The sequence below is a fragment of the Rhodococcus sp. USK10 genome (genome assembly GCF_019378875.1).
GTDB classification, from domain to species: domain Bacteria; phylum Actinomycetota; class Actinomycetes; order Mycobacteriales; family Mycobacteriaceae; genus Rhodococcus_F; species Rhodococcus_F pseudokoreensis.
Genome location: NZ_CP076048.1, coordinates 2,775,588 through 2,832,612, shown reverse-complemented (window position 1 = coordinate 2,832,612; position 57,025 = coordinate 2,775,588). Strand labels below are relative to the sequence as shown.

General features: G+C 68.2%; 52 protein-coding genes (2 of these 52 only partly in view). 27 read left to right on the top strand and 25 right to left on the bottom strand.

Going from position 1 to position 57,025, the window contains the following annotated elements:
- On the top strand, positions 1-109 hold the 3' portion of the coding sequence (locus tag I1A62_RS20085; RefSeq protein WP_219459544.1) for a hypothetical protein. 362 nt of this gene lie to the left of the window's left edge; the window shows 109 of its 471 coding nt (coding positions 363-471); the start codon falls outside the window, past its left edge; it ends in the stop codon at positions 107-109.
- A gap of 56 nt (positions 110-165) precedes the next feature.
- Here I1A62_RS20085 and I1A62_RS20080 read toward each other — a convergent pair whose 3' ends face one another.
- Entirely contained in the window at positions 166-840 is a 675-nt protein-coding gene (locus I1A62_RS20080) for a GntR family transcriptional regulator (protein WP_219461286.1), read from the bottom strand.
- Positions 841-1,001: 161 nt separating this feature from the next.
- On the opposite strand from I1A62_RS20080, the gene I1A62_RS20075 reads away from it, so the two are divergent.
- The gene (locus I1A62_RS20075; protein WP_219461283.1) at positions 1,002-2,780 is read left to right on the top strand and encodes a CocE/NonD family hydrolase; all 1,779 of its coding nucleotides are present in this window, start codon (positions 1,002-1,004) and stop codon (positions 2,778-2,780) included.
- 117 nt (positions 2,781-2,897) lie between these two features.
- Positions 2,898-4,037, top strand: coding sequence for a serine hydrolase domain-containing protein (locus I1A62_RS20070; RefSeq protein ID WP_219459543.1), 1,140 nt, complete (start codon positions 2,898-2,900; stop codon positions 4,035-4,037).
- Positions 4,038-4,049: 12 nt separating this feature from the next.
- Here the strand turns inward: I1A62_RS20070 and I1A62_RS20065 are convergent, their stop codons facing one another.
- The 5 genes from I1A62_RS20065 to I1A62_RS20045 all read right to left on the bottom strand — a co-directional run bounded on the left by I1A62_RS20065 (position 4,050) and on the right by I1A62_RS20045 (position 9,035).
- A complete protein-coding gene (locus I1A62_RS20065; protein WP_219459542.1) occupies positions 4,050-4,958 on the bottom strand; it encodes an ABC transporter substrate-binding protein in 909 nt (302 codons plus the stop codon).
- Between the two features lie 11 nt (positions 4,959-4,969).
- Positions 4,970-5,719 carry an ABC transporter permease gene (locus I1A62_RS20060; protein ID WP_124391595.1) on the bottom strand — a complete coding sequence of 250 codons (750 nt, stop codon included), beginning with the start codon at positions 5,717-5,719 and terminating at the stop codon, positions 4,970-4,972.
- Complete coding sequence (locus I1A62_RS20055) at positions 5,716-6,366, bottom strand: ABC transporter permease (RefSeq protein WP_124391594.1); 651 nt, start codon at positions 6,364-6,366, stop codon at positions 5,716-5,718. Before I1A62_RS20055 ends, I1A62_RS20060 begins: the two co-directional genes overlap by 4 nt.
- Positions 6,363-7,472, bottom strand: coding sequence for an ABC transporter ATP-binding protein (locus I1A62_RS20050; protein WP_219459541.1), 1,110 nt, complete (start codon positions 7,470-7,472; stop codon positions 6,363-6,365). The genes I1A62_RS20055 and I1A62_RS20050 overlap by 4 nt, the downstream gene beginning before the upstream one ends.
- A gap of 66 nt (positions 7,473-7,538) precedes the next feature.
- On the bottom strand, positions 7,539-9,035 hold the full coding sequence (locus I1A62_RS20045; RefSeq protein WP_124391592.1) for an aromatic amino acid ammonia-lyase: 1,497 nt from the start codon (positions 9,033-9,035) through the stop codon (positions 7,539-7,541).
- A 317-nt stretch (positions 9,036-9,352) separates the two neighbouring features.
- Between I1A62_RS20045 and I1A62_RS20040 the strand changes: the two genes are divergently transcribed.
- Genes I1A62_RS20040 through fdhD form a run of 4 tightly spaced genes read left to right on the top strand, consistent with a single transcriptional unit; the run spans position 9,353 to position 14,203 of the window.
- Positions 9,353-10,438: an S-(hydroxymethyl)mycothiol dehydrogenase gene (locus I1A62_RS20040; RefSeq protein WP_124391591.1), complete on the top strand. Its 1,086-nt coding sequence runs from the start codon at positions 9,353-9,355 to the stop codon at positions 10,436-10,438.
- Positions 10,435-11,067, top strand: a complete 633-nt coding sequence (locus I1A62_RS20035; protein ID WP_124391590.1) for an MBL fold metallo-hydrolase — start codon at positions 10,435-10,437, stop codon at positions 11,065-11,067. The genes I1A62_RS20040 and I1A62_RS20035 overlap by 4 nt, the downstream gene beginning before the upstream one ends.
- Positions 11,068-11,071: 4 nt before the next feature.
- The gene (locus I1A62_RS20030) at positions 11,072-13,378 is read left to right on the top strand and encodes an FdhF/YdeP family oxidoreductase (RefSeq protein WP_219459540.1); all 2,307 of its coding nucleotides are present in this window, start codon (positions 11,072-11,074) and stop codon (positions 13,376-13,378) included.
- A gap of 3 nt (positions 13,379-13,381) precedes the next feature.
- Positions 13,382-14,203, top strand: a complete 822-nt coding sequence (gene fdhD, locus I1A62_RS20025; RefSeq protein ID WP_219459539.1) for a formate dehydrogenase accessory sulfurtransferase FdhD — start codon at positions 13,382-13,384, stop codon at positions 14,201-14,203.
- Between the two features lie 47 nt (positions 14,204-14,250).
- Here fdhD and I1A62_RS20020 read toward each other — a convergent pair whose 3' ends face one another.
- The 4 genes from I1A62_RS20020 to I1A62_RS20005 form a co-directional block, all read right to left on the bottom strand.
- Positions 14,251-15,486, bottom strand: coding sequence for a LuxR C-terminal-related transcriptional regulator (locus tag I1A62_RS20020; protein WP_124395896.1), 1,236 nt, complete (start codon positions 15,484-15,486; stop codon positions 14,251-14,253).
- Between the two features lie 101 nt (positions 15,487-15,587).
- Positions 15,588-16,079 (bottom strand): Clp protease N-terminal domain-containing protein, encoded by a 492-nt coding sequence (locus I1A62_RS20015; RefSeq protein WP_219459538.1) that lies wholly within the window; start codon positions 16,077-16,079, stop codon positions 15,588-15,590.
- Positions 16,076-16,291 carry a hypothetical protein gene (locus I1A62_RS20010; protein ID WP_087558768.1) on the bottom strand — a complete coding sequence of 72 codons (216 nt, stop codon included), beginning with the start codon at positions 16,289-16,291 and terminating at the stop codon, positions 16,076-16,078. Before I1A62_RS20010 ends, I1A62_RS20015 begins: the two co-directional genes overlap by 4 nt.
- Positions 16,292-16,351: 60 nt before the next feature.
- Entirely contained in the window at positions 16,352-17,122 is a 771-nt protein-coding gene (locus I1A62_RS20005) for an IclR family transcriptional regulator (RefSeq protein WP_072950995.1), read from the bottom strand.
- A gap of 227 nt (positions 17,123-17,349) precedes the next feature.
- On the opposite strand from I1A62_RS20005, the gene dctA reads away from it, so the two are divergent.
- From dctA to I1A62_RS19930, 15 genes are all read left to right on the top strand, one after another.
- Positions 17,350-18,783, top strand: a complete 1,434-nt coding sequence (gene dctA, locus I1A62_RS20000) for a C4-dicarboxylate transporter DctA (protein WP_219459537.1) — start codon at positions 17,350-17,352, stop codon at positions 18,781-18,783.
- Positions 18,776-19,558, top strand: coding sequence for an MTAP family purine nucleoside phosphorylase (locus I1A62_RS19995; RefSeq protein ID WP_072950998.1), 783 nt, complete (start codon positions 18,776-18,778; stop codon positions 19,556-19,558). Before dctA ends, I1A62_RS19995 begins: the two co-directional genes overlap by 8 nt.
- Before the next feature lie 4 nt (positions 19,559-19,562).
- Positions 19,563-19,970, top strand: a complete 408-nt coding sequence (locus tag I1A62_RS19990; RefSeq protein WP_072951000.1) for a gamma-glutamylcyclotransferase — start codon at positions 19,563-19,565, stop codon at positions 19,968-19,970.
- Between the two features lie 26 nt (positions 19,971-19,996).
- Positions 19,997-20,818 (top strand): hydroxypyruvate isomerase family protein, encoded by an 822-nt coding sequence (locus I1A62_RS19985; RefSeq protein WP_219459536.1) that lies wholly within the window; start codon positions 19,997-19,999, stop codon positions 20,816-20,818.
- Between the two features lie 37 nt (positions 20,819-20,855).
- Positions 20,856-21,740, top strand: coding sequence for a 2-hydroxy-3-oxopropionate reductase (locus I1A62_RS19980; protein ID WP_219459535.1), 885 nt, complete (start codon positions 20,856-20,858; stop codon positions 21,738-21,740).
- Between the two features lie 36 nt (positions 21,741-21,776).
- On the top strand, positions 21,777-23,582 hold the full coding sequence (gene gcl / locus I1A62_RS19975) for a glyoxylate carboligase (RefSeq protein WP_124395889.1): 1,806 nt from the start codon (positions 21,777-21,779) through the stop codon (positions 23,580-23,582).
- Positions 23,583-23,590: 8 nt separating this feature from the next.
- On the top strand, positions 23,591-24,742 hold the full coding sequence (locus tag I1A62_RS19970; RefSeq protein ID WP_219459534.1) for a glycerate kinase: 1,152 nt from the start codon (positions 23,591-23,593) through the stop codon (positions 24,740-24,742).
- Positions 24,739-25,794 carry an allantoicase gene (alc, locus tag I1A62_RS19965; protein WP_124395891.1) on the top strand — a complete coding sequence of 352 codons (1,056 nt, stop codon included), beginning with the start codon at positions 24,739-24,741 and terminating at the stop codon, positions 25,792-25,794. Before I1A62_RS19970 ends, alc begins: the two co-directional genes overlap by 4 nt.
- A gap of 44 nt (positions 25,795-25,838) precedes the next feature.
- Positions 25,839-27,236, top strand: coding sequence for an NAD-dependent malic enzyme (locus I1A62_RS19960; protein WP_124395892.1), 1,398 nt, complete (start codon positions 25,839-25,841; stop codon positions 27,234-27,236).
- A complete protein-coding gene (gene allB, locus I1A62_RS19955; RefSeq protein WP_219459533.1) occupies positions 27,229-28,572 on the top strand; it encodes an allantoinase AllB in 1,344 nt (447 codons plus the stop codon). Before I1A62_RS19960 ends, allB begins: the two co-directional genes overlap by 8 nt.
- Positions 28,573-28,778: 206 nt before the next feature.
- Entirely contained in the window at positions 28,779-30,299 is a 1,521-nt protein-coding gene (locus tag I1A62_RS19950; RefSeq protein ID WP_219459532.1) for an NCS1 family nucleobase:cation symporter-1, read from the top strand.
- Between the two features lie 12 nt (positions 30,300-30,311).
- Entirely contained in the window at positions 30,312-31,037 is a 726-nt protein-coding gene (locus I1A62_RS19945; RefSeq protein WP_219459531.1) for an aspartate/glutamate racemase family protein, read from the top strand.
- A 75-nt stretch (positions 31,038-31,112) separates the two neighbouring features.
- A complete protein-coding gene (gene aceE, locus I1A62_RS19940) occupies positions 31,113-33,917 on the top strand; it encodes a pyruvate dehydrogenase (acetyl-transferring), homodimeric type (RefSeq protein WP_219459530.1) in 2,805 nt (934 codons plus the stop codon).
- A gap of 18 nt (positions 33,918-33,935) precedes the next feature.
- Positions 33,936-35,408 carry a pyruvate kinase gene (gene pyk / locus I1A62_RS19935; RefSeq protein WP_219459529.1) on the top strand — a complete coding sequence of 491 codons (1,473 nt, stop codon included), beginning with the start codon at positions 33,936-33,938 and terminating at the stop codon, positions 35,406-35,408.
- Between the two features lie 135 nt (positions 35,409-35,543).
- Entirely contained in the window at positions 35,544-37,724 is a 2,181-nt protein-coding gene (locus I1A62_RS19930; protein WP_219459528.1) for a malate synthase G, read from the top strand.
- Between the two features lie 50 nt (positions 37,725-37,774).
- Here the strand turns inward: I1A62_RS19930 and I1A62_RS19925 are convergent, their stop codons facing one another.
- From I1A62_RS19925 to I1A62_RS19885, 9 genes are all read right to left on the bottom strand, one after another.
- Positions 37,775-38,512, bottom strand: coding sequence for an anti-sigma factor domain-containing protein (locus tag I1A62_RS19925; protein ID WP_124393859.1), 738 nt, complete (start codon positions 38,510-38,512; stop codon positions 37,775-37,777).
- Complete coding sequence (locus tag I1A62_RS19920) at positions 38,505-39,083, bottom strand: sigma-70 family RNA polymerase sigma factor (RefSeq protein WP_087558783.1); 579 nt, start codon at positions 39,081-39,083, stop codon at positions 38,505-38,507. Before I1A62_RS19920 ends, I1A62_RS19925 begins: the two co-directional genes overlap by 8 nt.
- 98 nt (positions 39,084-39,181) lie before the next feature.
- Positions 39,182-39,982 (bottom strand): DUF1295 domain-containing protein, encoded by an 801-nt coding sequence (locus tag I1A62_RS19915; RefSeq protein ID WP_219459527.1) that lies wholly within the window; start codon positions 39,980-39,982, stop codon positions 39,182-39,184.
- The gene (locus tag I1A62_RS19910; protein WP_219459526.1) at positions 39,979-41,283 is read right to left on the bottom strand and encodes a cyclopropane-fatty-acyl-phospholipid synthase family protein; all 1,305 of its coding nucleotides are present in this window, start codon (positions 41,281-41,283) and stop codon (positions 39,979-39,981) included. Before I1A62_RS19910 ends, I1A62_RS19915 begins: the two co-directional genes overlap by 4 nt.
- Complete coding sequence (locus I1A62_RS19905; RefSeq protein ID WP_219459525.1) at positions 41,280-42,683, bottom strand: class I SAM-dependent methyltransferase; 1,404 nt, start codon at positions 42,681-42,683, stop codon at positions 41,280-41,282. Before I1A62_RS19905 ends, I1A62_RS19910 begins: the two co-directional genes overlap by 4 nt.
- The gene (locus tag I1A62_RS19900) at positions 42,680-43,420 is read right to left on the bottom strand and encodes a DUF1365 domain-containing protein (protein ID WP_218273319.1); all 741 of its coding nucleotides are present in this window, start codon (positions 43,418-43,420) and stop codon (positions 42,680-42,682) included. Before I1A62_RS19900 ends, I1A62_RS19905 begins: the two co-directional genes overlap by 4 nt.
- Positions 43,417-44,757: an NAD(P)/FAD-dependent oxidoreductase gene (locus I1A62_RS19895; RefSeq protein WP_219459524.1), complete on the bottom strand. Its 1,341-nt coding sequence runs from the start codon at positions 44,755-44,757 to the stop codon at positions 43,417-43,419. The genes I1A62_RS19900 and I1A62_RS19895 overlap by 4 nt, the downstream gene beginning before the upstream one ends.
- Positions 44,750-45,397, bottom strand: a complete 648-nt coding sequence (locus tag I1A62_RS19890; protein ID WP_219459523.1) for an alpha/beta hydrolase — start codon at positions 45,395-45,397, stop codon at positions 44,750-44,752. The genes I1A62_RS19895 and I1A62_RS19890 overlap by 8 nt, the downstream gene beginning before the upstream one ends.
- A 102-nt stretch (positions 45,398-45,499) precedes the next feature.
- A complete protein-coding gene (locus I1A62_RS19885) occupies positions 45,500-46,165 on the bottom strand; it encodes a fasciclin domain-containing protein (RefSeq protein ID WP_219459522.1) in 666 nt (221 codons plus the stop codon).
- Positions 46,166-46,326: 161 nt separating this feature from the next.
- Here I1A62_RS19885 and I1A62_RS19880 point away from each other — a divergent pair, with 161 nt between their 5' ends.
- Positions 46,327-46,929, top strand: coding sequence for a lipocalin family protein (locus I1A62_RS19880; protein ID WP_219459521.1), 603 nt, complete (start codon positions 46,327-46,329; stop codon positions 46,927-46,929).
- On the opposite strand, the gene I1A62_RS19875 is transcribed toward I1A62_RS19880, so the two are convergent.
- The gene (locus tag I1A62_RS19875; RefSeq protein WP_219459520.1) at positions 46,908-48,389 is read right to left on the bottom strand and encodes an SDR family oxidoreductase; all 1,482 of its coding nucleotides are present in this window, start codon (positions 48,387-48,389) and stop codon (positions 46,908-46,910) included. The genes I1A62_RS19880 and I1A62_RS19875 overlap by 22 nt on opposite strands.
- A 59-nt stretch (positions 48,390-48,448) precedes the next feature.
- On the opposite strand from I1A62_RS19875, the gene I1A62_RS19870 reads away from it, so the two are divergent.
- Entirely contained in the window at positions 48,449-49,801 is a 1,353-nt protein-coding gene (locus tag I1A62_RS19870) for a TIGR01777 family oxidoreductase (RefSeq protein WP_219459519.1), read from the top strand.
- Here I1A62_RS19870 and I1A62_RS19865 read toward each other — a convergent pair.
- Positions 49,782-50,150, bottom strand: coding sequence for an MmcQ/YjbR family DNA-binding protein (locus I1A62_RS19865; RefSeq protein WP_219459518.1), 369 nt, complete (start codon positions 50,148-50,150; stop codon positions 49,782-49,784). The genes I1A62_RS19870 and I1A62_RS19865 overlap by 20 nt on opposite strands.
- A gap of 78 nt (positions 50,151-50,228) precedes the next feature.
- The gene (locus I1A62_RS19860; protein WP_219459517.1) at positions 50,229-51,344 is read right to left on the bottom strand and encodes an acyl-CoA dehydrogenase family protein; all 1,116 of its coding nucleotides are present in this window, start codon (positions 51,342-51,344) and stop codon (positions 50,229-50,231) included.
- A gap of 185 nt (positions 51,345-51,529) precedes the next feature.
- On the opposite strand from I1A62_RS19860, the gene I1A62_RS19855 reads away from it, so the two are divergent.
- The 3 genes from I1A62_RS19855 to I1A62_RS19845 are packed head-to-tail and all read left to right on the top strand — an operon-like array spanning position 51,530 to position 54,769.
- Positions 51,530-52,762 (top strand): aminotransferase class I/II-fold pyridoxal phosphate-dependent enzyme, encoded by a 1,233-nt coding sequence (locus I1A62_RS19855; protein ID WP_219459516.1) that lies wholly within the window; start codon positions 51,530-51,532, stop codon positions 52,760-52,762.
- Complete coding sequence (locus I1A62_RS19850) at positions 52,762-54,306, top strand: NAD-dependent epimerase/dehydratase family protein (RefSeq protein WP_219459515.1); 1,545 nt, start codon at positions 52,762-52,764, stop codon at positions 54,304-54,306. The genes I1A62_RS19855 and I1A62_RS19850 overlap by 1 nt, the downstream gene beginning before the upstream one ends.
- Before the next feature lie 43 nt (positions 54,307-54,349).
- Positions 54,350-54,769 (top strand): carboxymuconolactone decarboxylase family protein, encoded by a 420-nt coding sequence (locus I1A62_RS19845; RefSeq protein ID WP_124393874.1) that lies wholly within the window; start codon positions 54,350-54,352, stop codon positions 54,767-54,769.
- Positions 54,770-54,778: 9 nt separating this feature from the next.
- On the opposite strand, the gene aztD is transcribed toward I1A62_RS19845, so the two are convergent.
- From aztD to I1A62_RS19830, 3 genes are all read right to left on the bottom strand, one after another.
- Complete coding sequence (gene aztD, locus I1A62_RS19840; RefSeq protein ID WP_219459514.1) at positions 54,779-55,966, bottom strand: zinc metallochaperone AztD; 1,188 nt, start codon at positions 55,964-55,966, stop codon at positions 54,779-54,781.
- Positions 55,967-56,042: 76 nt separating this feature from the next.
- The gene (aztC, locus tag I1A62_RS19835) at positions 56,043-56,954 is read right to left on the bottom strand and encodes a zinc ABC transporter substrate-binding protein AztC (protein ID WP_219461280.1); all 912 of its coding nucleotides are present in this window, start codon (positions 56,952-56,954) and stop codon (positions 56,043-56,045) included.
- 5 nt (positions 56,955-56,959) lie between these two features.
- Positions 56,960-57,025, bottom strand: the final stretch of a protein-coding gene (locus I1A62_RS19830) for an ABC transporter (RefSeq protein ID WP_219459513.1). Its footprint extends 1,191 nt past the window's final position; 66 of the gene's 1,257 nt are visible here — the last part of the coding sequence; its start codon lies beyond the right edge, outside the window — the gene reads right to left on this strand; its stop codon occupies positions 56,960-56,962.

Here is a 57,025-nt window from a genome sequence, read left to right as displayed (position 1 = left end):
GTCGCTGTCGGCTCCGATGGCGGCGGCCCTCGCGACGGCCGCGCTCGAAGCGGTGGTCGCCGTGACGGTGCTCTTCTACCGCAGCCGGCTCGACCAACCCCCCACGTGAGTGGCAAAGCGTCCCCCGGCACGCTTTGCCACTCACCTGGGGGGGTGCGCCGGGCTCTAGCTCACGTCCTGCTGCGCGAGTTGGGCCTTGATCCGCGCGGTCGCGTCCAGGAGCGAATCGTTGTTGACCGCGGCGGCCGCGGCGTCGTCGTGTTCCCGGGCGGCCTCGACGAGACGCTGCTGGTACATCCACAGCGAGTCGTCCTCGGTCGTGTCGACGGTGCCCTCGGCACCGACGATCTTGTAGGCCCGGCAGCGCTGCCACAGCGTGCGGATCGTGTCGACCAGCACGGGATTCTCGGCGGCCTCGTACAGGATCGTCAGCAGCGCCTCGTCGTGGTCGAGATAGGCCACCACCCGCCGCTCGTCGAGGGCGGTGCGCATGAGCGCGAACTCGTCCTGCATCCGGGCGCTGTCCTCGGCGCTGATCCGCTGGGCGCCCAGCCGGGCGGCCTCCACCTCGAGCAGCCGGCGGACGTCGTAGACGTGCACCAACTCGGCGAGGGTCAGGCCCTTGACCACCGCCCCCTTGTGCGGTGATCGCTCGGCCAATCCGGCTTCCTCGAGCCGGCGGATCGCCTCGCGCACCGGCATCACGCTCGTTCCCACCTGCTCGGCGAGATCCCGCACCCGGAGGCGGGCACCGGCAGGCAGATCACCGTTCATGATCGACTCGTGGATCATGTCGTAGACCTGGTCGGTCAGCAGTGATGTTTCGGCGCGCTTGGATATTGGCACGACTCAAATATAAACGGCACGGCCGATCGGTACTGCCGTCCGGGAATTGCCGTCTCGCCCGGTCCAGAGCGTTTACGCTCTTCGGAGGTTCTCCGGACTGTGTGACGGATGGCGGGTGGGCTGTGAATAGCAGGGTGGGCAGATCGACGCTGACGATGGCGGTGGCCGCGGCCGCTGTCTTGACACCGATCGCGGCGGCCGCTCCGGCGACCGCCGACACGGGCGGGTTCACGAAGACGACGCTCCATTTCCAGGTCTTCGTCGGACCGAACCGCGACGTGCCGTGCGACGTGATCGGCGACGTGTACAAACCGGATGCGGCGTCGGCGTCGAATCGCGTCCCCGCCGTCCTCACCACCAACGGCTTCGGCGGTTCCAAGAACGACCAGGCCGGTATCGGCTCGTTCCTCGCCTCGCGGGGTTACGCGGTGCTCGCCTATTCCGGGCTGGGGTTCGGCGGTTCGGGCTGCAAGATCCACATGGACAACCCCGAGTACGACGGAGTTGCGGCGAGTGAACTGGTGAGCTTCCTCGGCGGCCGCGACGGGATGGCGTTCGTCGATCCCGCGCACACCGTTCCCGTTCCGGGCCTCGACTACGTGGTGCAGGACGCGACAGCTCACCACGGCACGGCCGAGGCGAACGATCCGCGGGTCGGAATGATCGGCGGCTCCTACGGCGGGGCAGTGCAGTTCGCCGCGGCGTCGGTGGACCCACGGATCGACACGATCATCCCGATGATCACCTGGAACGACCTCAGCTACTCGCTCGCGCCCAACACCATCGGCCAGACGTCCGGGGTCAGCACGTCGATTCCCGGTGCGTCGAAGGTGGTGTGGTCGCTGACGTTCGGGGCCGTCGGCGCCACCAACCCCCGGGCGGAGGGCTACGCGCAGGATCCGGTGCGGGCCTTGGGATGCCCCAACTTCGCGGACCCGGCGTGCCCCGCACTGGCGCAGTCCGCGGTGCAGGGTTTCCCGGACCCGGCGTCCGTCGACTTCCTGCGGCAGTCCTCCGTGGTGTCGTACGCCGACCGCGTGAAGATTCCGGTGCTGTTGATGCAGGGCCAGCAGGACACGCTGTTCGACCTCAACGAATCGAAGGCCACCTTCGAGACGCTGCAGGCGCAGGGCAACGACGTGAAGATGATCTGGCACAGCTGGGGGCATTCCAACCTCACTCCCGCCGAGGGCGAGATCAACCTGAAGGACCCCAACCCCGACACCCAGTACGAGACGGGCCGGATCATCGACTGGTTCGACCACTACCTGCGGGACAGCGGGGCCGACACCGGGCCGGTGTTCAGCTACTTCCGCGACTGGGTCGACTACACCGGCAACGCCGCACCCGCGTACGCCGAATCCTCGGACGTCTCCGTGGGCCAGGGCTTTTCGCTCTACCTCTCCGGTGACGGCGCACTGACCGCCCGCCGCGACCGCATCGTGCCCGGCGCCCAGACGCTCAACACGCTGCCCGGCGGACTTCCCACCGACCGCGAGGCGCCGGACACGAGGCCGAACGCCCCGGTCCCGCAGAGTGTCCAGCCCGGAACCGAGGCCGAGTGGTCGTCGGGGATCCTCGATGCCCCGCTGGACGTGGTCGGAGCGCCCCTGCTCGACGTCCGCGTCACCGCCGCACCCGCGGTCACCGGTGTCGAGGACTCGGTGGTGGTCTTCACCAAGCTGTACGACGTGGCCCCCGACGGCACCGAAACGCTGATCAACGGGCAGGTCGCGCCGGTGCGGATGGTGGCACCCGGCGAGCCCGTCCGGGTCGTGATGCCGGCGATCGTCCATCGATTCGGCGAGGGGCACCGCGTTCGGCTCGTACTGGCCGGCGGCGATCCGAGCTTCCGCGGCGGGCTGGTGCCGCATCAGGTCACCATCGCCGCGGGCGACCCGGGGCAGGCACTGGTGCTGCCGGTGACCGGCTGAGGACGAGCCCCGAGCGGCAAGTGATTGACATCACACCGTTCCGGGATCAGACTGGGGACCTCAATTGAATCCGATGTCAATATCAATATTGTGTCGGCCGGTGGAGAGGAACCGCAGGTGACCGAGCTCGGAGGAGTGTGCGACCAGCGCTTCGCGGCGTTGCAGGACGCACTGAAGGACAATCTCGAGTCCGGTGAGGAGCTCGGCGCGTCGATCGTCGTGACCCTCGACGGACAGCCGGTGGTCGACATGTGGGGCGGATGGTCCGATGCCGATCGCGCCACCGAATGGGGGCGCGACACCCTCACCAACGTGTGGTCGTGCACCAAGACGGTGACCGCTCTCGCCGCGCTGATGCTCGTCGACCGCGGTCTGCTGGACGTGTACGCGCCCGTCGCGAAGTACTGGCCCGAGTTCGCGGCCGCCGGCAAGGAGCGCGTCGAGGTCCGGCATCTCCTCTCGCACACCTCGGGGGTGTCGGGGTGGGATCAGCCGATCACGGTCGAGGACACATTCGACCTCGTCGAGTCGACGAAACGACTTGCCGCCCAGGCTCCGTGGTGGGAGCCGGGCACGGCGTCCGGATACCACGCGCTGAACTACGGTCACCTGATCGGCGAGGTGGTCCGACGGGTCGACGGACGCACCCTGGGGCGTTTCGTGGCCGAGGAGATCGCCGGACCGCTGGCGGCAGACTTCCACATCGGACTGGACCCGTCGGAGTTCGGCCGGGTGTCGAACGTGGTCCCGCCGCCGCCGTTGCCGATCGACCTGGCGTCCCTCGACCCCGCCAGCGTCATCGTCAGGACGTTCACCGGGCCCGGGCCGGACGCCTCCGCGTCCTGGTCCGACGCGTGGCGCAGGGCCGAGAACGGCGCGGCCGGCGGTCAGGGCAACGCCCGGTCACTCGCCCGGATCCAGTCCGTGGTGGCCTGCGGTGGCGAACTCGACGGCGTCCGCCTGCTGTCGCCGGACACCATCTCCCTGATCTTCGAGGAGCAGTCGAACGGCGTGGATCTGGCGCTGGGGCAGCCGATCCGGTTCGGCGTCGGCTACGGATTGCCGACACCCGTGTCGGTGCCGTTCGTCCCCGAAGGGCGGATCTGCTTCTGGGGTGGCTGGGGCGGTTCGCAGGTCGTCGTCGACACCGAACGCCGGATGACCATGACCTATGTGATGAACAAGATGGGTCCGGGACTGCTCGGGTCCGACCGCACCGCCCAGTACGCGACGGCGACGTTCGACGCACTGGGCTGACGCGGGGGAGGATCAGGACGCCAGCCCCTTGTCCTGCAGCCACTCCCGGGCGATGTCGCCCATGTCCTCGAGGTCGGCCACCCGCTCGTTCATCGCGATGAGATCCTCGGTCGTCAACGCCGCCGACACGTCCGCCAGCACGGCGCGGACGTCGTCGCCGGCCTTCTTCTCGTTGATGATCGGGGTGATGTTCTCCGCCAGGAACAGGTGTTTGGTGTCCTCGAGGGCCACGAGGTTCTCCGAGCGCATCGCCGGGTCGGTGCTGAACACGTCCGCGACCTCGATCTGACCGCTGAGCAGGGCGTTGAGCGTGAGGGGCCCGCCGGCGTCCAGCGCCAGGAACTCCTTGAACGTCAGCCCGTACCTGTCCTTCAGGCCGGCGACGCCGTTCTCGCGGGTCTTCCATTCGGGCGGGCCGCCGAGGGTCAGGTCGCCGGCGTGGGGCACGAGGTCCTCGATCGTCTCGAGCGAGTACTCGTCCGCGGTCTCCTGCCGCACCGCGAGAACGTCCTTGTCCTCGGCAGGCGACGGTTCCAGCGCGATGAGCCCGGCGGGGAGTTTCGCCTTGATCTGCTCGGTCACCTCGTCCGACGCCGTCGCGGTGGTCGCGCTGTCGAGATACTGGAGCAACGCACCCGAGTACTCGGGCAGCAGGTCGATGGACCCGTCCCGGATGGCCGGGACGTACACCTCCCGGCTCCCGATGTTCAGCTTCTCCGTCACATCGATGCCGTTCGCACGCAACGCCTCCGCGTAGATGGTGGCGATCAGCTGGCTTTCGGGGAAGTCCGCGGAACCGACGACGATGGCGCCGTCGCTGCTCCCGCCGCCGTCGGCCGCGAGGGGATCCTTGCCGATCCCGCAGGCCGTCAACGACATCAGGGTGGCGCCTGCCAGCGCGACGATCAGTGCCTTCTTCATGGTGATGTCCTTCAGGTCAGCGAGGGCTCGGGTACGGACGTGGGACGGGCCGCGACCGCGGTGTCTTCGGAGGCGGAGCGCTTGCCGCTGCGTACCCGCCGGGTGAGGCCGGGCGAGACGACCCGCACCGTGAGGAACCCGATCGCGAGATCGAAGGCGAGCGCGAGGAGCGACACGAGGACCGCCCCCGCCGCCATCTGCGCGTAGTCGCTCTGCGCCTTGCCGTCGATGAGGAGTCGCCCGAGGCCGCCGAGCGAGATGTACGCGGCGACGGTCGCCGTCGAGACGATCTGCAGCACGGCGCTCCGGACACCCGACAGCATCAACGGCAGCGCGCAGGGCATCTCCACCTCGGTGAGGATGCGCATCGACCGGAACCCCATTCCCCGGGCCGCGTCGACGGCGGCCGGGTCGACGGAGCGGATGCCCGCGTACGTGTTGGTGAGGATCGGCGGAATGGCCAGCAGCACCAGCACGATCAGGCTCGGAATCAGGTAGGCCAGCTTGCTCGAGAACGACGGCGCGATGACGAGCACCAGCAGGATCAGCAAACCGATGGTGGGGAGGGCGCGCAGCGAGTTGGCCAGACCGGCGACGACGACGGACCCGCGCCCGGTGTGCCCGATGTACAGGCCGAGTGGCACGGCGATCAGCGCGGCGGCGAACAGGGCGAGGAACGTGTACATCAGGTGCTGGAGGAGTAGGGCCGGAATGCCTTCGGGCCCAGTCCAATGGGCACCGTCGAGCAGGAAGCCGATCATGAGGTGACCACCTTCGGGGTCCACGGGGTGAGTAACCGGTTCGCGAGCACGATGAGGAGGTCGAGAACCAGGGCCAGCAGCAGGCTGAGCGCGATGCCGGCGATGATGGGTGTGTAGAAACGCAACTGGAAGCCCTGGGTGAACAGTGAACCGATCTGCGGGATCCCGAGCAGAGCGGCGAGCGAGACCAGGCTGACGTTCGACACCACGGCCACCCGCAGGCCCGCGCAGATGACGGGAACACCCACCGGGAGCTGAACTTTGAGCAGGGTCTGATACGGCCGGTAGCCCATCGCCGTCGCGGCGAGCACCGTTTCCCGGGGCACCGAGTCGAGGGCGTCGGCGACGACGCGAACCAGCATGGCGACGGTGTAGATCGTCAGCGCGACGATGATGTTCATCGGATCGAGGATCTTCGTCCCGAGGATCGGTGGCAGCAGGACGAACAGGGCGAGCGACGGGATCGTGTAGAGCAGACCGGCCGTCCCCACCACGTACGGGTTGATCCGGCGATTGCGGTGCGCGAGCCAGCCGATGGGCAACGCGACGATCACGCCGACGACGATCGGCACGAGGGAGAGCAGGATGTGCCAGCCGACGAGTTCGACGATGCGGTCGGACTGGCGGCCCAGCCATTCGAAGTTCATCGGGCCACCGCCCCCGCGAGATCCGCCGACTCGATCGCCGCCACGGCCGCGTGGGCCGTCACGGTGCCCACGAGCACCCCGTCGCCGTCGACGACTACACCCCGCTTGCTGGGTGCGGACAGGGCGGCGTCGAGCAGCGCCCGCATCGTCCCGTGCGCATCGGCGACCGTGCCGCTGAGATTCACGTCGTCCGGGCGAATGCTGCCGACGACCTTCGACGGCTGAACCCACCCGATCGGCTTGTTCGCCGGGTCGACGACGAGAAGCCAGTCGTCCGACGTCCGCGCGAGCGCCTCGCCCGCCGAATCACCCAGACGAGCAACAGGTTCCGCGACCGTGTCCACGCGTCCGTCGAGATTCGCGAAACCCAGTGACCGGTAGCCGCGATCGCGTCCGACGAAATCGGCGACGAACTCGTCGGCGGGCTCGGTCAGCAACTCCAGGGGAGTGGCCGCCTGCGCCAGGACTCCGCCGGTCCGCAACACGACCACCTGGTCGCCGAGTTTGAGCGCTTCGTCGATGTCGTGGGTGACGATGATGATCGTCTTGCCGATCTCCTTCTGCAGTCGGAGGAATTCGTCCTGCAGCTGGCTTCGGACCACCGGGTCGACGGCACTGAACGGCTCGTCCATCAGCATGAACGCCGGATCCGCGGCCAGAGCGCGCGCGACCCCGACGCGCTGCTGCTGCCCACCCGAGAGCTGCCACGGATACCGGTCCGCGAAATGCGCGGCCAGACCGACCGTCTCCAGCAGTTCCATGGCCCGGGTCCGGGCCTCCTTCTTCGTCTTCCCCAGCAGCTTCGGCATCGTCGCGACGTTGTCCACGATGGTGCGATGCGGGAACAGTCCGGCGTGCTGGATGACGTACCCGATCCGCCGGCGCAGCAGCGCCGGGTCCATATCCGCAGTGGATTCGCCGTCGAGCGAGATGGTTCCGGACGTCGGTTCGATCAACCTGTTGATCATGCGCAACGACGTCGTCTTGCCGCAGCCCGACGGACCGACGAGGGCCGTGATCTTGCCGCTGGGGCACTCGAGGTCCAGTTCGTTCACCGCTGTCGTGCCGTCCGGGTACGCCTTGGTGACTTTGTCGAATGTGATCATCCGCGTGCTACTTTCGTGTAGTCCGGGAGGTGAGGCGCCCGGAAGTTCGATGTCGGTGGGACTGCTCTACCGAGCTGTGTCTTTCTCCGGATTCGGCAACTGTTCCAGGAACTTCACCGCAGCTTTCAGGTCGTCGCTCAGGGGGCGGTCGGTGGTCCGGGGGTCCAGGCACGTGCGCGCACGGTGCAGGTAGGCGCCGAGTTCGGTGTTTGTGTCGAGATCGCGGTGCTGCTGGCCGAGCGCCCGCACCGCCGAGATCAGTTCGCACGCAAGGACGATGCGGGACTGCGCGAGGATGTCGGTGAGCTGGGTGGCGGCCTGCGACGCGAAACTCGCGTGGTCCTCGGTGCCGCGGGAGATGACCGTGTGCCCCAGGGAACCCGGTGCGGCGGCCATCCGGATCTCCGCGATGGCCGCGGACGTCGTGTACTCCAGCAGCATGGTGCCGCTGCTGCCTGCGGGACCGTCGGCCAGGAACGGCCGCAGGCCGGTGACCGCCGGATCCGACAGGTTGGCCAACCTGCACTGCGACAGCAACGCCGCGCTCGACAGTGCGAGTTTCGCCTCGTCCACGGCGAGGGCGATCGGCATCCCGTGGAAGTTGCCGTTGTGGAAGACGGCGTCGTCCTCGACCGAGATGAGGGGGTTCTCGGAGGACGAGTTCATCTCGATCGCGAGGGTTCCCCGCAGTCGTTGCAGCGCCTGCCAGGTGGCACCGAGGATCTGGGGGAGGGCGCGGAACCCGTAGGAGTCCTGCACCCGGGCGGCCCGGACGTCGTGATCGGCGAGGAGTTCCCGGACCCGGCCCGCCACCTCCTCCTGACCGAGGTGCCTGCGGGCCGCCTGCACCCGCGCGGCGAACGGCTCGACGGAACTGCGCGTCGCCAGCAGCGACAGCACGCCGACGATCAGCGAATGCTCCAGCCAGTTCGCCACGCTGTCGGTGGCCGTGGCGGCGAGCGCGACGGTCATCGCGTTCGTCGAGATCAGGGGGAGCGCATCACCCTGGTGCGCCGTCCACCGGGGCACGACCCGGCCGTCCCGCAGCGGTGTCTCGCCCATCAGCCCGAGCGCGATCTCGGAGAACGCGCTGAGGTCGCCGGTGCCGATGGCCCCGCGAGCGTGCACGGCGGGCAGTTCGTCCGCGGCGACGGCTTCGATCAGCGCCGTCACGATGTCGGGGTGCAGACCGGATCCGCCGTTGAGGATCTGGTTGACGCGAATGATCATCGCGGCGCGGACGACGTGGTCCGGCAGCGACGGGCCCGACCCGGTGGCGTGGCTGCGGAGCAGGCGGAGGTCCTGTTCGACACCGTCCGAGACGGAGGTGTCCCGGTTTCCACCGACCCCCGTGGTGCGTCCGTAGATCGGCTGGCGCGCGGCGATGCGCACCGCGGTCTCCCAGGAACGGCGTGCGTGGTCGAGTGCTGCGGGGTCGGGCGCGACGACGACCGGCTCCCGGGCCAGGGTCGTCAGCTGATCGACGGTGAGCTGGGAGCCGTCGAGCAGCACCGGAACGGGCGGGTGCCGTTCCTCGGTCGGGCGGGGATCTTTCGGGGTCATCGGAACTCCGTGATCGATGCGGTGTGCGGGTACTCACGAGGCGGGTGCGGACGACGTCGTCCGGCGTCTGCGTTCAGTGTGGTCTGCCTCACTCGTTCGAGATGTATAGTCCTGTATATACCGCACCCTGTCAACCGTCGGTTTCCGGCGATCGACAGGTTCGCAACCCCTTCCCGAGGGGCTGGCATTCCGGCTAGGTCGACCTCTCACTTCGATCAGTCCCTCTGTGATCGTCCGGAACGTAGGGTCTCGGGAGAGGTGCATATATGGCCATGCATCGATCCCGCTCTGACTGATCGACCGAAGGAATGAGTCCAATGCCGCAGCAGGTACGAGGCGTCATCGCCCGATCCAAGGGTGCCCCCGTGGAGATCGCGACCGTGAATATTCCGGATCCGGGTCCGGGTGAGGTGGTGGTGGATATCGCGGCGTGCGGTGTGTGCCACACGGACCTGACGTATCGCGATGGTGGGATCAACGACGAGTTCCCGTTCCTGCTCGGGCACGAGGCGTCGGGGATCGTGGAGAGTGTCGGCGAGGGTGTGACGTCGGTGGCGGTCGGCGATTTCGTGGTGCTGAACTGGCGTGCGGTGTGTGGTCAGTGCCGGGCGTGTAAGCGTGGTCGCCCGCAGTACTGTTTCGACACGCACAACGCGGCGCAGAAGATGACGCTCGAGGACGGCACCGAGCTGACCCCGGCGCTGGGGATCGGTGCGTTCGCCGACAAGACCCTGGTTCATGCGGGGCAGTGCACGAAGGTGGACCCGTCCGCCGACCCCGCGGTCGTCGGGTTGCTGGGGTGCGGTGTGATGGCCGGTCTCGGCGCGGCCGTGAACACCGGCAACGTGGGCCGCGGCGACTCGGTGGCCGTCATCGGCTGCGGCGGTGTCGGGGATGCCGCGATCATGGGTGCCCGCCTGGCCGGCGCGAACAAGATCATCGCGATCGACCGGGACGACAAGAAGCTCGAATGGGCCAAGGACCTGGGGGCGACGCACACGATCAACGGCGGCAACGTCGACGCGGTCGAGGCGGTGCAGGAGCTGACCGGCGGGTTCGGTGCGGACGTGGTGATCGACGCGGTCGGTCGCCCGGAGACGTGGAAGCAGGCGTTCTACGCCCGCGACCTGGCCGGCACCGTGGTGCTGGTGGGGGTCCCGACCCCGGACATGACGTTGGAGATGCCGTTGATCGACTTCTTCTCCCGCGGCGGGTCGTTGAAGTCGTCGTGGTACGGCGACTGCCTGCCGGAGCGCGACTTCCCGATGCTGGTCGATCTGTTCCAGCAGGGCCGGTTGCCGCTGGAGAAGTTCGTCACCGAGCGCATCAAGATCGACGAGGTGGAGCAGGCGTTCCACCGGATGCATGCCGGTGAGGTGCTGCGTTCGGTGGTCGTGCTGTGAGCGGGCAGTTGCGGATCGAGCGGGTCGTCACCGAGGGCACCTTCGCCCTCGACGGCGGCGAATGGAGTGTCGAGAACAACATCTGGCTGGTCGGGGACGACACCGACGTGGTGATCGTCGACGCCGCGCATGCCGCGCAGCCGATCATCGACGCGGTCGGGGGCCGGCACGTGAACGCGGTGATCTGCACGCACGGTCACAACGATCACGTCACCGTCGCCCCGGAACTCGCCGAGCGGTTGCACGCGCCGGTGCTGCTGCACCCGGGTGACGACGTGCTGTGGAAGATGACCCACCCGGGCGAGAAGTACTGGAACCTCGAGGACGGGCAGCGGATCGCGATCGCCGGCACCGACATCCAGGTGATCCACGCACCCGGACATTCGCCGGGGTCGGTGTGCCTGTATCTGCCGGAGGTGGGGGCGTTGTTCTCCGGAGACACCCTGTTCTCCGGCGGCCCGGGTGCCACGGGTCGGTCGTTCTCGGATTTCCCGACGATCATCGGGTCGATCCGGGACCGGTTGTTCGCGCTGCCCGAGGAGACCGTGGTCCACACCGGGCACGGGGACGGCACCACGATCGGTACCGAGGCCCCGCATCTCGCCGAGTGGATAGCCCGAGGAAACTGAGACCATGACCGACATCACCGACAGGTACACCTTCGACGAGGAAGACGTCGTCGTCACGCACGAGAAGTCCTATGCGGCAGGTGTTCCTGCGGTGCTGGTCTCACTCAAGCGCGGGCTGGAGCAGATGGGTCCGGTGCGTACGGCCCGGACCCTGATGAAGCTGAATCAGCGGCACGGGTTCGACTGCCCGGGCTGCGCATGGCCGGAAACCCCCGGGCACCGCAAGCATGCGGAGTTCTGTGAGAACGGCGCGAAGGCGGTCGCGGAGGAGGCCACCACCCGGACGGTGACGCCGGAGTTCTTCGCCGAGCATTCGGTGGCGGAGTTGCTGGGCCGCACCGAGTTCTGGCTGGGTCAGCAGGGCCGGTTGACGCATCCGATGGTGCTGCTGCCCGGGGCCACGCATTACGAACCGATCGGGTGGGAGGCGGCGTTCGCGTTGATCGCCGGGGAACTGCGCGGTCTGGGGTCGCCGGACGAGGCGGTGTTCTACACCTCCGGGCGCACGTCGAATGAGGCGGCGTTCGTGTATCAGTTGATGATCCGGGCGTTCGGGACGAACAATCTGCCGGATTGTTCGAACATGTGCCACGAATCGTCGGGGTCGGCGTTGGTGGAGACGATCGGGATCGGGAAGGGGTCGGTGTCGGTCCCCGACATCGAGAACGCCGACCTGATCCTGATCGCCGGCCAGAACCCGGGCACCAATCATCCGCGGATGCTCTCGACGCTGGAGAAGGCGAAGGCGAACGGGGCGAGGGTGATCGCGATCAACCCGTTGCCGGAGGCGGGGTTGTTGCGGTTCAAGGACCCGCAGAAGGTGCACGGGGTGGTCGGGGACGGGGTGCAGATCGCGGACGAGTTCCTGCAGATCCGGATCGGCGGCGACCAGGCCCTGTTCCAGGGGCTGGGCCGGTTGCTGCTCGAGGCCGAGGACGCGGCACCGGGCACCGTGCTGGATCGGGAGTTCATCGACCGGCACACCGCCGGATTCGAGGAATGCGCGGCGCACCTGCGGCAGGTCGATCTCGGCACGGTAGTGCAGGCGACCGGGTTGACGCTCGACCAGATCCGGGCCACCGCGGACGCGTTGATCGGATCGAAGAAGACCATCATCTGCTGGGCGATGGGATTGACGCAGCAGACCCATGGGGTGGCGACCATCCAGGACGCGGTGAACCTGCTGCTGCTGCAGGGGATGATCGGCAAACCGGGTGCCGGGGTGTGCCCGGTGCGCGGGCACTCCAACGTCCAGGGTGACCGGACGATGGGAATCTGGGAGAAGATGCCCGAATCCTTCCTGACCGCCCTCGACACCGAGTTCGGTATCCGGTCCCCGCGTAAGCACGGGTTCGACGCGGTCGATTCGATCCGGGCGATGCGCGACGGGAGGGCGTCGGTGTTCATCGGGATGGGCGGCAACTTCGTGTCCGCGACCCCGGACACCGAGACCACCGAGGCGGCGCTGCGCAGGTGTGCGTTGACGGTGCAGGTGTCGACGAAACTGAACCGCTCCCACCTGGTGACCGGGCAGTCCGCGTTGATCCTGCCGTCGCTGGGCCGCACCGACAAGGATCTCCAAAACGGCCGCAAGCAGCAGGTCAGTGTCGAGGATTCGATGTCGATGGTGCACCTCTCCCGGGGCAGCCTGCCCCCGGCGAGTGATCAGTTGCGCAGTGAGGTCGCGATCGTCTGCGGGATCGCGCAGGCGTTGTTCGGGCCGGAGCATGCGGTGCCGTGGGCGGAGTTCACCGCCGACTACGACCGGATCCGCGATTCCATTGCCCGGGTGATCCCGGGGTTCGAGGACTTCAACACCAAGGTGCGCCAACCCGACGGGTTCGGGTTGCCGCACCCACCCCGCGATGAGCGCCGGTTCGACACGAACACGGGGAAGGCCAACTTCACCGTCAGCGAGTTGTCCTGGGTGCCGGTGCCGGCGGGCAGGCTGATCCTGCAGACGATGCGGTCGCACGATCAGTACAACACCACCATCTACGGTCTCGACGACCGCTACCGCGGCGTGAAGGGTGGTCGGCGGGTGCTGTTCATCAGCGCGCAGGATCTGGAGTCGTTCGGGTACGCGGCGGGGGATCGGGTGGACCTGATCTCCGAATGGACGACGGCCGATGGTGGTGTGGAGGAGCGGCGGGCGGAGGATTTCCGGTTGGTGCCCTACCCGACCCCGCAGGGGAATGTGGCCGCCTATTATCCGGAGACGAATCCGCTGATCCCGCTCGATCACGTCGCCCGCAAGTCGAACACCCCGGTGTCGAAGGCGGTCACCATCCGCCTGCAGAGGCGGGGCTGACCCGTGGGGCGGGTGACGACCCGGACCCCGGTCACCCGGATCACCGACACCCGGCACTCGACGCGGCCGGACACGGTGGTGGTGGAGGAACCCCTCGAGATCCGGGTGAACGGGACACCGTTGGCGGTGACGATGCGGACCCCCGGTTCGGATGTGGAATTGGCGCAGGGATTCCTGCTGACCGAGGGCATCATCACCGGGCGCGGTGATGTCGCGTCGATCCGGTACTGCAACAGCGTCGATGAGCACGGCCGCAACACCTACAACGTCCTCGACGTGGACCTGGCGGCGGGGGTGTTCCTGCCCGACACCGGGATCGAACGCAACTTCTACACCACCTCCTCGTGCGGGGTGTGTGGGAAGGCGTCGTTGGATGCGATCCGGCAACGCACCCGGCATTCCCCCGCCACGGACACGGTGCGGGTGGCGGCGGCGACGATCGCGGAGTTGCCCGGCCGGTTGCGGGCGGCGCAGAAGGTGTTCGACACGACCGGGGGTTTGCATGCGGCGGGGTTGTTCACCCGGTCCGGGGAACTGCTGACGGTCCGGGAGGACGTCGGCCGGCACAACGCGGTCGACAAGCTGATCGGGTGGGCCACCGAACAGGACCGGGTGCCGCTGCGCGGGACGGTGCTGCTCGTGTCGGGTCGGGCGTCGTTCGAGTTGGCGCAGAAGGCGGTGATGGCCGGCATCCCGATCCTCGCGGCGGTGTCGGCGCCGTCGTCGCTGGCGATCGACCTCGCCCACGACACCGGACTGACCCTGATCGGGTTCCTCCGCGGCACCACCATGAACCTCTACACCCACCCGGACCGCATCACCTGACGTGAGTGGCACAGCGTGCTCCCGCACACTTTGCCACTCACCTGGGGTCAGTGCCTGCCGGTGGTGTCGGCGCGGACGCCGGCCTCGAGGGCGATCGCGCCCGCCTCGCCGCGGGACGCGACACCGAGTTTCTTCAGCACCCCCGCGACGTGGAACTTGACCGTGCTCTCACTGATGCCGAGGCTGTCGGCGATCGCCTTGTTCCTCTTACCCGTGGCCAGGTGGCCCAGGACCTCGAGTTCGCGGGGGTTGAGGTCGCCGAGTTGCTGTTCGTCCGGTCGGGCCGCGGGGACGTCGAGGGGGATCGCGACCGCCACCCGGGACCCCCACCCGTCGACCGACTCGACGTCGATCCGGCCACCGAGCGTGTGCACCCGGCCGGAGAGTTGCCGCACCAGTGCGTCGGTGTCGAGTCCGCCCTCGGCGTCGTCGCGGACCTCGACCAGGAGGTTGGAGCCGTCGCAGTCCCAGGCGATGCGGATGCGCTCGAGGGTGGACTGGGTCGCGAACGCCAGGACGGCGCTGCGCACGACCGCGCGCGCGGCGCTGGCCACCTCGCCGGGCAGCGCGCGACCGTCCACCGGCGGATCGACGTAGTCGACGCGCACGGGCCGGTGCTGCAGTAGTGGTCGCAGTTCGCCCTGCAACCGGGCGAACGCCGTGGTGACGGCTTCCTCCGCGAGGATGCGGTCGGACTCGCCCGCCGACCGCAGAGTGATCAGCGCCGACGACGCCGTCTCGCTCGCCGTGATCCGCGACCGACGGTCGTCGAGGTCCTTGGACCGCAGTGTCGAGAGGATGGATTCGAGTGTCGCGGCGTGCAGGTCCGTCAGCTCCACGATGGTCCTGGCCCGCTCGCTCGACGCGGCCCGCGACTCCGCCAGGTACGCCGGGCTGGCCTGCGCGACCTGGTGCCGGATCGACACGGCGACGACACCGAAGGCGCCCGCCACCAGCGGGACCTCCCGGATCTGCTGCCGCGGCTTCGGCAGAACGAGGAGGAGGGTTCCGGTCGCGTCGAGCAGCGCCCACACCTTCCGCTTCGAGCCGGCCACCACCGTCTGGTCGTCGAACGGCGTGCCTTCCGTCATGCGGGTGCGCAACGCGTCCAATTCGGCGATGGTGACCCGTTCGACCACCGCAGGGTCGCCGCTGACCTTGCGGGGACGCCCCGTGCATTCCCGGGTGAAGATCACCAGCGCGGTGTGCGGCCAGATGTCGGCGAGGAACTTGGAGAAGCGGACGGCGATGTCGGGCAGGGGACCGTCGATGACATCCCGCATCGAACCGAGAACATCTGCCGGTGACACCGAAGTCGCGCTGGGAAGAACCACGAGTCGAGCCTATCCGCGCAGACGGTGAACACCGATCCTGGGCTGTCCGGTCATCGTGCCGGCTCCGACCGCGCGGCGTCGACGACTGCGGATGGGACGAGCCCCAGCGATTCCAGTGCCCGCGCCGCGGTGCCGTGGGTGATCGTGGCCACGGCCGCGACGACGTCGGCGCCGACGATCGGTCTGCGTTCCGATTTCGCGAGAGCCACCGCGTTGCGGAACGCGCCCTGGGCCGGTTCGGTCAGCCGCAGTGGACCGGTGCGGGGGCGGCTGAGCGCGCTGGTGGCGGCGCCCGTGTCGGTCATGCCTGCCGCCGCGAGGGCCTCGCCGTGCACGTGAATGATCGCCTCGCGCAGCGCGTCCCGGCTCGATCCGAGACGCTCGAACACCCGGCTCGTTGTTCCGTCCGGCAGCGCGAACGACGCGAGGAGCAGGTGCTCGACGCCGGGCTCGCGGTCGCCGAGCCGGTCGGCTTCGGCCTCCGTTTCGGAGAACAGGATCTTCATCGTGCGCATGTCGCGCCAGGCCCGGGCGAATTTCATCGTGGTCCCCTCGTCTTCTTGTCGGCGGATCGCCCCGGGCCGAGGCGTTTGTGCGCCGCCTGACCCGAGACGCCGAGCGCCTGACCGATGTCCGCCCACGTCCATCCGGCGGACAGTGCGTCGGCGACGGCGTCACGCTCGAGCTGATCGGCCTGCCGCCGCAGCGCGACCACGGCAGCGAACGCGGTGGCCGGGTTCGGATCGTCACTCACAGGCATCAACTTAAGTTGATAATACGAACCTCGTCAACCTTTGTTGATGAAGAGTGCACCTCAGAGCGCCGCGTTCTTGTCGAACTCGGTGCCGAGTTCCTTCGCGACGCGCTTGAGCAGCGGCACGATGTGGTCGGCCGACTCGAGGGTGACGCGGGCCGCGGGGCCGGAGACGGAGATGGCGGTGGGCGTCGGGGCGTTCGGCACCGGCACCGAGAAGCAGCGGACGCCGATCTCCTGCTCGCCCTCGTCGATGGCGAATCCGCGGTTCCTGCTCAGTTCCAGATCGGCGATCAGCAGGTCGGGGTCCGTCAGCGAATTCTCGGTGTAGGTCGTCATGCCGGTCCGGCCGACCAGTGAGCGCACGGCGTCGTTCGACAGTTGCATGAGGATGGCCTTGCCGACGCCGGTGCAGTGCGGGTAGACGCGGCGGCCGACCTCGGTGAACATGCGCATCGCGTGTTCGGACGGTACCTGCGCGACGTAGACGGCCATGGTGCCGTCGAGGACGGCCATGTTCGCGGTCTCGCCGGTGCCTCGCACCAGTTCGGACAGGTGCGGCCGCGACCACGCGCCGATCAGTTGCGTGGCGCTCTCGCCGAGCCGAATGAGCTTGGGACCGAGCGCGTACCGGCGGGTGGGCAGTTGCCGCACGTATCCGCGGTTCATCAGTGTGCGAATGAGCCGGTGGATCGTCGGGAGGGGGAGTCCGGCCAGTTCGGCGAGTTCGCTGACGCCGATGGACCCGCCGGCGCTCGCCATGATCTCGAGTATGTCGAATGCACGCTCGACCGACTGCACGCCGCCGGCCGCGTTCTGACCGTTCGTCATGTCTGGCTCCATCCTCTGACTGCCTCGGGGTGCCTCCCCCGGGAGCCCCCCATTCTTTCCGTCAGGCGGAAAGGGCGCTCCGTATGACGATAGCGCGGTTGTGGTGGATCGCGCCGATTCCTTCGCTACATCGGTTGACAAAACACGGTGTGACGGCGTTCACTATATCGAGATACGAAATACAACTTCCATAATATGGAAAACACCAAGCCCCGAGGGAGGGCCCCGTGTCTGAAGTCGAAATCGCTGCAAAACCCAAGAAGCAGCGTTGGTACAGATCGCTGTTCGTCCAGGTCCTGATCGGAATTGCCCTGGGCATCGCCACCGGCATCCTGTTCCCCGAGTTTTCGCATCACCTGGCACCACTGGGCGAGGGCTTCATCAAGCTCATCAAAATGGTGGTCGCCCCGCTGATCTTCCTGGTGATCGTCACCGGCATCGCGAAGGTCGGCAGCATGAAGGCGCTCGGCCAGATCGGCGCCAAAGCACTGCTCTGGTTCATGGGCGCGACGATCTGCGCGCTGGGGCTCGGCCTGCTGGTCGGCAACCTCGTGCAGCCGGGCAGTGGCCTCAATATCGACCCGGCCACGCTGGACACCTCCGCGCTGGACGAGAAGACGCAGGGCGGTCACATGCCCGGCGGCGTCGAGTTCGTCATGCACATCATCCCGACCAGCGTGTTCGACGCGTTCGCCACGAACAGCCTGCTCCAGGTGCTGCTGTTCTCGATCCTCTTCGGCGTCGCACTCGCGTCCTACAGCGAGTCCGCCCCGCCGGTCCTGATGGACGTGATCGACCAGTCGCTGCACGTCATCTTCCGCATCGTCGGCTACATCATGTACCTGGCCCCGCTCGGCGCGTTCGGTGCGATGGCCTACACGGTCGGCAACTACGGTGCCGGTTCGCTCAAGTCCTTCGGGATCCTGGTGCTCTCGGCGTACGGCGCGGCCCTGTTCTTCATCGTCGTCCTCGCCACCGTTGTCAGGCTCCTGACCGGCGTCAATCCCTGGAAGTTCGTCAAGTACTGCCGAGAAGAGTTCATGCTCGCGCTGGGCACGGGGTCGTCCGAGGCCGTCATGCCCCGCATCATCAAGAAGCTCGACAACGCCGGCTGCGACCGCGCTGTCGTCGGACTGGTGATTCCCACCGGCTACTCGTTCAACCTCGACGGGGCCGCCATCTACCTGTCGCTCGCGATGATGTTCCTCGCGCAGGCGGTGGGCGTCGACCTCGGATTCGGGGAGCAACTCGCCATCATGGGCATCCTCATCCTCAGCTCGAAGGGCATGGCAGGCGTGCCGGGCTCCGCGTTCGTCGCACTCTCGGCCACCGCCGCCGCGATCGGCGCCTTCCCCGTGGCCGCAGTCGCCCTGCTCCTGGGCGCCGACCGGTTGATGGACTCCATGCGGGTCTTCACCAACCTGTTCGGCAACTGCATGGCCACGTTCGTGGTCGCGAACTGGGAGGGCCTGCTCGACAAGGACAAGATGCGGGCGGTTCTCGACGGGACGATCACGCCCGACGACCCGGACGACGTCGTCGCCCACCCCCACCCCGGGCACGAACACCTCGCGACCACACCGGCCCAGCCGGCGATCGAGAAGCCCGAAGCGCTGACCGTCGACAGGACCCCGGAAGGAACGGTGAACCACCATGCCTGACACCCAGCCCACCGTCGGGCTCCTCGGTACCTGGGGCTATCACGGTCTGCTCGACGACGCCGAGCAGGTCTCGGTCGACACCCCGTACGGTCCCACCTCCGACAACATCGTCCTGGGATCCTCCGGGGGCCGCCGGCTCGCCTACCTGACCCGCACCGGGCGGCACCGCAACATCCCGCCGCACCGGATCAATGCCCGCGCGAACATCTGGGCACTGCACAGCCTGGGCGTCCGGACCATCCTCGCTCCCACCCCCTCCGGCTCGCTGCGACCGGCGATCGGTGTCGGATCGGTCGTCGTCCCCGACCAGTTGGTCGACCGCACCGGCCGCACCGACGACACGTTCCACGACGACGACGTCCACATCTCCTTCGCGGACCCGTTCTGCGTCCGCGGACGGCAGGCGGTGGTCTCGACGCTCCGCAGGAGCGGCTGGGTGGTCAACGACGGCGGCGTGATGGTCGCGATCCGCGGCCCCCGGTTCTCGACTCGCGCCGAATCCCGCTGGTACGCGGCCCAGGGCTGGGACCTGATCAGCATGACCCCGTATCCCGAAGCTGCACTGGCCCGGGAACTCGGCATGTCGTACACCTGCATCGCACTGGTCACCGATCACGACGTCATCAGCGACACCCCGTGGCCGGTCACCCAGGACCTGGTGCGAGAAGGACTCGACGCCAACACCAAGCGACTCCGCGAAGCACTGCTTCAGGTCGCGATCGAACTGGCAGACAAGCCGGAAACGACGGCAACTGCCCACGGAAGAAGGAGCTGACAAGATGGCCGAATTGTTCTGCAACGGTGGAGCGATGCGTGGCGGAAACCTGCATCACAACGTGTCTGCGCACACGTTCCTCGGCACGGTACGGACCGCGCCGAACTACCGATTCTTCTCCGTACGCGACGAATTCCCTGCCCTTCTCCTGACGGAGACCGGAGGCGCCTCGATCGAGGGCGAACTCTACGACGTGCCGATCGGCGACATCCGCACCGACTTCCTCCCCGAGGAGCCCGAGGAACTCGAGCTCACCGTGATCGAACTGTCCGACGGCCGTTCGGTTCTCGCAGTAGGGCTGCGACCGGGTCTGCTCGAGAGCAAGGCCGGTGAGCTCACCGAGATCACCGATCACGGCGGCTGGCGACGTTACCGCGGCCTGCCCGAGCCCGACAACACCACCGTCTCCTGAACACCCCGAAAGCGAAAGAACAGCCGATGGACAACATTGCCTACACCCTGAACTGCTCGATCCTGCTCACCGACGTGCCGCTCCTGCAGCGCCCGCAGGCCGCCCGGGACGCCGGATTCGACGCCGTCGAATTCTGGTGGCCGTTCGACACCGCCGTACCGAAGGACAGCGACGTCGACGCCTTCGTGGCCGCGGTCGAGAACGCCGGAGTGCAGCTCACCGGATTGAACTTCGCGGCGGGCAACATGCCGGCGGGGGATCGCGGACTGCTGTCCGACCCGGCGCAGGTGTCGGCGTTCCGTGACAACATCGACGTGACCGTCGGAATCGGAGAACGGCTGGGCACCAAAGCTTTCAACGCCCTGTATGGTAATCGTATCGACGGTACGGATCCGAAGATTCAGGACGACACGGCCACCGAGAACCTCGCTCAGGCGGGCAAGGCGGCAGATCGTAGCGGTGCGGTCGTGCTCGTCGAACCGGTCAGTGGCACACCGGCGTACCCGCTGAAGACGGCGGCCGAGGCGATCGCCGTGATCGACCGGGTCAAGGCCGAGCACGGTGTCGATTCGCTCCGGCTCCTCGCGGACCTCTACCACCTCGAGGTCAACGGCGACGACGTCGGCGCCGCGATCGACACCTACGCCGACCGGATCGGGCACGTGCAGATCGCGGACGCGCCGGGACGCGGCGAACCCGGTACCGGAACCCTCGACATCGACGGCTACCTGAAGCGACTGGCCGGACACGGTTACCGCGGCTACGTCGGCCTCGAATACAAGGCGACGCGGCCGGACACGTTCGACTGGCTGCCCCGTGAGCAGCGCGCGACCCGCGCCGGCCGCTGACACCCACCACCACACTTCGACGGAATCGAGGAGACTCGTGAGCACAATCGCATTCATCGGACTCGGAATCATGGGCAGCCCCATGGCCGTTCATCTCACCAAGGCCGGCCACCAGGTGGTCGGATACAACCGCTCGCCCGAGCGCACCGCGGCACTCGTCGAGGCCGGAGGCACCGCGGCCGACTCCATCGCCAAGGCCGTCGCCGGTGCCGACATCGTGGCCGTCATGGTCCCCGACTCGCCCGACGTCCAGGCCGTACTCGCCGGTGAGGACGGTGTGTTCGCGCACGCCCCGGCCGGTGCCCTGATCATCGACTTCTCCAGCATCCGGCCCGACGTCACCACCGCCCTCGCCGCGCAGGCCGCCGAGCGTGGCTTCCGGCTGATCGACGCCCCGGTCTCGGGCGGTGAGGCAGGCGCGAAGAACGCGGCCCTGTCGATCATGGTCGGTGGCAAGGACGAGGACTTCGCCGCCGCGAAGCCGATCCTCGACGTCGTCGGGAAGACCGTAGTCCACGTGGGCCCGAACGGCTCCGGGCAGACGGTGAAGGCCGCGAACCAGTTGATCGTCGCCGGCAACATCCAACTCCTCGCCGAGGCGATCGTCTTCCTCGAGGCCTACGGTGTCGACACCGCGGCCGCCGTGGAGGTGCTCGGTGGCGGGCTGGCCGGATCGGCCGTCCTCAACCAGAAGGCGCAGAAGATGCTGGACCGCTCGTTCGAACCCGGATTCCGCATCGACCTGCACCACAAGGACCTCGGCATCGTGACCAGCGCGGCCCGTGAGGCCGGTGTCGTGACACCGCTGGGCGCGGTCGTCGCCCAGCTGATGGCCTCCGCCCGTGCGAACGGTGATGGCGGCCTGGACCATTCCGGACTGCTGCGTGGAGTGGAGCGGCTGTCCGGCCGCCCCTCCCAGTGACCCGTTTCAACTCGTAATCCTCGATGGAGAAGTGATATGCCTCGTATGCGCGCCGCTGACGCAGCGGTCAAGATTCTGGAACTCGAAGGCGCCACCCAGGCGTTCGGCCTCCCCGGTGCGGCGATCAACCCGTTCTACTCGGCTATGCGTGATCACGGCGGGATCAAGCACGTCCTCGCCCGCCACGTCGAGGGTGCCTCGCACATGGCCGAAGGATTCACCCGGGCCAAGGCCGGGAACATCGGGATCTGCATCGGCACCTCCGGGCCCGCAGGCACCGACATGATCACCGGCCTGTACTCGGCGATGGCGGACTCGATCCCGATCCTCGCGATCACCGGGCAGGCCCCGGTCGCGCGCCTGCACAAGGAAGACTTCCAGGCCGTCGACATCGCGTCGATCGCAGGCCCGGTCACGAAGATGGCGATGACGGTGCTCGAGCCGGCCCAGGTTCCGGGAGCGTTCGCGCAGGCATTTCACCTCATGCGGTCCGGTCGGCCGGGACCGGTGCTCATCGACCTGCCGATCGACGTGCAGTTGGCGGAGATCGAATTCGATCCCGACACGTATCAGCCGCTGCCCGTCTACAAGCCCGCCGCGTCCCGTGCGCAGGCGGAGAAGGCGCTCGACATGCTGGGCGCCGCCGAACGCCCGCTGATCGTCGCGGGCGGCGGCATCATCAACGCCGACGCCTCGGACCTGCTCGTGGAACTGGCCGAACTGCTGGACGTTCCGGTGGTGCCGACGCTGATGGGCTGGGGCACGATCCCGGACGATCACCGTCTCGCGGCAGGCATGGTCGGACTGCAGACCGCGCACCGGTACGGCAACGCCACCATGCTGGCGTCCGACTTCGTCCTCGGCATCGGCAACCGCTGGGCCAACCGGCACACTGGCGGCCTCGACACTTACCGCAAGGGACGCAAGTTCGTTCACGTCGACATCGAGCCCACCCAGATCGGTCGCGTGTTCGCACCCGACTACGGGATCGTCTCCGACGCCAAGGCGGCACTGGAACTGTTCGTCGCCATCGCGAAGGAACGCAAGGCCGCCGGAACGCTGGCAGACCGCAGCACGTGGGTGGAGGACTGCGCCACCAGGAAGCGGACCATGCAACGCAAGACCCACTTCGACGACGTGCCCGTCAAACCGCAGCGGGTGTACGAGGAGATGAACCGCGTCTTCGGCCGCGACACGCGGTATGTCAGCACGATCGGGCTCTCGCAGATCGCCGGCGGCCAGTTCCTGCACGTGTACAAGGCCCGCAACTGGATCAACTGCGGGCAGGCCGGTCCGCTGGGCTGGACGATCCCCGCCGCACTGGGAGTGGTTGCCGCAGAGCCGGAGACGTCGGTGGTGGCGCTGTCCGGCGACTACGACTTCCAGTTCATGATCGAAGAACTGGCGGTCGGTGCGCAGTTCAACCTGCCGTACATCCACGTCGTGGTCAACAACTCCTACCTCGGGCTGATCCGTCAGGCGCAGCGCGCGTTCGACATGGACTTCTGCGTGCAACTGGGCTTCGACAACATCAACACCCAGGAGCGCAGCGAGCACGAGACGCTGCCCGCGGTGCCGAAGGGGTACGGCGTCGACCACGTCAAGGTCGCCGAGGGGCTGGGCTGCAAGGCGCTGCGGGTCACCGAGCCGGGCGAGATCGCCGGCGCCCTCGAGAAGGCCCGTGAACTCGCCCGCGAGCACAAGGTCCCGGTGGTGGTCGAGGTCTTCCTCGAGCGTGTCACCAACATCGCGATGGGCACCGAACTCGACAACGTCGCGGAGTTCGAGGATCTGGCGGAGAGCTGGGAGCACGCGCCCACAGCCCTCATGCTGCTGGACTAGGGGACACCGTGACACGTGTACTGGTCGCACCCGACAAGTTCAAGGGGTCCCTCACCGCAGCGGAGGTCGCGGACGCTCTCGCCGACGGGCTCGTCGCCGGTGCACCGTCGTGGGTGATCGATCGCGTTCCGGTGGCGGACGGCGGCGACGGCACGGTCGCGGCCGCCGTCGCCGCGGGATGGACCCCGGTACCGGTCGAGACGACGGGACCGACGGGGCTGCCCGTGACCTCGTCGTACGCGGTGCGCGAATCGACCGCGGTGGTGGAGCTGGCGTCGGCGGTGGGCCTGGTCCTGCTCCCCGGCGGTGCTCCGGACCCACTGGGTGCCAGTACATTCGGACTCGGCACCGTCGTCAGGCACGCGCTGGAGGGGGGAGCCCGCGAGATCATCGTCGGTCTCGGGGGCAGCGCGTCAACCGACGGCGGTGCCGGCTTGTTGCAGGCTCTCGGCGTGCGTGTACTCGACGCCGAGGGCAGGGACGTCGCACCGGGCGGGGCGGCACTGCGCCACGCCGCCCGGGTCGACCTCACCGGTCTGCACCCGGCGGCGCGGGCGGCGCACTTTCGGCTGGCCTGCGACGTCGACAACCCGCTCCTCGGCCCGAGCGGCGCCACCGCCGTGTACGCGGGCCAGAAAGGCGCGGCGGCTGGACAACTCGTCGTTCTCGAGGACGCGATGACCCGGTGGGCGCAGGTCGTGCGCGCCGCGACGGGCCGCGACGACAGCCGGGCCGCAGGGGCGGGCGCCGCGGGCGGGGCGGCATTCGGCGCGATCTCGGTTCTGGGTGCGGACATCCGGCCCGGCATCGACACGGTCCTCGGCCTCGTCGACTTCCGCGGGCGACTCGCCGCCGCCGACCTCGTCATCACCGGCGAGGGGTCGCTGGACGAGCAGAGCCTGCACGGCAAGGCCCCGATGGGCGTCGCGACCGAGGCGCGGAGGGCGGGAATCCCCGTCCTCGCCGTCTGCGGCCGAAACCAGCTCAGCGACGCACAATTACACAGCTCCGGCATCTCCGCGGCCTACGCGCTCGCGGATCTGGAACCGGACCTTCACCGATCGATCGGACATGCCGCGGAACTCCTGCGCCGGATCGGCCGCACGATCGCCGCATCGTCCGACGAACTCGCAACACTCAGCACACGAGGAGAATCATGACTTCCGATTTCACCGCTCTGCCCGACCTCGCCTCGCGAGCCCTCGGCGGGAGCGTCTCCGCCGCCAACGACGAACTGTTCGCGCAGCGGGAGAACCTCATCAAGGCGGAGGCCCCGTTCTTCGACCCCGCGGACTTCGGGCACAAGGGCAAGGTCTACGACGGCTGGGAGACCCGCCGCCGCCGCGACGACGGCCACGACTACGCGATCGTCCGCCTCGGTTCCGCAGGCGTCATCCACGGCGTCGTGGTGGACACCGCGCACTTCAAGGGCAACTACCCGCCCTTCGTCTCTATCGAGGCGGCGTCGATCGAGGGTTATCCGTCCATCGAGGACGTCATGAAGGCCGACTGGCAGACCATCGTCGAGAAGTCCCCGGCCGAGGGACACAAGGAGAACACGTACGCGGTCGCCGACCGGCACCGGTGGACGCACGTACGCCTCTCGATCTACCCCGACGGCGGCGTCGCGCGTCTGCGTGTACATGGTGAGGTCGTGCCCGACCCCCGATTCCTGGACGGGACCGTGGACCTGCTGGCTGCGGAGAACGGTGGCCGCCTCGTCGGCTGCTCGGATGCGTTCTACGCGTCGCCCGCGAACATCATCCTTCCCGGCCGGGCCCGGAACATGGGGGAGGGCTGGGAGAACTCCCGGCGTCGCGGGGGCGGCAACGACTTCGCCGTGTTCTCACTCGCCGCGGCCGGTCGCCCCCGGCACGTCGAGATCGACACCAGCTACTACGTCGGGAACGCGCCGGGCTGGGTGCGGCTGAGCACCGCCGACGCGCGCACCGCCGACATCGCGGACGAGGGCGCGTGGACGGAACTGCTGCCGCGCACCGCCGTGCAACCCGATACGCGGCACCGGTTCGTTCTGGACGCCGCCGCCGCGGCCACCCACCTGCGACTCGACGTCTACCCCGACGGTGGCCTGTCCCGGCTGCGGCTGTTCGGCGATCTCGACGAGACGGCACTGGCGGAGACGCGACGCACCTGGTGGGACGCGCTTCCACAGACCCATCAGGCACTCGTCGCCGACCAGGCGCCCCGCTGACCGAGCGCACCCCCTACTCCTTCGACGAACCCGAGGAAACACCCATGCCCAACCCCAGTCCCGGTTACTCCATCACCGTTCGCGTCACGGCCCCGGTCGGCGCAGGCACCACGTCGACCCTCGCGGGGGCGGTGGCCTCCGTGAAGGGCGCCATGACCGCGCTGGACGTGGTCGAGAGCCACCCCGACCACATGGTCATCGACGTGACCTGCGACGCGTCCGACGTCGAGCACGCCGAGCAGATCGCGTCGGCGATCGCGGACGTGCCCGGCGTCGTGGTGGGCAAGGTCAGCGACCGCACGTTCCTGCTGCACCTCGGCGGGAAACTCGAAGTGGTGCCGAAGGTTCCGCTCAAGCACCGCGACGACCTGTCCCGCGCGTACACCCCCGGTGTCGCCCGGGTCTGCACCGCGATCGCCGAGAACCCCGAGGACGTACGACGGCTGACGATCAAACGCAACACCGTGGCCGTCGTCTCTGACGGTTCGGCGGTGCTGGGGCTGGGCAACATCGGTGCCGCCGCGTCGATTCCCGTGATGGAGGGCAAAGCGGCACTGTTCAAGCAGTTCGCGGACGTCGACGCGTGGCCGGTGTGCCTGGACACCCAGGACACGGACGCGATCGTCGAGATCGTCCGGGCCCTCGCCCCGGTGTACGGCGGAATCAACCTGGAGGACATCTCCGCCCCGCGCTGCTTCGAGATCGAGGCCCGGCTCCGCGAGATGCTGGATATCCCGGTGTTCCACGACGACCAGCACGGCACGGCCATCGTGGTCCTCGCCGCACTCACCAATGCGCTGCGGGTGGTCGAGAAGAGCCTCGACACGGTGAAGATCGTGGTCTCCGGTGTCGGCGCCGCCGGGCATGCGATCATCCGCCTGCTGGTCGCGCAAGGGGCGACGAACATCGTGGCGTGCGGTCGGAACGGAATCCTCTCGCCCGACGACACGTCCGACTCGTTCCGCTCCTGGATCGCGAACAACACCAATCCCGAGGCCCGGTCCGGGTCGCTGCAGGACGCCCTCGCCGGTGCCGACGTGTTCATCGGTGTGTCGGCACCGGACATCCTGACGGGCAGCGACATCGAGACGATGGCGGAGCGGTCGGTCGTCTTCGCGCTCGCCAACCCGGTGCCCGAGGTCGATCCCGTCGCGGCGGGCAAACACGCCGCCGTCGTCGCGACCGGCCGGTCCGACTTCCCGAACCAGATCAACAACGTGCTCGCGTTCCCGGGTGTGTTCCGGGGTCTGCTCGACGCGCACGCCGTCGAGATCACCGACGACATGCTCATCGCCGCCGCCCGCGCGATCTCCGATTCGGTGTCCCCGTCGGAGCTCAACCCCACCTACATCGTGCCGAGCGTGTTCGACGCGGCCGTCGCGCCGGCCGTGGCGGCAGCGGTGCGCGGGGTCGCCGGCGCAGGTCGTGACGACGATGTCTGATCCGCTCGATCTGCTGTTCCGTGCCCCGCGGGTGATCACCGCGGCAGGGGAGGTCGCGCGCAGTGTGGGCGTGCGGGGCGGCCGGATCGTCGTCATCGAACCGTACGGTGCCCAACTTGACGCCGAGGTCGTCGTCGAACTGGGCGACGACGAGGTGCTGATACCCGGTCTCGTCGACACCCACGTGCACGTCAACGAGCCGGGCCGCACCGAATGGGAGGGTTTCGCGAGCGCGACCCGCGCCGCGGCCGCCGGCGGGGTGACCACGATCGTCGACATGCCGCTCAACAGCATCCCGCCGACCGTCGACGCCGCGGCCCTGGACGTCAAACGGCGGGTCGCGTCCGACCAGGCGTACGTCGACGTCGGGTTCTGGGGCGGCGCCGTGCCGGGCAACGTCCCGGACCTGCGTGCCCTGCACGACGCGGGCGTGTTCGGGTTCAAATGCTTCCTGCTGCACTCCGGCGTCGACGAGTTCCCGCCGTTGGATCCGGCGGAGCTCGAACTGGCGCTGAAGGAGGTCGCGAGTTTCGGCGCGATGATGATCGTGCACGCGGAGGACGCACACGCGATCGACCGCGCGACGTCACCAGGCGGCGAGAACTATGCCGACTTCCTCGACTCGCGGCCGCGGGGCGCCGAAAATCTCGCCATCGCGGAGGTCATCGAGCTGGCCCGGTGGACGGGGTGCCGGGTGCACATCCTGCACCTGTCGAGCTCCGACGCGCTGCCGATGATCGCGTCGGCCCGCAAGGACGGCGTGAAGCTCACGGTGGAGACGTGCCCGCACTACCTGTCGTTCGTCTCCGAGGAAATACCTTCGGGAGCAACGCAATTCAAGTGCTGTCCGCCGATCCGTGAAGCTGGGAACCGGGAACTGCTGTGGCAGGGCCTCGCCGACGGTGTGATCGACTGCGTCGTCACCGACCACTCCCCGTGCACGGTGGACCTCAAGCGATTCGACATCGGCGACTTCGGGGTCGCGTGGGGCGGCATCGCCTCGCTGCAGGTGTCGCTGTCCGCGGTGTGGTCGGAGGCCAAGCGTCGCGGGCACACCCTGAACGACGTGGTCCGGTGGATGGCGGAGAACCCCGCCGAGCAGGTCGGGCTGAACACGAAAGGGCACATTGCGCTCGGGTACGCGGCGGATTTCGCGGTGTTCGCGCCGGAGGAGGCCTTCGTCGTCGACGTGGCCGCCCTGCAGCACAAGAATCCCGTCTCCGCGTACGACCGGCGTGCCCTCGCCGGCGTCGTGCGCAGCACCTGGCTGGCCGGAAAACGGATCGACCTCGACGAGGCACCCCGCGGACGGCTGCTCAGCCGCGGACTGGCCTGACCCCGCCGCGACCCCGCCCGCTGTCGCACTGGACCGAAATGTCTAGTGCGGCAGCGGGTTTGTCGTGCTCGGGGCGGTGCGCCACCAAGATATATCCTGCGGAAATCATTGACCGGCCACTGTTGCCTGGCTCACACTTGAAGGGACCAATGGAACAAGCTTTCCGTGATACGGAAGTTAGTTCGCCGCCACGCAAGGACAGGCACATGCTCATAGACGACACAGTCTCGCGGCACACCACCACCGTCGACCACACTGCCGCCGCCGGCCGTCACACGACGAGTCCGAAACTCTACAACGCGGACCTGGCACCGACGAAGGCTGCAGGTCGTCGCTGGGGTTCCTACAGCATCTTCACGCTGTGGACCAACGACGTCCACAACATCGCCAACTACTCGTTCGCCATCGGCCTGTTCGCGCTCGGACTCGGCGGCGGCCACATGATCCTGTCGCTCATGATCGGCGCGGTCATCGTCTGCGTCGCCATGACCTACGCCGGATTCATGGGGCAGAAGACGGGCGTGCCGTTTCCCGTGATGAGCCGGATCAGCTTCGGCATCCGCGGCGCCCAGATCCCCGCGGTCGTCCGCGCGATCATCGCGATCGTCTGGTTCGGAATCCAGACCTACCTCGCGTCGATCGTCTTCCGGATCTTCCTCGTCGCCGTGGCGCCGTCCCTCGGCCGCTTCGACCAGAACTCGATCCTCGGACTGTCCAGCCTCGGATGGATCTGCTTCATCGGGATCTGGGCCGTTCAGATCGTCGTCCTCGTCTACGGGATGGAGGCCGTGCGCAAATTCGAGAGCCTGGCCGGCCCGCTGATCCTGGTCACCGTCGGCTCCCTGGCGCTGTGGATGCTGTTCCGCACCGACTTCTCCATCGCCTGGGCATCCGACAAGCCCGCCTCGGGTGGGGAGATGTGGCGGCAGGTCTTCGCCGGCGCAGCCCTGTGGATGTCGATCTACGGCACCCTGATCCTCAACTTCTGCGACTTCTCGCGACGCTCCCCGTCGAAGACCGCCGTCGTGCGCGGCAACTTCTGGGGCCTGTTCGTCAACGTTCTCGCGTTCGCCGTCATCGCGTTCATCCTGTGCGGCGCCCAGTTCCAGATCGACGGGACGATCATCGACAGCCCCACCGACATCGTCGCCGCGATCCCGAACACCCTGTTCCTGTCGCTGGCCTGCCTCTCCCTCGTCATCGTCACGATGGCCGTCAACGTCATGGCGAACTTCGTCGCACCGTCGTACGTCCTGTCGAACCTCGCCCCCGAGAAGATCAGCTTCCGCAAGGCCGGCATCATCAGCGCCTGCATCGGCGTCGTCCTGCTGCCCTGGAACCTCTACGACAGCCCGGTGGTGATCAACTACTTCCTCGGTGGCCTCGGCGCCGTCCTCGGACCGCTGTTCGGCATCATCTTCGTCGACTACTGGTTCATCCGCCGCACCAAGGTCGACGTGCCCGCCCTCTACTCGGACAGCCCGACCGGAACCTACTACTACCGCAAGGGATTCAATCTGCGAGCGGTGTACGCTCTCGTGCCCGCCGCCACCGTCAGCACCCTGTTCGCGATCGTCCCCGCCTTCCATCTTTTCGCCCCCTTCTCGTGGTTCATCGGAGCAGGTCTCGCGGCAGCCATCTACGCCGTCGTCGGCGACCGGACCCGGCACTACGTGGACGTCTCCGGCGAGTCGATCGCCGTGGACAGCGGCCACGGCGACCACTGACAGGAGATTTCGATGCGTATTCTCGTCGTCAACGTCAACACCACCACGTCCATCACCGACGCCATCGCCAAGCAGGCCGAGGCCGCGGCAGCACCCGGAACCGAGATCGTGGGGCTCACACCGGAGATCGGTGCCGAATCCGTCGAAGGGAACTTCGAGAGCTACCTCGCCGCGATCGCGGTGATGGACCGGGTGCGGTCGTACCCGGAACCCTACGACGCGGTGATCCAGGCCGGATACGGCGAACACGGCAGGGAGGGTCTGCAGGAACTGCTCGACGTACCCGTCGTCGACATCACCGAGGCCTCCGCGAGCATCGCGATGATGCTGGGGCACAAGTACTCCGTGGTCACCACCCTCGACCGCACCGTGCCGCTCATCGAAGACCGGCTCCGGCTCGCGGGCCTCGACACCAAGTGCGCGAGCGTGCGCGCCAGCGGTCTGCCCGTCCTCGCACTGGAAACCGACCCCGAACGCACGATCGCGGCGATCGTCGACGAGGCCGAAGCGGCCGTGCGCGAAGACAAGGCCGAGGTGATCTGCCTCGGCTGCGGCGGCATGGCCGGACTCGACGACCGAATCCGCGAACGCACCGGCGTGCCGGTGGTCGACGGAGTCGGTGCCGCTGTGAAATTGGCGGAATCTCTTGTAGGGTTGGGACTCTCGACCTCGAAGGTGCGCACGTACGCGCCGCCGCGTCCCAAGCGGATCACGGGATGGCCGCTCGCGAAGCCCTAGCTTGCGAAAAACGAGTCATTCAGACCGCCCTCACCCCGGGCGGACACACAGGCGCCCGACCCCGCGCCCGCAACGATGGAGTATCCCTTGCTCGAACAGACCACCACCTCCGCTGACCGTCCTCGCGCGGGCTCCCGCGTCATCCGTGAGGGTGTTGCGTCGTATCTGCCGGATATCGATCCGGATGAGACCACGGAGTGGTTGGAATCGTTCGATGGTTTGTTGGACCGGTCCGGTCCGACTCGTGCCCGGTATCTGATGTTGCGGATGCTCGAGCGGGCCGGGGAGAAGCACGTCGCTCTGCCGGCGTTGACGTCGACCGATTATGTGAACACCATCCCGACGGAGAACGAGCCGTGGTTCCCGGGCGACGAGGAGGTCGAGCGCCGGTATCGGGCGTTCATCCGGTGGAACGCGGCGGTGATGGTGACCCGTGCGCAGCGCCCCGGGGTGGGTGTCGGTGGCCACATCTCCACCTACGCCTCCTCCGCCGCCCTGTACGAGGTGGGGTTCAACCACTTCTTCCGCGGCAAGGACCACCCGGGCGGTGGCGATCAGATCTTCATCCAGGGCCACGCCTCCCCCGGCATCTACGCCCGCGCGTTTTTGGAGGGGCGGATCCCGGCGGAGCGGATGGACGGGTTCCGGCAGGAACACTCGCACACCGACCAGGGCGGCGGGTTGCCGTCGTACCCGCACCCCCGCCTGCTACCCGATTTCTGGGAATTCCCGACGGTGTCGATGGGTCTGGGCCCGATGAACGCGATCTACCAGGCGAGGTTCAACCACTACCTGCACGACCGCGGCATCAAGGACACCGCCGACCAGCACGTGTGGGCATTTTTGGGTGACGGCGAGATGGACGAACCCGAATCCCGCGGTCTCGCGCACGTGGCGGCCACCGAGGGCCTGGACAATCTGACGTTCGTGGTGAACTGCAACCTGCAGCGCCTCGACGGCCCGGTCCGCGGCAACGGCAAGATCATCCAGGAGTTGGAGTCGTTCTTCCGCGGCGCCGGCTGGAACGTGATCAAGGTGGTCTGGGGCCGCGAGTGGGACGCCCTGCTGCACGCGGACCGCGACGGCGCCCTGGTCAATTTGATGAACGTCACCCCCGACGGCGACTACCAAACCTACAAGGCCAACGACGGCGGGTATGTGCGGGAGCACTTCTTCGGCCGGGACCCGCGGACCAAGGAACTGGTGGCGAACCTGTCCGATCAGGACATCTGGAACCTCAAACGCGGCGGCCACGACTACCGCAAGATCTACGCCGCCTACGCGGCGGCGATGGCGCACAAGGGTCAGCCGACGGTGATCCTGGCGCACACCATCAAGGGCTACACCCTGGGCAAGCATTTCGAGGGCCGCAACGCCACCCACCAGATGAAGAAGCTGACCCTGGACGATCTGAAGAATTTCCGGGACCTGCAGCGGATCCCGATCTCCGACGCCGAGTTGGAGAAGGACCCGAAGATGCCGCCGTACTACCACCCCGGCCCCGATGCCCCGGAGATCCAGTACATGCTGGACCGCCGCAAGGCGCTGGGCGGGTTCCTGCCGCAGCGGCGCACCGGGGCGGCGCCGTTGCCGCAGCCCGCGGACTCCACCTACGACGTGGTCCGCAAGGGGTCCGGGAAGCAGCAGGTCGCGACCACCATGGCGTTGGTGCGGATCATGAAGGAGCTGCTGCGGGACAAGGAGATCGGGAAGCGGATCGTGCCGATCATCCCGGACGAGGCCCGCACCTTCGGGATGGACTCCTGGTTCCCCTCGCTCAAGATCTACAACCGCAACGGGCAGCTGTACACCGCGGTGGATGCGGAGCTGATGCTGGCGTACAAGGAGTCCGAGATCGGGCAGATCCTGCACGAGGGCATCAACGAGGCCGGCTCGACGGCCTCGTTCACCGCGGTCGGCACCTCCTATGCCACCCACGGTGAGCCGATGATCCCGCTGTACATCTTCTACTCGATGTTCGGGTTCCAGCGCACCGGCGACGGCCTGTGGGCCGCCGCGGATCAGATGGCCCGCGGCTTCGTGCTCGGTGCCACCGCCGGCCGCACCACCCTGACCGGGGAAGGGCTCCAGCACGCCGACGGGCACTCGCTGCTGCTGGCCTCGACCAACCCGGCGGCGGTGGCCTACGATCCGGCGTTCTCCTACGAGATCGCGCACATCGTCAAGGACGGGCTGCGCCGGATGTACGGCGGCACCGACGGTGTGGACGGGTTCGGTGGCGAGGACATCTTCTACTACATCACCCTCTACAACGAGCCCTACTCCCAGCCCGCCGAACCGGAGAACCTGAACGTCGACGGCCTCCTCAAGGGCATGTACCTGTTCAAGAAGTCCCAGGCATCGGGCCCGAAAGCTCAGATCCTGGTCTCCGGTGTCACCATGCCCGAGGGTCTGCGGGCGCAGGAACTGCTCGCCGACGAGTGGGGTGTGGCCGCCGACGTGTGGTCGGTCACCTCCTGGGGTGAACTGCGCCGGGAGGGCATCGAACGCGAACAGCAGGCCCTGCGGGACCCGGGCACCGACGCCCCGCTGCCCTACGTCACCCAGGCCCTGTCGGATGCGGCCGGCCCGTTCGTGGCGGCGTCGGATTGGATGCGCGCCGTCGCCGACCAGATCCGCCAGTGGGTGCCCGGCTCGTACACCACCCTCGGCACCGACGGGTTCGGGTTCTCCGACACCCGCCCCGCCGCCCGCCGGTACTTCAACGTCGACGCCGAATCCATCGTCGTCGCCGTCCTGTCCGCCCTCGCCGGCGAAGGCACCCTCGACCGCTCCAAGGCCGTCGAAGCCGCCACGAAGTACCGCATCGACGACGTCCGCGCCGCCGCCGTCTCCTACACCGACACCGGCAGCGCCTAGAACGGAATCGAAAATCCCATGACAGCAACAGTTTCCGAAGATCTCCCGGTAGCTGGCCGGCAGGATGCCGCGTCGGCCCGGCGCGCGAAGATCGTCTGCACCCTCGGGCCCGCGACGGCCACCGGCGATCGCATCCGCGAACTCGTCGACTGCGGAATGGATATCGCCCGGCTCAACTTCAGCCACGGCGACCATACCGATCACGAGGCGAACTACCACCGGGTGCGCGACGCATCCGATTGCACCGGCCGGGCGGTGGGCATCCTCGCCGACCTCCAGGGGCCGAAGATCAGATTGGGGCGCTTCGCGGAAGGCCGCGCCGTCTGGGACGACGGCGACGTCGTGCGGATCACCGTCGACGAGTGCGAGGGCACCCACGACCGCGTGTCGACCACCTACAAGCAGTTGGCCGAGGACGCCAGGCCGGGCGACCGGTTGCTCGTCGACGACGGCAAGATCGGACTGATCGTCACCGGGGTCGACGGCAACGACGTGGTGTGCCGGGTCACCGAGGGCGGTCCGGTCAGCAACAACAAGGGGGTGTCGCTGCCGGGGATGAACGTGTCCGTTCCGGCCCTGTCGGACAAGGACATCGCCGACCTCGAGTTCGCACTGCGTCTCGGTGTCGACCTGATCGCCCTGTCGTTCGTGCGATCGGCGGCCGACATCGAACTCGTCCATGCCGTGATGGACCGGGTCGGCCGCAGGGTCCCGGTGATCGCGAAACTCGAGAAACCGGAGGCCGTCGACAACCTCGAGGCCATCGTGCGCGCATTCGACGCGGTGATGGTCGCCCGCGGCGACCTGGGCGTCGAACTGCCCCTCGAACAGGTGCCGCTCGCGCAGAAGCGGGCCATCCAGGTCGCCCGCGAGAACGCGAAACCCGTGATCGTCGCGACGCAGATGCTGGAATCGATGATCGAGAATTCGCGGCCGACCCGCGCCGAGGCGTCCGACGTGGCCAATGCCGTTCTCGACGGTGCCGACGCCGTGATGCTGTCGGGCGAGACTTCCGTCGGCAAGCATGTGATGGAGACGGTCCGCACCATGGGCCGCATCATCAGCGCGGTGGAGGAGAAGTCCACGCACGTTCCGCCGCTGGGGCACGTGCCGCGCACGAAGGGCGGGGTCCTGTCCTACGCGGCCCGCGACATCGGGGAACGATTGGGCGCCGCGGCCCTCGTCGCGTTCACGCAGTCGGGCGACACGGTGCGCCGGATGGCGCGCCTGCACACACCGCTGCCGCTGCTGGCGTTCACCCCGCTCCCGGAAGTGCGTGCTCAACTCGCGCTGACGTGGGGGACCGAGACGTTCCTCGTCGACCCCGTCGCGTCGACCGACGAAATGATCCACCAGGTCGACCACGCGCTCCTCGGCCTGGGCCGGTACCAGCGGGGAGATCTCGTCGTCATCGTGGCGGGATCGCCGCCGGGCACCGTCGGTTCGACCAACCTGATCCACGTCCACCGAATCGGCGAGGAAGACCACTGAACGGATGTGAAGTTGTAACCGTACGGCCGTCCGCTATTGACAGAACTCGATGGACACGGTTTTCTCTATGTCAAGATACGAAACTGTGTTTTCGCATCGTGGAAGTTTTGCCAAGTGCGGAAGGTGAGTCATTTCATGACTGAGCGTGTTGAGGTCGGCGGTCTGCAGGTCGCGAAGGTGCTCTACGACTTCGTGAACGAGGAGGCGTTGCCGGGCACCGGGATCGACGTCGACGGTTTCTGGTCGGGTGCGGTGAAGGTGTTCGAGGACCTGGCGCCGAAGAACCGGGCCCTGCTCGCCACCCGCGACGAGCTGCAGGCGCAGATCGACCGGTGGCACCGCGACCACACCGGCACCCCCGACCCGGCCGAGTACCGGCAGTTCCTGACCTCGATCGGCTACCTGGTGCCCGCACCGGCCCCGTTCGAGGTGTCCACGGCGAACGTGGACACCGAGATCGCCTCGACCGCCGGCCCGCAGCTGGTGGTCCCGGTCCTCAACGCCCGCTTCGCCCTGAACGCGTCCAACGCCCGCTGGGGGTCGCTGTACGACGCCCTGTACGGCACCAACGCCATCCCCGCGGACGGCGGCGCCGAGCCGGGCACCTCCTACAACACGGTCCGCGGCGACAAGGTCATCGCCTGGGCCCGCCGGTTCCTCGACACCGCCGCCCCCCTCACCGGCGGCTCCCACGCCGACGCGGTCCGCTACACCGTCGACGGGGACACCCTGCGGGTGGAGTTGGCCGACGGCACCGTCACCGCCCTGGCCGACCCCGGCAAGTTCGTCGGCTACCTCGGCGACCCGGATGCGCCGTCGTCGGTGTTGCTGCGCAACCACGGCCTGCACGCCGACATCCAGATCGACCCCACCTCCCCGATCGGCCAGACGGACCGGGCCGGGATCAAGGACGTCGTCCTCGAATCCGCGGTCACCACCATCATGGACTTCGAGGACTCCGTCGCCGCCGTCGACGCCGACGACAAGGTCATCGGCTACCGCAACTGGCTCGGTTTGAACCGCGGTGACCTGACCGAGGAGATGACCAAGGGCGGGAAGGCCTTCACCCGCCGGCTGAACCCGGACCGCACCTACACCGCCCCCGACGGCACCGACCTCACGTTGCACGGGCGGTCGCTGCTGTTCGTCCGCAACGTCGGGCACCTGATGACCACCCCGGCGATCCTGCACCCGGACGGCACCGAGGTCCCCGAGGGCATCCTCGACGCCCTCCTCACCTCCCTGTGCGCCATCCACGGCCTCACCCGGTCGGAGGCGTCGGGGCCGCTGGTCAACTCCCGCACCGGGTCGATCTACATCGTCAAACCCAAACAGCACGGCCCCGACGAGGTCGCGTTCACCACCGAACTGTTCGGCCGCGTCGAACAGGTCCTGAACCTGCCCGCCAACACGTTGAAGGTCGGGATCATGGACGAGGAACGGCGCACCACCGTCAACCTCGCCGCCTGCATCCACGAGGCCCGTGAGCGGGTGGTGTTCATCAACACCGGGTTCCTCGACCGCACCGGCGACGAGATCCACACCTCGATGGAGGCCGGGCCGATGATCCGCAAGGCCGAAATGAAACAGCAGACCTGGATCACCGCCTACGAGGACTGGAACGTCGATGTCGGCCTGGCCGCCGGCCTGCAGGGGCGGGCGCAGATCGGCAAGGGCATGTGGGCGATGACCGAACTGATGGCCGAGATGCTCGAGCAGAAGATCGGCCACCCGAAGGCCGGCGCGAACACCGCGTGGGTGCCGTCGCCGACCGGGGCCACCCTGCACGCCACCCACTACCACCAGGTCGACGTGTTCGCCGTCCAGGACCGACTCAAGGGGGCGCCGCGGGCCACCCTCGAGCAGATCCTCACCATCCCCCTCGCCCCGAACACCGACTGGACCGCGGAGCAGAAGCAGCAGGAACTCGACAACAACTGCCAGTCCATCCTCGGCTACGTGGTCCGGTGGATCGACGCCGGCGTCGGCTGCTCCAAGGTCCCCGACATCCACGACGTCGCCCTGATGGAGGACCGCGCCACCCTCCGCATCTCCTCCCAGCTGCTGGCGAACTGGATCCGGCACGGTGTGGTGACCGCCGACCAGGTCGTCGCCTCCCTGCAGCGGATGGCGCCGGTGGTGGACCGGCAGAACGAGGGTGACCCCACCTATCGGCCGCTGGCCCCGGACTTCGACACCAACATCGCGTTCCAGGCCGCCAAGGAACTCATCCTCGACGGCACCAACCAGCCCTCCGGCTACACCGAACCGATCCTGCACCACCGCCGCCGCGAATACAAAGCCGCCAACGCCTGACCCCCACGTGAGTGGCAAAGCGTGCGGGAGCACACTTTGCCACTCACGTATCAGGTGAGGTTCACCGTCGCGAAGATGTCGCCGGTGGGCTGGGTGGAACCGCCGGGCGGTTCCACACTGAACCCGAGTGCCGTCGACTGATCGATGTCGTTCACGACCGCGGTCGTCGACGGTGACACGTCGTCGGCCTCCATGATCCCGGCGGACACCGGTTCATGGGACGGCCCGAGCAGCCACATCTGATAGACCGAACCGGGCTCGGGCGGTGGGACGTCGTTCATGACCAGCAGTCCGGCGTCGACGTCCTTGGAGTACACGACGGTGGCCGAACCACCACCGGCGATCGGTGCTGCCGCCGTGCGGACGTCGTCGGCGGCGAGGATCTGCGCGGGCACGGGTTGGGTTTCGTCGCTCTGCAACTGCTGGGCGACGGTGATGCCACCGACGGCGAGGACGATCACCGCGGCCGCCGCACTGAGAGCGCCGAGGAGACGCCTGCGTCTGCGGGCACGAACCTCGTCGAGAGCCACCGGCGCGGGTGCCGAGGCGGTGCCGGGCAGGGCGTCGAGGATGCGCCCGAGCAGGTAGTCCGGCGGGTCGACCGCGGTGGACGCGGACTGGGCGGCCATCGTCTCCTGCACCCCGCGCACAGCGTTGTCGAATTCGAGGCGAACGTGCGGCGGTGCACTCTGGATCGCGGTGTCGATCTCGAGGCGCTGCTGATCGTCGACGGCGTCGAGGGCGTACACCTGAGCGAGGTCGAGGATGTCGTGCTGGGACTCATCCATCGAACTGCACCCCCAGACATTGCTTGAGCCTGATCAATCCGTCTCGAATTCGTGATTTCACCGTGGGAAGCGCCACCGACAACCGTTCCGACACTTCCCGGTAGGTCAGCCCCCCGTAATACGCGAGGACCACGGTTCGCTGCTGGACTTCGGTGAGCGTGCCGAGGCAGTCGACGACGTCGCTGGTGTCGCCGCGCCGGGTGACTTCCTCCGACACCGCGTCGAACGGTCCGTACCAACTCGAGGCGCCGTAGGCGGCTTCGCGTTCGGATCCGGACTGCTCGGACCGCACCCGGTCGACGGCGCGGCGGTGGGCGAGGGTGATCAGCCACGACAGCGGCGACCCCTGCTTGGGATCGAATTTCGCCGCGTTGTTCCAGACCTGCAGGTACACCTCCTGCGTGGTTTCCTCGCTGTATCCGGGATCGCGCAGCACCCGCAGCACCATGCCGTACACCCGCGTACTGGTGCGTTCGTAGAAGTCGCTGAACGCATCCCGCTCGCCGCGCGAGATACGCGCCAGCAACGCCGTCAGCGTCACGTTCTCCGTGTCCCTGTCGACGCCGGTCATCGGCCCATTCCGTTCATCGATCCACAGCCTAATAGCAGGCTGCGGCCGGTGTGACCAGGACAGGACCCGGGGAGGGGCGAGCGATGCCGGCACGGTGCTCACCGCTTCGGCGGCAGGGGAAGGAAGTAACTGGTTCGCTGCTGGTATTCGGGGTAGCCCGCGCGCTGCGACATCGACTTCTCGAGCAGCCTCGCTCCCGTCGCGAACACCAGGAAATACGTCATGACCACGGGGGACAGCACGGTGACGGCGCCGGGCCACACGCTCGCCGCGATCAGCCACAGCCCCCACCAGACGCAGGAGTCGCCGAAGTAGTTCGGGTGCCGCGTCCATGCCCACAGGCCGACGTCCATGATCTCGCCCTTGTGGGACGGGTCGGCCTTGAACGTCTTCAACTGGTGGTCGCCGACCGATTCGAACACGACGCCGATCACCCACAGGAGGACACCGAGCACCACCGCCACCGCGCCGACTCCGGTCGCGGGACCGAGCACGGCCGACACCTGCAGCGGCAGCGAGACGAACCACTGCGCGAGTCCCTGGGTGAGGAAGATCTTCCTGACGACGACGCCCGGCGAGTCGCCGCCGGCCCGGTCGAGCATCTCCTCGTACCGCGGGTCCTCGCCCTTGCCCGCGGACTTGGTGTACATGTGCCAGGTCAGCCGCAGACCCCACACCGCGACGAGCACGAACATCAGCCACCGGCGGAGCGCGTCGCCGTCGCCGAGGACGGCGGCCACGAACGCCACCAGCACGAAGCCGAGGCCCCACGTCACGTCGACGACGTTGTAGCGTCCGATCCGGCGGCCGACGAGGAACGTCGCGGCCTGCAGGACGGCGAGCACGAGCAGGCTCGCCGCGGTGACGGCGCCGAAATCCGACCAATCGAAGCCGTTCATCGGAGCACGCCGGAACCTGTGGCATCGACCCGGACCGCCGGCATCAGCGACTGGCCCGCCGCGGTCGGCTTCACGGCCAGGATCTGATCGACGCCCATGCGGCCCTGCGCGAAGCTCATCCCGCCGCCGACGAGGTACAGCCGCCACACCCGGGCCATCTCCAGCCCGACCGTCGCGACGACGTCGTCCCAGCGGGACTCGAACTGCTCCAGCCACGCGTCGACGGTCCAGACGTAGTGCTCGCGAAGACCATGCACGTCGCGCACCTCGAGCCCGGCTCGTTCGAGGTACGCGACGCTCTCGCCGACCGGACGCATGGTCATGTCGGGAGCTATGAACGACTCGATGAACGGGCCGCCGCCGGGATGGCGTCCGGTGCGCGACATCTGCTGGATCAGCACCCGCGCACCGGGCTTCGCGTTGTCGTAGAGGGCCTGCGCGTACCGGGCGTAGTTCTTCTCGCCCACGTGCTCACCCATTTCGAGGGAGGCGACGGCGTCGAACGGCCCGTCGGGGACCTCCCGGTAGTCCTGCAGCCGGATCTCGGCGCGGTCCTGCAACCCGCGTTCGGCGATCCGCTCGTCGATGAAGGCCTTCTGCTCCCGGGAGATCGTGACCCCGACGACCCGGGCGCCGTACGCGGATGCGGCGTGCAGGCTCAGCGATCCCCAGCCGCAGCCGACGTCGAGCAACCGCATGCCGGGTTCGAGTCCGATCTTGCGGCACACCAGGTCCAGCTTGTCCCGCTGCGCGTCCTCGAGCCGGTAGTCCGGATCCTGTGGCGCGCCCGGCGCATTCCGGGTGAAGTACGCGCAGGAGTAGGCCATCTGCGGGTCCAGGATCAGCGAGTAGAAATCGTTGGAGAGGTCGTAGTGGTGGCTGATGGCGGCGCGGTCGCGGAGCACGCTGTGCAGCCGGCCGCGGATGTTCGCCTGCGTGGCGGGTGCGGGGAGGGGGCCGCCCACGACGCCCAGTTTCGCGGCGACGCGCAGCACCTTCGCGATGGTCGACGGGCTCGGCCGCACTCCGCTCAGCCCACGCTCGCGGGCCACCGCCCACACGTGTGCCAGGGCCTCACCCAGGTCGCCCTCGACGTCGATCTCACCGGTCACGTAGGCCTGCGCCGCCCCGAGTTCACCCGGGCTCCACAGCAATCGGCGCAGGGCGTCGGGACTGCGCAGCACCACCTTCGGCGCCGTCGCCGGGCCGGCGGTGCTGCCGTCCCACGCGGTCAGGTGCACGGGCAATTCGCCGCGGACGAGCGGACGCAACGCCTTGTCGAGTTCGGCGGCAACGGTCACGGTCGTGCTCCCGTCTTGTCGAGGACGAGCTGCTGGACGTCGATGTAGCCGGAGCGGAACCCGGCCTCCGAGTAGCAGAGGTAGAAATGCCACATCCGGCGGAACGTCTCGTCGAATCCGAGTTCCTCCGCCTGCGCGCTGTGCGCGGCGAACCGCTCCTTCCACAGCCGCAGCGTCTCCGCGTAGTGCTGTCCCATGCTCAGGCGTTCCCGCACTCGCAGCCCGGTGTGTTCGGCGGTGACGGATTCGATCGCCTCGGTCGACGGGAGGAATCCGCCGGGGAAGATGTACTTGTGCACCCACGTGTAGGTGTTGCGGGTCTGCAGCATCCGGTCGTGCGGCATGGTGATCGCTTGCAGCGCAACCCTTCCGCCCGGGGCGAGGATCTTGTCGAGCACGCGGAAGTAGGTGGCCCAGTATTGGTGCCCCACCGCCTCTATCATCTCGACGGACACGATCGCGTCGTATTCGCCGTCGACGTTGCGGTAGTCGAGCAGGTCGATCTGCACGGCGTCCGAGTGTCCGGCCTCGGCGACGCGGCGGCGGGCCAGGCTCTGCTGCTCGCTGGACAGCGTCACGGAGCGGACCACGGCGCCGCGTGCCGCCGCCCGGATGCACAACTCGCCCCAGCCGGTCCCGATCTCGAGCAACCGGGTACCCGCGCCGACGCCGGCCTCGTCGAGCAGCCGATCGATCTTGCGGCGCTGCGCGTCCGCGAAGTCGTCCCACTTCGGGGTGACCTGCGGGACGGGCGCCCGCAGGACGGTCACGTCCCGGACCTGCCCCACACGGGTCGGTGTCGACGAGAACAGCGCGCTCGAGTACGTCAGCGTCTCGTCGAGGAACGTCTCGAACATCTCGTTGGACAGGTCGTAGTGCCGGGAGATGTTGGAGCGGGTGTTCTGCTCGGTGTTGCGTTCCTGCGCGGGGTGTTTGGCGACATACAGTGCGCGCAACCGTTGCAGCGGGCGGGGAATGAGCGTCGTCATCCGGGAGGCGAACACGCTGAGCACCGCGGCGAGGTCCGGCGACGTCCAGTCGCCGGCCATGTAGGACTCGCCGAAACCGATCAGGCCACTCGTTCCGACCCTACGGGCGAACGCGTCGGGATTGCGGATGATCATGCGGGGCAGAATCTCCTGCTCCCTGCGCGCCCCCACCAGGGCGCCGTCGGGATACTCGATGCGGACGTCGAGGTCGGCGGCCGCGCGGCGGAACAGTCGGTCGGCGACCTTCGCCGACGCCGCGGCACGCACACCGGTCGGCACGTCGGCCAGCCCGGGCCAGATCCGGTTGTCGATCCGCGGGTCCTCGACGGTGAACTCCTCGTCGATGAACCCCTCGCCGGCCGTGTTCACGGCAGGCGACTCGTCCGTGCCGATGTCCTTGTTCCTTCTCACTGAACTGTCTCCTTCTGACGGCCGTCGGGCCGGGCCATGACGGGGAGTCCACGGGCCCACAACGTGATTCCCTGGATGCGGATACGAGCCGACACCACGAGAGGTGCCAGGGGAGTGCGTAGTTGAGTCCTCAGAACGGTTCGGCTGGTGGCCGGTTGCCGTGTCCCTCGCACCGTCGCGGTGAACGGTCCGTGCCCGTCGCGGTGGAGAACCACGTTCAGGGAGAGGGTGTCGCCGGGCTCGGGGAACCGCATGTCGTAGCGGCCGCTCACGTCGTTGAACGGTGAGACGTAGAACTGCTTGTCCACCTCGGCGCGGTCGTCGCCGTCGGGCCGGATCAGGTAGCCGTGCCGCTGACCGTACGTGTTGTGCACCTCGGCGATCACGCATCGCAGGCTGCCGTCGGCGTCGTGGCACCAGTACACACTCAGCGGGTTGAACACGTAGCCGAGCACCCGCGCGTTGACCAGGGCCGTCACCCGGCCGCCGCGGAGGTCGACTCCGTGCCCGGCGAGGAAGGCATCGACCCTGCTGCGCAGCGTGTCCGCGGCGGCGGCAGGATCCGGTTCGAAGTGGTCCTCGGCGCGGAAGCGGGCGAACGGTCCGAGCCACCGAGGGAGGCGTGGAAGGGCGTCCACGTCGACGTACCAGCTGTAGCTCGCGTACTCGAAGCTGTTGCGGACCGGTTCGGTGCGCGCGTGCCGGATCCTCGTCGAGTAGATCGCCGGCGCGGTCACGACACCGTCTCCCGTTCGTGGGGCCGGGCCGTCCGCGCATCCCACGAGCCGCCGATGCGTTCGGCGGCGCGCAGTCCCGAGAGCGCCCCGTCCTCGTGGAACCCCCAGCCGTAGTAGGCGCCGGCGAAAGCGAATGTGCCGGAACCGAGTTCGTGCAACCGCGACTGCGCCGCGACGGAATCGGGGGTGTAGACGGGATGCTCGTACGTCATCTCCGCCACGACCTTCGACGGGTCGACGAGGTGCTGCCCGCCGAGAGTGACGAGGAACCGCCGGTCGCGCACGGTGTCGAGGCGCATGAGCCGGGTCATGTCGTAGGTGACGACGACACCGGCCGCGTCGGTGCCGTCAGCGGGAGTCAGGTAGTTCCAGGAGGCCCGGGCGTGCTCGCCGCGGGGCAGCAGCGACTCATCGGTGTGCAACTGTGCGTGGTTCACCGAATACGGCATGGCGCCCAGGATCTCCGCCTCGAGATCGGAGGCGTCGCCGAGCATGGCGAGCGCCTGGCGCGGGTGCACTGCCACCACGACGGCGTCGAAGTACCGGACGTCGCCGCGGCCGTCGACGACGCACGTGCCGCCGTCCGGGGTGCGCTCCACCTGCTGCACGGGGGTGTCGAGAAGGATCTCGTCGACGTGCGCCGCCACCTTCTCGACGTAGCGGGCGGACCCGCCGGTCACCGTGCGCCAGGTGGGTGAGCCGAAGACGGTGAGCATTCCGTGGTGGTCGAGGAAGGTGAACAGGTAGCGGGCAGGGTAGTGCGCGGCCGTCGCGGGATCGCACGACCACACCGCCGCGACGAGCGGGGTCATGAAGTGCTCGACGAAGTACGGGCTGAAACCGTTGCGGCCCAGGAATTCGCCCAGCGGTTCCTGCCCGCCGGACTCTCCGGCCGGGGTGTCGAGCACGGTCCGGGCGCAGCGGTGGAACCGGAGGACCTCGCCGAGCATGCGCCAGTAACGCGGCCGGGCCAGGTTGCGTGCGGTCGGGAACAGTCCGCGCAGGCCTTTCGCACCCGCGTACTCGAGCCCGGTCACGTCGGACCGGATCGACATCGACATGTCGGAATCCTGGGTGGTGACGTCGAGTTCGGCGAACAGCCGCAGCAGGGTGGGGTAAGTGCGGTCGTTGTGCACGATGAAGCCGGTGTCGACATCCACCTCCACACCCGTGTCGAGCGTCAGGTGGTGGGTGTGGGCGTGGCCGCCGAGACGGGCGTCGGACTCGTAGAGGGTGACGCGGTCGTGGCGGGACAGAACGTAGGCGGCGGTCAACCCCGCGACGCCGCTGCCGATCACGGCGACGTTCCTGCGTTCCAGCTTCTCCGAATCATGCATGGCGACCTGCTTTCCGGTCTGTCGGTGCGGCGACGACACCTTCTGCGGCGAACGCGTCGAGAACGAAATCGGCGGTGATGCGGTGCCACCACCACGGCCGCGTGAGCATGAAGTGGCCGGCTCCGGAGAGCGGATGCCAGGAGGCGTTCACGCCGCGCGCCAGTGCCTGTTCGGTCTGGACCCGGGAGGCGACGGGGTCCGTCCAGCGGTCGGCGGTTCCGTGCGCGACCATCAGGCTGCGGTCGGCGGGCACCCGGTCGCCGTCGGATTCGGGCCACCAGGGTGCGAGGGCCGCGATCGCCCGCACGTTGTCGAGGCCGGCGAGGTGCGCGGCGACGCGGCCGCCCATCGAATGCCCGACGACGGCGACGGGGACGTCCCCGAACCGCAGTCGGGCCCGCTCGAGGGCCATCCGGGCGTCGTGCACCGGGCTGGCCTCGGGGGCGTTCCATCCGCGGACCCGGTACTGCAGTCGCTGCACGGCGATGCCGTGGGGTTCGAGCGTCGACCTCAGGGACCGGGCCAACCAGATCATGCGCAGGTTCGACAGGTGCCAGCAGCGCGACGGGTCCTGACTGCGTGGTTTGCCGCCGGGCAGCACGAGCACGTACGCCGGGGCGGTGGGTGAGCCTCTGTCCATATCAATTATTCGGAGCTGACTTTGGATCGGATGGGCGGACCCCGGCACCCGCACGTGAGTGGGAAAGCGTGCCGGACCACGCTTTCCCACTCACATGGGGGGCTACTGGGGCATCAGGACGGAGTCGACCAGGTACACCGTGGCGTTGGCGGTCTGGACGCCGCCGCAGATGACGCCTGCGTCGTTGACCTTCAGGTCGTCACCCGAACCGGTGACGGTGACCGTGCCGCCCTCGACCGTGGTGTGCTCGCCGGCGATGTCACTCGGCGCGATCTGGCCGGGGACCACGTGGTACGTCAGGACCTTGGTGAGCAGGGCCGGGTCGGTCTTGAGGGTCTCGATCGTGGCCGGGTCGACTTTCGCGAACGCGGCATCCACCGGCGCGAAGACCGTGAACTGCCCGCTGTTCAGCGTGTCGACGAGGTTGACCTGCGGGTTGAGCTGACCGGACACCGCGGCGGTGAGGGTGGTGAGCATGGGGTTGTTGGACGCGGCCGTCGCAACCGGATCCTGCGCCATGCCGCTGACCGAACCGGCACCGTCCGGCACCGTCTTCGCGTACTCGGCGCAGCCCGGACCGACCAGGTTGGCGGCAGGATCGGCCATCGCGGACGAGCTCATCGAACCGGACGACATCGACTCGGACGTCATCGCCTCCGAAGCGGAGCCGCTGCTGGACGAGCCGCTGTCGTCCGACGAACACGCCGCGCCCAGGAGGACCAGGGACGTGCTCGCGGCGACTGCCAGGACTCGCGTGGTGATCTTCATCAGAAATTGCCTCTCTCCGGTGTGGGTGCGGGGGAGCACCATCGACAGGCATTCGGAGCAGTCTCCGAAGCGGATGGGTCGAAGGTTTTCCGCGGATCGACCCATCCGATCCCGAGGGGGCGCCGAATGCCCTGAAAGGGCACGAATGCGAAAGGGCAGAGATGACATTTTCTAAGGCACGTGGATTCGCCGCAGGACTGTTGACGGCCGCATCGGCCGCGGTGCTGGTAGCCACGCCGGCACAGGCGCAGCCCGGTGCGCTCGCACCCGTTCCGTCCCTCGACGTCCAGAGGTACCTGGGCACGTGGTATCAGTTGGCCGCTGTGCCGCAGCCGTTCAACCTCGACTGCGCGCGGGACACGAGGGCGACGTACGGACTGCTCGACCCGTCGAACGTCAGCGTCGCCAACGCGTGCACCACGTGGGCGGGTGGGGCGAACGGAATCGAGGGCAACGCGCGCGTCAACGATCCGGTCACCAATGCGCAGCTCCACGTGAGTTTCCCGGACGTGCCGTTCCAGAATGCGGCGGACGGCCCGACCAATTATGTGGTCACGTACATCGCCGACGACTATTCGTGGGCGCTGGTCGGTGACCCGGCGCGGGTGTCGGGTTTCGTGCTCTCCCGCACCCCGGCGGTCGACGACGCGGGGTGGAAACAGATCCGGCAGGTGGTGGAATCGCGTGGCTACAATTCGTGCCTGTTGCTGACGTCCCCGACCACCGGTGGCAGAGAGGGGATTCAGCCGCTCTGCACGGTCTGACGGGCTGCCGACCCGGTGATGTTCTCCATCATGCCTTTGAAGATGATTCCGTGGAACGGCAGGATCGAGTACCAGTACAGCCGCCCGGCCAGACCCTTCGGAAAGAAGATTGCGCGCTGATCGAGACGGGACCGGTCGGGATCCACACTGTGGACGGTCCATTCGAGCCACGCCCCGCCCGGTGCCCGCATCTCGGCGCGCAGCCGGAGCAGGGACCCCCGGTCGATGCGTTCGACCCGCCAGAAATCCAGGGGGTCACCGGTGTTGAGCTGCTTGGGGTTCCGGCGTCCACGCGTGAGCCCGACGCCGCCGACGACGCGGTCGAGCCAGCCGCGAACGGACCACGCGAGGGGGAACGAGTACCAGCCGTTCTCACCGCCAATGCTCTCGACGACGGTCCACAGCGTTGCGGCGTCGGCGTCGCAGTCCTTGGTGCGTTCGTCGGTGTAGACGACCTCGCCGGCCCAGTCGGGGTCGGACGGTAGCGGATCGGAGGGGGCGCCGACCGGGGACGCACTGGCCCACGTCGTCTCGACCTCGCCGTTGTCGATGCGCCGCAACGCCAGTCGGACGGCGTCCCGGTAGGTGGTCAGGCCCGCCTTCGGCGGCGGGATCACGTCGTCGATGTCGTGCTCGCCTGCGACGGCGTCGTTGTGGAGCGATTCGATCAGTGCCCGCCCGAGTGAGCGCGGGATCGGGGTGACCAGCCCGATCCACAGGCCTGCGAGTTTCGGGGTCAGCACCGGGAGGACGAGGATGCGACGCTGCCGCAGACCGGCGACCTCGGCGTACGTCTGCATCATCTCGCCGTAACGGAGGACGTCGGGACCACCGATGTCGAACGTCCGACTATGCGGCAACGGTGCGTCGGCCGCGGCGACGAGATAGTGCAGCACGTCGCGGACGGCGATCGGCTGGATCTTGTTGTTCACCCACCGCGGCGTCGTCATCACGGGGAGTCGATTGGTCAGGTGGCGGATCATCTCGAACGACGCCGAACCGGAGCCGATGACCACCCCGGCCTGCAGAACCATTGTGGGGACACCGGAGTCGACGAGGATCCGTCCCACTTGGGTGCGGGAGCGCAGGTGCGGCGAGAGATCCGCCGAATCGGGATGCAGTCCGCCGAGGTAGACGATCCGGCCGACACCGGCCTTGCGGGCCGCCTCGGCGACGTTCTCCGCGCTGATGCGTTCGGCCTTCTCGAACTCGTCCGACCCGCCCATCGAGTGCACGAGGTAGTAGACGACGTCCATGTCCGCGAAAGCGGCAGAAAGGGATTCGGGGTCACTCAGATCGCCGCGGGCGATGTCGACGTCGGACGCCCACGGAACGTCGGTCAGTTTCTCCGGTGAACGCACCAGCACCCGCACTCGGTGGCCGGCTTCCGCGAGCCGGGGAGCGAGGCGTCCGCCGATGTATCCGGTGGCGCCGGTGACCAGTACACGTAACTGCGTCATTCCCACACGCTACCCGTCGTTGTCACCGCCGCGCGGCCTGTCGCGACTATGGTCGGGTCATGGGCATCGTGCATTCGAGCGTGGTCGAGGCCTCGCGGGACGAGTTGTTCGCATGGCACACGAGGGCCGGGGCGTTCACCCGGCTCTCGCCGCCGTGGCAGCCGCTCAGTCTCGCGAAGGAATCCGAGTCTCTGGAATCGGGTCGTGCCGAATTGCGCATGCCCGGCGGCCTGACGTGGGTCGCGCAGCACGACGCAAAGGAATACGACCCTCCGCACCGGTTCGTCGACTATTCGGCCGCCCTGCCGCTGCGACTGCTGGTGCCGTGGCGGCACACGCACACGTTCGACGTCGTGTCCGAGGGCCGGACCCGGGTCACCGACCGGGTCGACACCATCGTGCCCGGTCAGTTCCTCCGGTCGACGTTCGTCTACCGGCACCGCCAACTCGCCGACGACCTGGCCCGGCACCACTGGGCGTCCACGCTCCTGCCCGGTCCCCTCACGATCGCGGTGACGGGGAGTTCGGGGCTCGTCGGCTCCGCCCTGACCGCGTTCCTGAGCACGGGCGGGCACCGCGTGATCCGTCTCGTGCGCCGCGCCCCCAGCACACGAGACGAGCGGCGCTGGAACCCGGATGCGCCGGCCGCGGATCTGCTCGACGGCGTCGACGCGGTGATCCACTTGGCAGGCGCGTCCATCGCGGGGCGGTTCACCGACGGTCATCGCCGGGCGATCAGGGACAGCCGGATCGAACCCACGCGGCGGCTCGCGGAGGTGGCGGCCGCGTCCGGGCAGGGGCCGAAGACGTTCGTCAGTGCGTCGGCGATCGGGTACTACGGGCCCGACCGCGGCGACGAGGTGCTGCACGAGCAGGATCCGCGGGGCGACGGCTTCCTCGCCGACGTCGTCGCGGACTGGGAGGACGCAGCGAAGCCGGCAGCGGACGCCGGACTGCGGGTGGTGCACGTCCGCACGGGGATCGTCCAGTCCCCGAGCGGCGGCGTGCTGCGCCTGCAGCGGCCGCTGTTCGAGGTCGGACTCGGAGGTCGCCTGGGCGCCGGAACGCAGTGGTTGTCGTGGATCGACATCGACGATCTGATCGACGTCTACCACCGTGCCGTCGTGGATTCGGGGTTGAGCGGCCCGGTGAACGCGGTGGCGCCGAATCCTGTTCGCAACGAGGAGTACACCGCCGTCCTGGCGTCGGTGCTGCATCGCCCGGCATTCCTTCCGGTGCCCGATTTCGGTCCGAAACTGCTGCTCGGGGAGCAGGGTGCGCGGGAACTCGCGCTGGCCGATCAGCGGGTCACCCCCGGCAAACTCCAGGGCCGCGGCCACCGGTTCCGGCGTCCCGACCTCGACACGGCGCTGCGCCACCAACTCGGCCGGTTCAAGTCCGAGGAGGGGTGACGCGTCCGGCGTCGTACGCCGCCACAACCCGCTTCGGGGCGGTGAGACGCCACGCCTCCTCGACGAGTTCGGCCAGTTCTTCGGAGTCGACGCGGTCGAGGACGACGTCGATCCAGCCCCACCGGCCGAAGAACGGTGCGACCAGGAACACGTCGGGATCCTCCTGCAGCAGCGCGGCCTGCGTCTCCTTCGTCGCCTTGAGGCAGACGGTGGGGGCGCCGTACCCGACGAGGCCGAACATCTTCTTGCGCACCCGGAATGTCGGTTGGTCGCCCCAGTTCGCGATCACCACCTCGTGCGCCTCCGGCAATGCCAGCATCATCGCGCGAACGTCGTGTTCGGTGGGCATCACGGCTCCTGGTCCGGCGGTCGGGGGTTCGCAGACCTTTATAGTCCCGATCACCGACAGCCCGGACCCGCGGCACGCTCAGACGAAGGCGAACTCGTCCCCGGCGTGGAACTTGGCGAGCGACTCGGAGACCGACCGCCGCGACGGCGGGTGGAACGCGAACGCGTGGACGGCGGCGGTGAGGTACCCGATGTCGGAGGACTTGATGAACGCGATCCCGCCGAGCGATTCGACGGCCGCCGAGGACGCGCGGACCAGTGCGTCGCGAATCGCGATGCGCGAGAAAAGGAGACGCACCGAGATGTCCTGTCCGCGTTCGCCCTCGTCCACCGCGCGGGCGATGTTCTCGACGGCGCCCATGGCGTTCTCGATGTCGGCGGCGGCGCGCACGTACCCCTCGTAGTCGTCCTTGCCTGCCGCCAGTAGTCGTTCGAGCAGCGCGCTCGCCGCACCCAGGTAGTTCGCGGTGACGAGCATCCCGAACCACAGGTATCCGGTCATCTCGTGTTGCCCGTCCGGGTCGTCGGCGCCGTTGAGCAGGACGAGGTCGGCCGGTATCTCGACGTTTTCGAGGTGTACCTCGTCGCTTTCGGCACCGGCGAGGATCCAGCTCTCCCAGAACGGCCGCACCGTGATCCCCGGTGTGGTGGCCGGGATCAGCGCGATCGCCCTCTCACCGGTGTCGACCTCGACGCTCGCGGTGAGCAGGTCCATCGACGCCGACAGGCTGCACGGCTTCTTGCTGCCGTTGACGATGTAGCTCGAGCCCTTCTTCCTGGCGGTCATGGTGGGTATGAACACGCTGCCACCGGTGACGCCCTCGGAGAAGCCGGAGGCGACGACGGCGCGTTGTTCGACGAGGCTCTTGATCAGCGCGCGGTCGTCGTCCGTGGCCTCCTGCGCGAACTCGTTGAGGGTGGCGAGCGACAGATGATGCATCGTGGTGGCGGCGCCGAGCGAGGGCGACCTGCTGCCGATGGCGCGCTGGACGCGCACGGACTCCAGCGCGGAGGCGCCCAGCCCACCGGACTCCTTCGGGATGGTCAGCGCGGTACCGCCTGCTTCCCGGAAACGCCCGATCGCCCCGCTGTCTCTGCCCTCCAGGGTGAGCAGTGGCGTCTCGTCCAGGTAGGCGGCGAGGTCGGGCAGGTAGGACTGCAGCGCTGCGTGTTCGCGGGCCATCAATGCGGTCATGACACTCCTCGAATGTATTCGCGGACATTTCGGATTTCCCGAAACATCGATGGAACAGGGATATCCATAGGGACATTCGGAGCGAGGTGCAGTTGCGGTTTGGTCGACGCCACCAAACCGCATCGGCCACCGCTCCGAATCAACGGAGTAATCCCGATCATGCACACGGCGAGGAGTTGGTATCGATGCCTGTGAACAGGTTGATCAAGAGGTTGGGTGGCGACGACCGGGTGGATCTACTCCGGGCAGTTCGCGAGTCCGACGTGAGTCCGTACTTCCGGGTGATGGAGTCCGCCACCGCGCCCGTCGTCCAGGTGGAAGGCGCCGACCGGATCATGCTCGGTTCCAACAACTATCTCGGTCTCGCCGATCATCCCGCCATCCGTCGGGGAGCGCAGGACGCCCTCGACACGTTCGGCGGCGCGATCACCGGAAGCCGGCTGCTGAACGGCACCATGGACCTGCACCTCGACCTCGAGTCGGAGATCGCCGAATGGCACGGCACCGAGGACGCGATGGTCTTCACCACCGGCTATCAAACGAATCTGGGCACCATCAGTGCCGTCGTCGGGAAGGGCGACGTCGTCGCCGTCGACGCCGCCGCCCACGCGTCGATCCGGGACGGCTGTGCTCTGTCCGGCGCGACGATCCGCAAGTTCCGTCACAACGACGTCGCCGACCTGGAGAGCATCCTCGCGGACACGGCAGACGGGGACGGCGCGGTGCTGGTGATCGTCGACGGGTTGTATTCGATGGAGGGCGATCTCGCGCCACTCGGCGCCGTCTCCGCACTCTGTGACCGGTACGGTGCGGCCCTGATGGTGGACGAGGCGCACAGTCTCGGCATCTTCGGTGAGAAGAGGACCGGCGCCGCCGAACTCCTCGGTATCGACGGCGACACCGACATCCGGATGGCGTCGCTGTCCAAGAGTCCCAGCTCCACAGGAGGATTCATCGCGGGGTCCCACGATCTCCTCGACTCGCTGCGGGTGAATGCCCGTGCTTTCCTGTTCACGACGTCCGGTGTTCCCGCCGCGGTGGGAGCGTCCCTCGCCGCGGTGCGACTGATCCGCAGCGAGGAGGGGGAACAACGCGCACGACGCGCACTGGACAACGCCGCCGTCCTGCGGTCCGGTCTGGCGGACAACGGACTCGACGTGGGTGCGCTGTCGCCGCTGCCCGGCGGCGGTGAGACGGTGACGCCCATCGTGTCCGTCCACGTCGGCGACGACCTCGAGGCGATGAACCTCTGGCGGACCCTGTTCGACAAGGGTGTGTTCACCAGTGCCGCACTCTATCCCGCCGTTCCGCGGTCGGGTGCGATGCTCCGGCTGTGCGTCATGGCCACCCACACCGACGCCCAGTTGCGGCGAGCGGTGGACGTGATCTCCGAGACCGTCACGGAAGCCGCGGCCTGATGAAGGTGGCGGTCACCGGGGCGACGAGCGATTTCGGCGCCGCGATCCTGCCCGTGCTGCTGGACGATCCGGAGATCGACACGGTGATCGGGCTCGGCAGGCGGGAGCTGACGATCGAACATCCGAAACTCGAGTTCGTCCGGATGGATATCCGCGACCCGGGTATCGAGGACGTGTTCCGCGGCTGCGAGGCCGTCGTGCACCTGGCGTTCGTGGTGGAGGAGATCCGGGACAAGGCGGTCACCCACGACATCAACCTGAGGGGTTCGCGCAACGTCGTCGACTCCGCCTACCGGGCCGGAGTGCTCCGCGTCGTGATCGCGTCGAGCATCAACGCGTACGGACCGGAACTGCGCCCGAAGCCGGTGACCGAAGACGTCTATCCCGCAGGGGATCCCGACCGGTACTACTTCCACGACAAGGCGGAGGTCGAGCACTACGCCGAGTGGTGGCTGCGCCGCCATCCGGGGGAGATGGCGATCTCGATGCTGCGCCCCACCTACATCATCGGACCCGACTTCTCCAACGACGGCATCGACCAGCTCACCGGTCCGGTCGGCGCGTTCCCACACGCCGACGAAGCGGCATATCAGTTTCTGCACCAGCGGGACATGGCCGACGCGTTCCATCGCGCGGTGAAGCAGGACCTGGTGGGACCGTTCAACCTCGGCCCGAAGGACTGGGTGGGGGTCCGCGAACTCGCGGCAATGCAGGGACAGTGGATGTTCGACGTGCCCGAGCGACCGGCGGTCGTGGCCGCAAATGTCCTGTTCCGGCTCGGCCTCACCGCGTTCTCCGGTCAGTGGGTGACCGCGGGCGAGACCGTCGTCGATTCGACGCGGCTCACCGAGGCGACGGGCTGGACGCCCTCGCTGACGGCCCGGGAGGCGGCGGCCGTCATGATCCTGCTGCAGGGGAAACCGTTGGTGCGCAGAGAGGACGCCCTGGAACGCCGCGTCGCCTGCGAGGCCGCGCTCGAGCCGGCCTCCGAATTCGTCGGCGTCGACGGCCGCGGGCTCGAACACGTCCAGATTCCCGCGGCGACCGGAGCCGTGCACGCCGAGGTCCACTCCGCACGGTCGGGCGGTGCCACTGTGGAGTCGGGCGGCGCAGCCACCGTCGTACTGCCCGCGCCGCCCGGACTCCACGCGCGGTACCTCACGCCGCTCGCCGTGGAGTTGGCGGAGAACGGCGTGAACGTCGTCGTCGCGGACCTCCCCGGGCACGGGTTGAGCACCGGCAAACGCGGTCTTGCGACTGCGGCCGGGGTGCACGACGCCCTGGCGGTCGCGCTCGGGTACGCGCGGATCCGGTTCGGCGGCACTGCGCACGTGGTCCGGGTGGGCGACGAGCCCCCCTCGGTGTCGAGGCCGGGACGGTGGCGGTCGTGGGTCGCCCGGTCGCGGACCCGGGCGGTCGTCAACCCGGCCGACGGACTGCTCCCGCGCAAACTGGATTACCAGGGTGGGCTCGAGCACCTCCCGCACGCATACTCCGCCCGCGACGTCACCTCGGTCGTCCACTCCGATCGGGTCGACTCGTAGAGTGACCCCTGAATACGCGGACGCCGTGAACAGGAGTGAACCCATGACCAGTGAAGAAACCGGCAAGCGGAGCCCGGCCGTCGAGGCGGGTCTGACGGTGCGGCGTGAGGTGATGGGTCCCGACTTCGTCGAGCGGGCGCTCACCCGGACCGCGGGGACCGACAGCGAGCAGTTGCAGGAATTCGTCACCGAGCACGTCTGGGACGCCGTGTGGAATCGGCCCGGGCTGGACCGTCGGAGCCGCAGCCTCCTCAACCTCGGCATGCTCATCGCGCTGCGGGCGCACGGTGAGCTGAAGGGGCACGTCCGGGGTGCACTGCGTAACGGTCTGACCCGCACCGAGATCGTCGAGGCGGTGATCCACGCGAGCGCCTACTGCGGAGCCCCCGCCGGCCTGTCGGCGATGGCCGTGGTGCAGGAGGCGCTCGACGCGGAACTGGGACCGCTCGAATCCCAGGACTGACGACCCGGCTCAGCCCGTCACGCCGGTGATCTCGTTCGGGGTCTCCGGCAGGTCGGCCTGCCCGGACACGGCCCACGTGTCGAGGTCGATCGTGTGGATCTTCTTGTTCGCGGGATCGGTCACGTAGGCCGTGTGGTCCTGCACGTACAGCGCGGGACGCGGCGACTGCCACCGGTCCGGCTCGGTCCACGGATCGAGGACGTCGACGGTGCGGCTCACGGTCTTGGTGTTCGGGTCGATCACGTGCAGGGCGCCGTCGGTGCCGAGGACGAGGGCCTCACCGTGTGGGGCGCGTCCGAGCGACCGGAACGTGTAGCTGGTGCCCAGGTCGACGAGGGTGAGCTGTCCCGTGGCGGTGTCGGTGAGGGAGACCCGTTCGGGGCGTTCGAGTTCGGCGTCGGGGTCGGTCTTGTAGTCGCCCAGCAGGATCGGGGAGTTCTCGTCGCCGGCCTGGTTGCCGATGCGACCGTAGGGGTCGGGGCTCGTCACCTTGGTGATGACGCCGTCCCGGTAGATCAGCAGGCCGTTCTGGCATCCCACGACCACCGTCTCGTCGGCGGCGACGGCCTCCCCGTGCACGCCGGGGCAGTCCTCGTTGCGCGCGATCTCCTTGCGGTCGCGGTCGAGGACGACGATGCCGGTGCGCTCGTCCTCGTTGCCCACGGTGGTGAGCAGGCTGCCGTCCGAGAGTTCCACGGCCACACCGTGATGCGCTTCCGGGGTCGTGAACTCGGTGGTGTCCGGGGCGCCCTGGGAGAGTGCGGCCGGGTCGAACACGCGCACCAGTCCGGTGCCGTCGTCGAACAGCACGGTCTTGCCGTCGTGCCGGACCACGTGCCCGGGCGTCTTCGCCTCGAACGCGACATCGGTGAGTGCGGGTGCGGCGGCGTAGTGGCTGCCGCCGTCGGTCCAGGTTCCGGTGTCGAGGGCGGTGAAACTGTTGCCGGTGCTGATCAGCACGTGCCGGTCGTCGCCGGCGGGGTTGAGCCGGGTGAAGCCGTCCACCTCGGCCGAACCGACCACGTCGAGGCTCTGCGCGTCGAGGACGAGCACCCCGCCGTCGTAGCTCAGTGCCAGTCGCGGCGTGGCCGAATCGGTGGTGGACGCTTCGGCCGTGCCGGAGTCGGTGGAGCAGGACGTGAGAAGTGCCGCCGAGAGTGCCACGGCGGCAACGGTGGTGGGTCGGGGTCTACGCATAGGGGTCACCCATGAGAAGTAACCCGTTTTGCAAACGGTTGTCAAAGTCGTAAGTGTGCATGTGGCGATGCATCGACTACGACAACCCCTGCGCGATCGCCAGGGAATTGGAATCCATCATCTCGATGTACGTGCCGGCCCCCGAGCCGGGTTCACCCAGTGATTCCGTGAACAGCGAGACGACGTCCACCGGAAGGCGTGCTTCCGACGCCAGCACCTGTGCGAGTCGATCGGGCTGGGAGGAGTCGACGAAGATCGCGGGCACCCTCGCCGCCGTGACGGTCGCGGCCAGGTCCGACAGGTCCGACGCGCTGGGCGACGCCAGGGTGGTCCCGCTGGGAATCACCGCCCCGATCGTGTCGAAGCCGAAACGCTGTGCCAGATAGCCGAACACGTGATGGTTGGTCACCAGTTTGCGTCGATCGGGCGGGACGGTAGCGAACCTGTCGGTCATGCGGGCGGTGAGTTCCGCGAGTTCCCGGGCGTAGCCGTCCGCGTTCGTGCGGACGGCATTCGCGTCGATGTCCGGCACGTGTTCGATCACCGCGTCGCGGATCAGGGCGACCGCGTCCCGCATGCGGTCCGGATCGGTCCAGACGTGCGGATCCATGGTGCCCGAGGACTTTCCGGAGCGATACTCGATCGGCCGCACCGCCTCACCGATCTGCAGGATCGGAACTCCCTCCGCGCGCGCCGTGTCGACGGTCTTGCCGATTCCCTCCTCGAGGCCGAGCCCGTTCGACACGAGGAGGTCGGCGCCTTCCACCCGCGCGGCATCCGAGGCGGAGATCTCGAACGAATGGGGATCGGCGCCTCTCGGCATCAGCACCGTCACGTCGGCCCGGTCGCCGACGACGTTCTGCACCACGTCACCCAGAATGTTCGTGGTCACCACGACGACGGGCCCGTCGGACGAGCCCGGCGTGCACGCGGTCACCGGCAGCGCCGCGAGTGCGGTCAGGAGGGCCAGCGGCAGCAGGCGCCGCATCCTCGTCACAGCCCGACCACGCCGAGGGTGGACGTCGAGACGCCGACGTCGAGGGTGCGCGCGACCCGGGC

What these genes read in the sequence shown, in the direction of transcription:
- I1A62_RS20075 (WP_219461283.1), top strand. Translation starts at nt 1,002, where the DNA reads ATGGCGGTGGCCGCGGCCGCTGTCTTGACACCGATCGCGGCGGCCGCT.
- I1A62_RS20065 (WP_219459542.1), bottom strand. Translation starts at nt 4,958, where the DNA reads ATGAAGAAGGCACTGATCGTCGCGCTGGCAGGCGCCACCCTGATGTCG.
- I1A62_RS20060 (WP_124391595.1), bottom strand. Translation starts at nt 5,719, where the DNA reads ATGATCGGCTTCCTGCTCGACGGTGCCCATTGGACTGGGCCCGAAGGC.
- I1A62_RS20055 (WP_124391594.1), bottom strand. Translation starts at nt 6,366, where the DNA reads ATGAACTTCGAATGGCTGGGCCGCCAGTCCGACCGCATCGTCGAACTC.
- I1A62_RS20050 (WP_219459541.1), bottom strand. Translation starts at nt 7,472, where the DNA reads ATGATCACATTCGACAAAGTCACCAAGGCGTACCCGGACGGCACGACA.
- I1A62_RS20045 (WP_124391592.1), bottom strand. Translation starts at nt 9,035, where the DNA reads ATGACCCCGAAAGATCCCCGCCCGACCGAGGAACGGCACCCGCCCGTT.
- I1A62_RS20040 (WP_124391591.1), top strand. Translation starts at nt 9,353, where the DNA reads ATGCCGCAGCAGGTACGAGGCGTCATCGCCCGATCCAAGGGTGCCCCC.
- I1A62_RS20030 (WP_219459540.1), top strand. Translation starts at nt 11,072, where the DNA reads ATGACCGACATCACCGACAGGTACACCTTCGACGAGGAAGACGTCGTC.
- I1A62_RS20020 (WP_124395896.1), bottom strand. Translation starts at nt 15,486, where the DNA reads ATGCGGGATGTCATCGACGGTCCCCTGCCCGACATCGCCGTCCGCTTC.
- I1A62_RS20015 (WP_219459538.1), bottom strand. Translation starts at nt 16,079, where the DNA reads ATGAAATTCGCCCGGGCCTGGCGCGACATGCGCACGATGAAGATCCTG.
- I1A62_RS20005 (WP_072950995.1), bottom strand. Translation starts at nt 17,122, where the DNA reads ATGACGAACGGTCAGAACGCGGCCGGCGGCGTGCAGTCGGTCGAGCGT.
- I1A62_RS19995 (WP_072950998.1), top strand. Translation starts at nt 18,776, where the DNA reads ATGCCTGACACCCAGCCCACCGTCGGGCTCCTCGGTACCTGGGGCTAT.
- I1A62_RS19990 (WP_072951000.1), top strand. Translation starts at nt 19,563, where the DNA reads ATGGCCGAATTGTTCTGCAACGGTGGAGCGATGCGTGGCGGAAACCTG.
- I1A62_RS19985 (WP_219459536.1), top strand. Translation starts at nt 19,997, where the DNA reads ATGGACAACATTGCCTACACCCTGAACTGCTCGATCCTGCTCACCGAC.
- gcl (WP_124395889.1), top strand. Translation starts at nt 21,777, where the DNA reads ATGCCTCGTATGCGCGCCGCTGACGCAGCGGTCAAGATTCTGGAACTC.
- alc (WP_124395891.1), top strand. Translation starts at nt 24,739, where the DNA reads ATGACTTCCGATTTCACCGCTCTGCCCGACCTCGCCTCGCGAGCCCTC.
- I1A62_RS19960 (WP_124395892.1), top strand. Translation starts at nt 25,839, where the DNA reads ATGCCCAACCCCAGTCCCGGTTACTCCATCACCGTTCGCGTCACGGCC.
- allB (WP_219459533.1), top strand. Translation starts at nt 27,229, where the DNA reads ATGTCTGATCCGCTCGATCTGCTGTTCCGTGCCCCGCGGGTGATCACC.
- I1A62_RS19950 (WP_219459532.1), top strand. Translation starts at nt 28,779, where the DNA reads ATGCTCATAGACGACACAGTCTCGCGGCACACCACCACCGTCGACCAC.
- I1A62_RS19945 (WP_219459531.1), top strand. Translation starts at nt 30,312, where the DNA reads ATGCGTATTCTCGTCGTCAACGTCAACACCACCACGTCCATCACCGAC.
- aceE (WP_219459530.1), top strand. Translation starts at nt 31,113, where the DNA reads ATGGAGTATCCCTTGCTCGAACAGACCACCACCTCCGCTGACCGTCCT.
- pyk (WP_219459529.1), top strand. Translation starts at nt 33,936, where the DNA reads ATGACAGCAACAGTTTCCGAAGATCTCCCGGTAGCTGGCCGGCAGGAT.
- I1A62_RS19930 (WP_219459528.1), top strand. Translation starts at nt 35,544, where the DNA reads ATGACTGAGCGTGTTGAGGTCGGCGGTCTGCAGGTCGCGAAGGTGCTC.
- I1A62_RS19925 (WP_124393859.1), bottom strand. Translation starts at nt 38,512, where the DNA reads ATGGATGAGTCCCAGCACGACATCCTCGACCTCGCTCAGGTGTACGCC.
- I1A62_RS19920 (WP_087558783.1), bottom strand. Translation starts at nt 39,083, where the DNA reads ATGACCGGCGTCGACAGGGACACGGAGAACGTGACGCTGACGGCGTTG.
- I1A62_RS19915 (WP_219459527.1), bottom strand. Translation starts at nt 39,982, where the DNA reads ATGAACGGCTTCGATTGGTCGGATTTCGGCGCCGTCACCGCGGCGAGC.
- I1A62_RS19895 (WP_219459524.1), bottom strand. Translation starts at nt 44,757, where the DNA reads ATGCATGATTCGGAGAAGCTGGAACGCAGGAACGTCGCCGTGATCGGC.
- I1A62_RS19890 (WP_219459523.1), bottom strand. Translation starts at nt 45,397, where the DNA reads ATGGACAGAGGCTCACCCACCGCCCCGGCGTACGTGCTCGTGCTGCCC.
- I1A62_RS19885 (WP_219459522.1), bottom strand. Translation starts at nt 46,165, where the DNA reads ATGAAGATCACCACGCGAGTCCTGGCAGTCGCCGCGAGCACGTCCCTG.
- I1A62_RS19880 (WP_219459521.1), top strand. Translation starts at nt 46,327, where the DNA reads ATGACATTTTCTAAGGCACGTGGATTCGCCGCAGGACTGTTGACGGCC.
- I1A62_RS19875 (WP_219459520.1), bottom strand. Translation starts at nt 48,389, where the DNA reads ATGACGCAGTTACGTGTACTGGTCACCGGCGCCACCGGATACATCGGC.
- I1A62_RS19870 (WP_219459519.1), top strand. Translation starts at nt 48,449, where the DNA reads ATGGGCATCGTGCATTCGAGCGTGGTCGAGGCCTCGCGGGACGAGTTG.
- I1A62_RS19865 (WP_219459518.1), bottom strand. Translation starts at nt 50,150, where the DNA reads ATGCCCACCGAACACGACGTTCGCGCGATGATGCTGGCATTGCCGGAG.
- I1A62_RS19860 (WP_219459517.1), bottom strand. Translation starts at nt 51,344, where the DNA reads ATGACCGCATTGATGGCCCGCGAACACGCAGCGCTGCAGTCCTACCTG.
- I1A62_RS19855 (WP_219459516.1), top strand. Translation starts at nt 51,530, where the DNA reads ATGCCTGTGAACAGGTTGATCAAGAGGTTGGGTGGCGACGACCGGGTG.
- I1A62_RS19850 (WP_219459515.1), top strand. Translation starts at nt 52,762, where the DNA reads ATGAAGGTGGCGGTCACCGGGGCGACGAGCGATTTCGGCGCCGCGATC.
- I1A62_RS19845 (WP_124393874.1), top strand. Translation starts at nt 54,350, where the DNA reads ATGACCAGTGAAGAAACCGGCAAGCGGAGCCCGGCCGTCGAGGCGGGT.
- aztD (WP_219459514.1), bottom strand. Translation starts at nt 55,966, where the DNA reads ATGCGTAGACCCCGACCCACCACCGTTGCCGCCGTGGCACTCTCGGCG.
- aztC (WP_219461280.1), bottom strand. Translation starts at nt 56,954, where the DNA reads ATGCGGCGCCTGCTGCCGCTGGCCCTCCTGACCGCACTCGCGGCGCTG.